Below are 43,600 nucleotides of genomic sequence, written 5' to 3'. Positions count from 1 at the left end.
GTACGACCGCCAGTGCAAGCCGAGCCAATGACTTGGCGGTAAGAGAGGCAGCTCAGCCGCCGGTGTCTCATGAGACATCGCGAAGTCTGGAGAACGACGGCCATCGGACCGTGCTGCACCGCACCGACGACACCGTGATCCTGTACGCCCGGTCCGGCAGGGTTGTCACCCAGCACTGGATGGACCTGGCCGTCGCCGGCATGGCCCTTCGACCAGGGACCGTGCTGGACGGTGAGGCGGTGATCTGGCGGGAAGGCCGGCTCGACTTCGCCGCGGCGCAGTCCCGGGCCGCGTCGTCCGTCACCCGGGCCCGCTCCCTCGCGGCCCGGCACCCCGCCTCGTATACCTGCTGGGATGTCCTGCAGCACCCCGACCCTGCGATCGGGGACCTCCGCAGCCGCCCGTACATGGAGCGGCGCGCCTATCTGGTGGAGCTCTTGGCCGAGGTCGGGCCGCCGATCCAGGCTGTGCCCGCGACCGAGGACCGGGAGGTGGCCGCGGTCTGGTACGACGGGCTGCGGGAGCAGGGGATCGAGGGGATCGTCGCAAAGCGTGCCGGGGCCAGTTATCCGGCGGGACGCCGTAGGTGGGTGAAGGTGCGCCACGCGGACACGGTCGATGCCTTGGTGGTCGGGTTCACGGGGCCGCGGCGCCGGCCGCATCATCTGGTCCTGGCGGTCGGGGACGAGGGCGGGCCGGCGCGGGTGTCGGCGAGGCTGACGCCGGTTCTCGCGGTGCGGGTCGGTGAGGCGCTGGGCGGCGCGATGGTGGTGGGGGAGCGGCAGGCCGGGGGCGAGGTGTACACGCGGGTGGAGTCGGATCTGGTGGTGGAGGTGCTGGCCGGGTCCAGGCGGCACGGGACACTGACCGTGACCCGGATGCGATGAGCTACGGCACGTCGCCTTGCCAGTCCCCCAGGCCCGGCGCACCGGGCCTGGGTTCGTACTCGGCGCGGCCCCCGGGCCGTAGGCGCCGATCTCCGCGATCAGCATGGCGCCGGCAGCACGTTCCTCGGCCGTCCAGTCGGTCATGTCCAGGAGTAGCCCGTCGAGGGGGCGCCGACCAGCTCGACGTACACGTGGCCGGGCTGCGGGCCGGGGTCGTCGTGGTCGGCGCCTTCTCTGAATTAGAACCTGCTGCGAAAGGGGCATGCCAAGCGTTGCTGACACGGGCTGGCTACACGCTGGATGGCCGAGACCCTGGCCGGATCCGGCGATTGGCCACCGGGGCCGGCCGCCCACCACCCCTACTTGGTCGTGTGCGTGGGGTAGACCTCAACGTCGGTGTAGGCGCCCTTGATGTCCCCCGCGCCCGCGGGCCACTTGAGGTTCACGGTGTGGGTCTCGTTCGGGGGCGTCACCAGGATGTTGGTCGGGGACGCGAGGCTTTTGCCGGTGTTGTCGATGTCGTAGGCGAGGTTGAAGACAGCGGCGTCGCCGGGCTTCAGGGTGGTGACACGCGGCTGGGCGTGGCCGCGCTCGATGGGGTTCGAGGTGTGGTCGGCGTCCTTGATGTCGACACCCGCGAAGCCCGTCGCCGAGCAGGTGGTCGAACCCCGGTTGATCATGGTGATGTCGATCCTGCCGGAGTCCTTGTCGGGCGCGGCGTCCCTGGCGTCGATGGCCAGGTTCTCCGTCTTGCAGAACGTGACCTTGCCGCCGGTCTTCGTCGCGCCGTTCGCGGCTGCCTCTGCCTTGGTGTTCTCACCGGAGCCCGCCTTCGCGTTGCCGGCCTCCGAGCCGCCGGAGCCCGCCTTCGCGTTGCTGGCCTCCGAGCCGCGGGAGCCCGAGCTGCCCTCCGACTTCGTGCCACTGTCCGAGGACGAAGAAGACGAGGACGAGGAGCCGTTGGAGGACGAGTCCTTCCCGGAGCTGTCGCTGCCACAGGCTGTGAGCGAGAGGGTGGCGGCGACGCCGATGGCGGCGAGAGCAGTGATGCGGGTGTACTTCACGGTGTTCCCCCGGGAGTAGCGCGGTGCATGTGGTCGGAAGTATTTGTATCTCGCACCGAGTCACAGGCGGTCCTCCGCGACGTCTTCGTTCTGTCACAGGGGTATTGACCTTGCGGTCCGCCCTGCGCGGGGATGGGCGGCCCCGCTTCCAGGGCGGGCATCAGGGCGGCCAGCGCCCGCTGCAGATCCTCGATGCACGCGCCACGCTCCGTCAGCCGCGCCTTCAGCGCCCAGGGCGAGTTGGACTGGTCGCGGTGCGCGATCGACTCCGTCAGCGTCCGGGCGGCACGGGACGCTGACCGTGACCCGGATGCGATGAGCTACGGCACGTCGCCCTGCCAGTCCCACCTGTCCAATGTGTCGGGCCTGGGCTCGTAGTCAGCACGCCCGCCCGGACTGTAGGCGCCGGTCTCCGTGATCAGCATGGCTCCGGTCGCGCGTTCCTCGTCCGTGCAGCCGGTCACGTCCAGGAGCAGCCCGTCGAGGGGGCCGCCGACCAGTTCCACGTACTCGTGGCCGGGCTGCGGTCCGGGGTCGGGGTCGTCGTGGTCGGCGCCGTAGACCCGGCGCCGCATCAGCTCTTCCATGCGGGCAGGGTCCGCACCGACCACTGTCAGAAGGTGCGCTACGGGGCGACTTCGTACTTCACGACCGTGTTCGAGCAGTCCTTGGCGAGGCCCGTCAGCGCGGTCCGCTCCTTGTCGTCCGCGGTGAGCTTCCACCTAAGCTTCGTGGCGGTCCAGTCGGCCAGGTAGGTGCACTTCGCGGATGCTGCCGGTGGCATCCATTCGCTCGGGTCCTTGTCGGCCTTGCTGCGGTTCGTTTTCGCGGTGACCGCGACGAGGCTGCGTTCGGATCCGAGGTCGTTCGCGTACCTCATGCGCCGGTCCGCGTCCCACTTGGAGGCGCCGCTGTCCCACGCCTCGGCGAGCGGGACCATGTGGTCGATGTCCAGCTTCCGGGCGTCGGTGACGGTGACTTCGTCGTAGTACGACAGCCACTCACCCCCGGTCAGGGTGCACCGAGGGCCCTGCTCAGGCTTCTTGACCGCTTCGGCAAGCAGGACCTCGTTGCGGGTTGAGCAGCCGTCGCTGTCCTCGTCGATCCAGTGCTTGAAGCTGTCGCGCTCGTACCCGGTGCGGTTCTCGTCCGCGGCCGGGATCTTCGCGATGGCCTCGGCGAGAGACAGGCCACTGGCGCCTGCAGGAGCTCCTGGGGCTGCCGAGGGGCTGCTGCCAGCCGGAGGACTGGAAGCGCCGGCTGAGGAAGCGGGGGCCGACGGCTTTGAGTCGGACTCGGTCTTCGCCGCGCTCGGATTGCAGGCGCCGAGTGAAGCTACGAGGAAGACAGCGGCAATGGGTGCGAAACGGCGCACGGGCACGGTGAGATCTCCAGCTGGTCGGGGCTGACGAGACCTCATGATCGCAGCTGTGCAGTACCTGTGACAGACGGTCATGTGTGCTGATCGTCGCCAGCGCGGGGTGCGAGAGGGCCCGGCAGGTCGGCGGTGATGCCCCGTCGGCGTGGCTGGTCCAGCGCCGCCGCGGCCGTGTCAGCGAGTTGATCGGCCAGCTCTGGGTCAGTGGCTGCGCGAAACAGTCAGGCAGCACAAGCCCGTTGCACCCCTGACCTGCCGGGCCGTCCGGCTTCCCGGGCCAGTGCGTGCTGTGGATGACGCTAGGACTTCCCGCTACACCTACAGAGCGTGTGAGATGCGTCACGCCACGTGAGTAGACGTGCAGGTCAGATGCCTTTAAGTAACTGGTTGATCACACAACATGAGCGAACATGCGTCTCGCGCCTAACTCTGAGGGGTCGTCTGATCGGTGTAGGGGTGCAACAAGCTCCCGGCGCGCAACGGCGCACGCCGGGTCTCGAACTGGAAGAAGAGGAGGAGTCCGTGAGGCTTTTCAGGGCCTGGTACACGCCGCTGGTACAACCCGGTGCCTACCAGTTGACCGCCTCGCAGGCTCGCGCGTTCTACCGCACCGCGTGCCCACGGCCGTCCCACCCGCCTGCCCACAAGGGGGCGCTGTGACCGGCCCCCATGAGAGCCACGAACTTGCCCCGGAACAGCAGCCGATGGATGCCGAGTTCCGTGACTTCCTCATCCGGCACAAGGACGAGTTCCTGCGCATCGCCATCAGCCATCTCCGCGACCTTTTCGATGCGGACGAAGCAGTCCTCGACGCGGCACTGAAGATCCACAAGAAGTGGCCCAAGATCAAGGCCTGCGACAACCCACTGGCCCTCGCCCGGAAAATCGTGCACGACACGAGCATCGACTTCTATCGCCGGCGCGCCCGCCTGGCCAGCCGCGAGATTCCGCACCCCGGGCTCCCACACACCCCAACCGCGGACGACCTGTTGGAGCTGCGCGGATACGACCGGCTCGACCGGGCCCGCGCCGTCCTCCAGGACCGGGCACCAAAACAGGCAGAGTGCGTCCGGCTCCGCTACATCGAGGAGATGGGGTTCGCCGAAATCGCCGACCACCTCGACATCACGCCCGGCGCCGCCAAGACCAACGTCCATCTCGGGCTCAAAGCCCTGCAAGCCCTCATGACTCCCCCCGAACCGAGGAACGGAGGAGATTCCTGATGCTCGAAGAGACTCTGCGCGCCGAAGCGCAGGTGTTGCACGACATGCTCAGCACCCACGACACCGACGACTTCATGAACCGGCTCTCCACGCGCATCGAAGAACACGCTGCCCGCCCACCCAGAGTCCACGACGACCCCACACGCTCCACACCGGTGGACACCTGCACGCCCCCCTCCTTCAACCCGCAGCGCCAGCGCTCCACCCGCCCCGCCATCCGGCGTGGCCTCCGGCGCCGCCCTCTCCCGGTCGTCACACGCAACCCAGCAGACCAGCCAGCAGCCACGCTCAACCACCTCCGGCACCTGTGCGAAACCATCCTCAGCGCCGAGAACGCCGCCACCCTCATGGCAGCCTTCGACCTCGACTACGACGCAGCCGGAGCCTGCGCCTTCGCCTGCCTTCTCTACATCCTCGGCCGACGTGACAGCGCCCTCTACTGGTGGCGCTTCGCCGCCGGCGCCGAAAGCGCCCTCGCCGCCCACGTCCTGGCTCTCTACCACGCCGCCAACGGAACCACCCCGGAAGCCAGAGTCTGGTGCGCACACTCCCGACTCCTCGGATTCACCGCCGACCAGCACCTGCCCCTGCACCTCGCCCGCGCCACGCCCCCGGGCCGCGACATCGCAAGCTCCGCGCCCACACCGACCAACGAGGCCATGACGTCTTTCGTCCAGAACGACCGCCTGCCCGAAGGACTGCCCGAGGCCGCACTCGTCCGCCACTGACCGGCACCGCCGACACCCCGCCCTGCGCGGCCACCGGGCGCGTTCGGCCGCAGGGCTCAACCGGCGTGCCCCGAACCGAAGATGATCCGAGATGAGCACTGCAAAGCCCTGCCCGGAAAGATCCTCGCGCGTATCCCGCCTGCGCAGGTGGGTACTCGCTCAGCGGCGCCCTGCCGCCAGCCACTTCGTACGCGGCCTGTGCTACGGCACCGGCACCCTGGCCGCCAGCCTCATCGCGATCTGGCTTCAACAGCGCTTCTGAGGCAAGAAGTCCACTGCCCTGTCGGCCCGTGGACTTCTTGTCGGGCGCGTTGACGCCCGCCGCAGCCCGAGCGCCCAGAGGTGACGGGCGCGACACGTGAACCCCGGCATCGCGGCCACGGTGGAACGCAAGGCGAAGGCAATGCGCGAGTTCAGCCGCGCCTCGCCTTCCTCGAGCAGGAGAGGGACCCGGACGGCGGGCCCGCCCAACGCCGCCCGTGCTGAGCGCCGCCGCCAGCTGACGCCGCCCGGTGCAGGCCGGCGCAATGCCACGCTCCTTGCGTTCCAGTACGCCGGATCGGGCGGCGGTCAGAACGCGGCCCGCCTCGGGCCAATGCCCGACCATCATCCAGCAGGACCGGGGTTCAGGACGGCCGACATTGTTACGGGCTTCACCCGGACGGGTCTGGTGCCCCGGCCTGGTCCGGCTAGGGAAGGGGGCAGGTGAGCGGGAGGATGCGTTCGCTCAGCTGCCCGGTGAGGTGGGTGTCGGTGGAGGCGGCTTCGGTGAGCCAGTCCGCTGCGGTCAGCTGGTCGACCAGGTGCTGCAGCTCGCCGGGATCCACCGGGACCCAGGCCGCGAGCGAGTCCAGGGCGATGCCCTGGCCGCTGGGGCCGAGCCGTCCCGAGGCGCTGGTCTGTGTGGCCAGTGTCAGGGCGAGCAGCCGGGCGGCTGCGGGGGCCTTGGCTTTGCGGAGCGTTTTGTCGGAGACGACTTTCTGGGCCCAGCCGCTGAGCTTGGGCCGCAGTTTCTTGCCGAACGTGAACGGGCCCGGCTTGTCCTCATCAGGAACCAGGGAGGGGACGGTGATGGGGGTGGGGTTCTCGGGCCGGGAAGCGAGCAGGTCACCAGGGGTACTGGGGAGGCGCAACCAGCCGCAGTCGGCCAGCTGCGCGACCAGGTCCTCCGGCTCGCTCAGGCCCAGCCCGGTGAGGTCCTGGCCGACGAGGTTCCCCGTGCCGGTGTGCGCGGTGCGCAGAGTCAGCATCAGCATCAGCAGACGCGCTTGGGGGCCAGGCAGCGGGGTGGTGACGGTGACGTGGGCCAGGACGGACCGGGCGTGGTCCCACTGCGTCGGCGCGGTCAGCAGGCGGGCCAAGGCCGGGGCGTTGCTGTCTGGTTCGTTGCTGTTCGTGCCCGGGCCGGTGCGCTGCTGGTGCTGGAGGCGGGCGGCGGTGGCGGCCTGCTCGGCGCGCCGGGCCTCAAGCCGCAGATTGATGTCTCCGGTGACATCGGCCCAGGTGGTGAAAGCGCGTGCCTTGCGCTCCTGGAGGTCGGCGAGCAGCGCCAGGTCGAGTTCGGGGCGCTGCTGGTAGGCGCGGAAGAGGTCACCGAGCTCGACGAGCTCGTCCCGCAGGACGACGGGCTGCAGGTCGTACGGGACGACCCGCTGTGCGATCTTCCCGTACGGGCGGCGCCGCGTCGGAGCGGGGCGGGGGGCCGGTACTTCCCGCGGGCCAGCCGCGGGCGAGGGACTGTCGGAGAACTGCGGCGCGCCAGCAGGAGCGGTCGACGGGCGGTCGGCAGTATCCGGGGCGTCGGTTGCCGGGTCGGAGGCGGCCTGAGCGGTGGTGACGACCTGTGCGCCGGGGGTGGCGGCCGCGCAGCGTGAACAGCACTCCAGGGCCTGCCACCAGCGCCGTTCCCGGTCGGTGACCACGGCCAGGACGACCGTCCCGCCGCACCGCCAGGGCTGGGCACGCATTTGCCGGTCGTCAGGGCGGAGGTGCATGCGGCAGCTCTCGGCCCGGCACGCGCAGTACACCTCGGCTCGGGGCCCGGCCCGCAGGTGGGCCTTGAGGTGGGCGACCGCAGCCGCACGACCGGCGGCCGCGGACGGCAGACGCTGCTCGGCGCAGGCGGGCCGGCTGCACGAGACGCGCACCACCGCACTGCCACGACCGGCAGCATCCAGACGCACCGTCCACCTGCGCCCCAGCACCCGCTCGTCCAGCTCGCTCGCAGTGGCCTCCGTCATCCCGTTCTTCCTCCCATGCCGTGTCCGTCCCCAATGCCCGCGTCCTCACCGTGACGGACAGGGCGCGGGGGCGGGCCCACCGTACGCGGGCAGGCAGCCCGATGGCCGGTGAACTCGCCCGGTTCACCAGCCCACGACGTCGGCCTGGCCCGACGTGATGGGCGTGAACCGCTGGACAGGCTTGGCACGTTGATCACCGGAAACGGCCGACGTCTGCATCAGGTTGCCGCGCCGGGATGGGTCACGGCCGGGTGCGCAGCAGTTCGGGCACGCGGCTGGTCTGCCCGAGCCAGGTGGCGACGTCCTTGTCGATGTACTCAACCAGGCGCATGACTTCGGCGTGAGCGTCGGTGAGGCTGAGTCGGCGCGCACGGCCTTGACTGTTGGACTGGCCGTGCAGCGGCACGCCGTTGATCAGGGGCTCGTGATGTGCGACGCGGTTGCGCAGGGAGCGGACGTGACTGGCGGTGGTGAACACGGTGGCCCGCTTGCCGCCGCTGTTCGGGAATGCCTTGTGCAGGGCCTTGCGCCACAAAGTGGAGTCGTAGTCGACGTTCTTCTTGAACGGGCCGTCGCCGCGGGTGCCGCCTTTGTCGAGCAGGTGAACCCAGCAGCCGAAGGTGGACTCCGCCACCATCTTCCCGGCCGGGACGGTTCGCAGTGTCTTGCTCGCCGGTCTTCTGGTGCCGGGGTCATTGGGCATGTTGATGTTGCGCCACGTGCTGCGGAACCCGTTGATCGTGCGGTCGTCGAACAGTTCTTCCTGCGCGTACCAGGTGGCCCCGTACGCGGCGGCCAGCTGCTCGGCCATCGCGTTGCGCAGGATGATCTCCGCCAGGGCTATGACCTCCGCGAAGGCGGCAGAGACGCGGACGTTCCACAGGTACAGCTCCATCGCAGCGGCCGACGACGTCGTGGGGGCGAGGTAGGGCGCCAGGCGGGGGCGGGAGATCAGCGGCTCCAGAAGCCTGAGCTGCGCTGCTGTGGGTTGTATCTGCACCCCCCTGATGTATCATGAATGACAGATTCCCCGGTTCAGCCTCTGGCTTACGCTACGCGACCGGGGTCAGACTTTTAAGGACCCCCACCAGCAGGTGGGGGCCCTTAGCCAGCAGGTGGGGGCCCTTAGCTTTTCTGGCCTGCGGCTCGCCTGAACGTCAAGTACAGCAGTGGTGTACCACTCGTTCCAGTGGGCCCGTGACGTCCGCGCGGCCGCCGAGGCGATGGCCGCCGAGTGCGGTGATCCCCGGCCCGCGCCCCGCGCGGCGTGAGACACAACGGAACCGTCCGCTGCTGGGGCCCGGTAACCGGCTCCGCCCGGATCGGGGGGAGAACCAGGAAGCCGGTACCCGGAGCGGGCCCCGTGGAGGGACCCGGATGTTCATGACTACAGGACACTGAGCCGTCGGCCTGGGGATTGGGGCCGGGGTGTCCAGGGAGCTGTCCCTGGACACCCCACCGCGGGGGCCCCAGTGCGGTTCACGCCAGAGCCCCCGGAACGGGTGGAGGACGGTTCGCCTACCTATGGGGCCGGCGGAAGGAAGGCGGCCGAACGCGTAGCTTGATCACGCGCGCGGAAGCCGAAGCTGATGAGGGCGACCCTCTCCCCGGCGCTGAGGGGCGTCCTTCCGTGCGGTGTGATCGCCCCGTCGAACACGATGCAGTCCCCTGGTGCGAGATCGCATTCACGGTAGCCGTCGGCGCTGATGAAGACGGTGGTGCTCGCGGTGGTGTCCGCGGTGGGGCGATCGTGTTTGAGGCACAGGATCAGGTTGGCCTCACCGAAGCCGAACTCATCGACGTGGAAGTCGAGGAACTGCCCCTCCTCCAGGTAGGCGATGTACACGGCGTTGTGCGGCGGCTCGACCTCCAGGCCGGTGGAGCGTGCCACGACGGCGGCGAGATCGACCTGTCCGGCGAAGCGGTTCGCGGCTTCACCGACCGGCGCGTTCCACTTGCCGTTGTGAAGGTATCCGTCAGTGGCCAGGACCCTTTCGGCCTCCCGCGTCATAGCGGCGACCAACTCGGCGGGGAACGACTGATCGGGCAGGTGGCAGGGCCGTACCCGCTCGTGTGCGGTCAGAGAACGCGCCGTGTCCCGCAAGGAGGGGAAATCTTCAGCCCACCGGGCCGGCGTCCGGGCCGTGGTGCGGGACTGGAGCCATGTGGTCCACCGCTTGCTCCACTGCGCCGCTTGCGTGTCACCGGCCGTCGCAACGGTCACGCCGGCGCCTGGCTGGCCGAGCAGCAGTGCGACACGGTCGAGTGCGTCTTGCGTGGATTCGATCAGCCCGGCGTCACCCTTGGCGATCCGAAGCTGCCACGCTTCGCGCAGATGAGCGCGCGCAAGGACAAGGTCGCCCTGCTCCATGAGGTGCTTGCCGAAGTGCTGGAGGGCGAAGTCGGTGAGTTCCGGATTTGCCCTCCGGGCGGCGTCCAGGGCGCTGAGGTAGAGAACCTCAGCGGCTTCTGCTTGCCCGGCGTAGCGGTGGGCGTCGCCGAGGTTGAGTTCGGTGGCGAAGACGGCCCGGGTGTTGCCGAGGGCGGTGGCCAGGTCGAGCGCCTGCCGCAGGAAGGCGCGTGCGTCGTCGTAGTGGCCCAGGCTCAGCAGGCCGATGCCGATCCACCGGGCCATGACCCGCTTCCGGTCGGCGTCCTTGCCGTCGGGAAGCGTCCGCAGTTCCTCACGGATCTCTTCGACGGCGGTGGTCAGCTGGTCGCGGTCGGTGGGGACCATGCGCAGGTCCGCGTCTTGTGTGATGAGGTGCTGGAGCACTCGCCCTCCGCTGTTCGGTTCCCGCTCTGGTCGGGCGGCGTCAAAGCCGGTCGGTCTGGTGGCGCAGGCCGGCCAGAAGTTCCCTGCCGTGCGCGGTGAAGTGCTCACCCATGCGGTCGAGCTGGTCCATGAGGTAGCGGACGGCCGGCATTCCCTCGTCGTAGGCGGCCTGGAAGCTCGCACGCTCATTCGCGCTCAGGTCGTCGCGGTCGAGTTCGGTCTTGCGGAACCGCAGCAGCTGGTTGTAGACGCAGGTCGCGTGGAAGGCCCGGTCCACCTCCCAGTACTGGTTACGGTCCACCCCCTGCGTCGCACGCCACGCGATCTCGATCTTCGGGGAGGTCTTGGAGGAGTATCCGTCGGCGAACACGCGGCGGGTGAGGATGTGGAAGCTCACCGACTGGTGGACGCCCTCGTGCAGGATGTTCTCCGCGAGGAAGAGCGGGGACGGCTCCTGGCTGACGGTGTTCGGCGGGATGTGGTGCCGGGCCTTCTCGGAGAACACGATGACGTAGGGCAGCGCCGGGTCGCTGGAGCTGGTCAGGGAAGAGGTACGGACCCCCGGCTTGAGCCCCACCCACAAAAGACCCCGGACGAACTCCCGCACGCGGGCGAAGCCTGCGGGGTGGACCGTGGCCAGCCGCTCCAGTGCCCGGGTCAGCGCCTGGCGGCGCTCCTCGGTGTGCGGGGCGATCTCGTAGTGGGACAGGTTGATTTCGTCGGCGATCTGCCTCGGGAGCTCGGCGTCGAACCAGTCGAAACCGGCCCCGGACGCGTGGACGATGTCGCTGCGCAGGGCGCGGGCGTGCTCGGCGTAGGGGGTGGCTGTGCCGGACTTCACGAGGTGGTCCATGAGCGCGAACGGCAGAGCCCACTGGGCGCCTTCCTCGCGCAGACGGATCAGCGCTGGGTCTGGCCTGCCGAGGTCGAAGAAGGAACCGGACTCTACTCGGGTGGCGATGGTGGTCTGCAACGCGATCTCTCCTTGGCTGCGATGCACGGGTCAGCGGATCAGGTGGTGGCGCAGGCTGATGCGGCCCGGCTCGGCTGCTGATACCGAACCGGGCCGCCACGCCGTCAACCGGACGGCGTCAGTTCAGGACCGAGATCAGAGCGCGGGTGTCTCCGGTTCGAAGACGCCGTCCGGGACCGAGTGGTCCAGACGCCGCGTCAGGGACTCCACACCCGTCTGCGGCTCGAAGACGCCGTCGGGGACCGAGTGGTCCAGACGCCGCGTCAGGTCGCCGACCTGGATGCTGCTGGTCATGGGAATTCCTTCCGATGGTGTTGCGGCGGATGGTGCACCTCCCCGGGATCCGGGGAGGAATCTGTGGGTGAGCCCGCCCGCAAGGGCGGAGGTCTGTGGGCTAGCGGCCGGGGTCTCCGGCGAGGGCCAGGGCAATGACGAGCCTGCCGGCGGCGAGGACGTAGAGGAGGACGGCGAGGCGCTGGCGCCATCCTCGTAACGGACTCACCGGGGGTCGGCCTCGCGCAGGGCCTCGGGGGCCACGATCCACTCCTTGCCCCCGCCTTCGGGCCGCAGGAACACGGCGATCGGCATGACGCGGCGGGTGGCCGGGTCCTCGTGGTCGCCGATGAACTGGACGATGGCCTCGCGGTCCTGGCCGTCCACCACGCGGGCGCCCTCGTGTATCCAGGCGGGGAGGGACCGGTGCGAGGCGGGGCGCGGTGCGGTGGCCATGAATGTCTCCTCCGTCTGGGGCGAAGGCCGGTCCCTGAAGGGGGACTGCAAGGACCGGCCGTCGCTCGCGGTGCCGCGCGTTCCTGCTAGGGAGGGCCGGAGCCCGGTCCGTGCGGCGTATGACCAGTCAACGGCTGTCGGCCGACGGCGGACAGGAAGGGTTGCCGCCGACTTGCTCCCGGCCAACCGGAAAACTTTGCGTTCGGATGACCCATCCGCTAGTGCGGACCGTAAGGGTGCGGCTACGGTCTGTCGCATGGGAGCGAACGTCATCCTCAAGGCCCAGATGGACGAAATCGGCCTGAAGCAAGAGGAATTGGCACGTCAGATGAACACCGCGCTCCAAAAGCTGACCGGCAGGCCGGGCGACGTCTCCGCACGGACGGTGAGGAACCTGCTCAACGGCACCACCCGGCGCCCCATCGCCCGTACCTGCATTGCGCTGGAAGCGGTGTTCGGGCGCCCGGTCGCCGATTTAGGGTTCAGCCCACCCCGTACTGCCGCACCAGCGGAGGACTCTTTGCACCGCCGTACCCTCCTTCTCGCAGCGACCACAACCGCCGTCGCCGTTGCCGCTCCTGCGCGCCGCTCACGGCTCGGGCAGTCCGACGCCGACCGCTTGCAGATGGAGTACGCCGAACTGCTTCGTGACGACGCGCGGCTCGGCGGAACGCGCAAGATCGAGAACAGGGCCGTTGAACTCGCCGCCCGCATTCAGTCCTCGGCGGCGACGGGCAGTGCCTCGGACCGCATCCAGCGCCAGACCTACCGGCTCGCCGCCGACGTCACGTGCCTGGCGGCCTTCGGGGCGATCGACGCGAGGGCCCCCCTGCGCGCCCGCAACCACCTCGACAAGGCCCTCACCCTCGCGGGCCTCTCGCGCGACAGCACGGCCATGTACCGGGTCTGGGACCACCTGATGCTCGCCTCCAGCCAGCGGGAAAATCACGGCGAGGCCGCGGCCGGCGCGCAGGTGATGAAGCGCTCGTCGGTGGCGCGGCGCGATCCGCTGTACGCGTCGCTGGGGCACATGCGCAACGCCAACGCCCTGGCGAGGTTGCATCAGCCGACGGAGTCCCTGCGGGCCATGCACCTCGCGGAGAACGCTTTCGCACGCGCCCAGGAAGGCCAGGCGGCGGGGTGGATCTCGTTCTACAGCCACGCCGAGTTCGATGCCCTGTCGTCGTACGTCTGGACGGCGCTCGGAGAGCACGAGCGGGCCGAGTCCTGCCTCCACCGGACCCTCGCCGCCATCCCCGAAAGCATGGTCCGCAACAAGGCCCTCTACACAGCGCACCTCTCCCTCGCCCAGGCCCGGCAGGGAGAGGTGGAGCTGGCCTGCGCCACCGGGCGGCGAGCCCACGGGATGCTGCTGCCCACGTCCGGCTCGCAGCGCACGACGAACACCCTCGCTGTCGTACGCAAGGTCGTCGAGGCTTCGGGCACGAAGACGCCCGGGGTCGTGAGCTGGATCGAGGAGTCACGCACATGGATCTGAAGTGGTACACGCACGCCGACGCGCCGGACGTCCGCTCGCTGCTGCTGGACATTCACGACGAGGTCTACGCCTGCGAGCCCACCCCGTTCAATTCCCGCGAGCGGTTCGCCGGCTTCGTCGACCGCTGGTCGGGGCGCGAGGACTGGTCATGCGTTTCGGGCTGGGAGGACGGCGGCCCGGTCGGCTACTCGTACGGCTCGCGGTTCAAGCCCGGTGGCTGGTGGGTGGGAGCGGACCGCCCCAAGGGCGTCATCGGCCGGATTCTCGCCCTGTCCGAGCTGATGGTGCTGCCGAGATGGCAGGGCACCGGCCGGGCCCAGCAGCTCCACGACGCGCTGCTCGATTCCTTCGAGGTCGACTACGTCACGCTCCTCGTCGACTCGACGCACCCGAAGGTGCAGGCACTCTACGAGAAGTGGGGCTACGAGAAGCGCAGCGAGGCCCAGCCCTCCGACGACTCCCCGCTGTACGCGGTGATGGTGAAGCCTCTGGCAGCCGGCCCCCGCCGACCGGAGCAGATCCAAGGGCAGGGGCTGAAGACGACCTCGGCGACACTCACCGAAACCGGCTGACCCGGCTCGTCGTTGAACCGCGGAGGGGGCTGGGCGGAGAAGCACCGCGTCATTGCCGCGGGCGAGAAGTCCGAGCAGAAGCTCACGCTGGTACTGCGCAGCCGACTGGCTGATGCGATCAGCGCCCGGGCCCTGCTGCCCACGTGGTTCGTGACAGTACTCGGGTCCGCGCCGCCGGCCGCCGGAACTCAGAAGTGGCTGGACACCGCCACACAGGTGCTGCTGTACCGAGTCGTCTACGGCATCACCGACACCGTGGTCGCGCTCGGCGACAAGCCTGTGGGCCGCACCGGTCACCGCGCCGAATGGTACGAACAGCTGGCCAAGGATCTGCGCCGCTGGTGACCGCCCGGATCATCCGGACGGTCTTCGCGCCGCAGCGATCGCCGAATACGAAACGGCCCGGCCTGGCGGGCTACTCCTTCTCGTCGTCAGGCCGTTCGCCGGCCTTGTACCCGTCCCGTTGCTCGTCCGAGTCGCCGTCAGGGTTCCCGACCGGATCCTCCGGGCCGGTGCCGGCCACCGTGTCGTCATCGGACGAAGCGCGGTCGTCCAGCGTGATGGTGACCGGTCGGCCTGCCGCGGTGAGCTTGGACAGGCTCTCCTGGATCCGCTCGTAGAGGGTGGTGGCCAGCTCCCGGTCACCGTCACCCTCGACAGCGGTCTGCTTGACCGAGTGCAGGGCGATCAGCAAAGCGATCAGGGAACGCCCGGACAGAGCAGCGCGGACACGCTCATCGCCCTTGTCGAGGACCTGCGCAGGCACCCGGAAGTGCGGCTGCCGCCCGGCATGCGCGGCGATGAACTTCCATACATCACGATGGCACAGCACGGTCGCGGAAGAGACCCGGGCAGCCTTCCGCAGCAGTTCGCTGTGCTCCCCGGTCACCTGCACAACAGCCGGCTCCCCGGCAGTCCGCTGCTCCAGTTCGGCCCGCAGGCCAGCGGACTCCTCGCGAAGAACGGCGAGCTCGGCACGCGACTTATCCCGGGCCGCAACCAGCTGCTCGCGCAGCACACCGACCACCCCGTCCAGCTGCGCCCGCACGTCGTCACGAACGCCGATCACTGCCGCGCGTGCCCCTTCCTCCTGGACAGACCGCAGCGGCGCGAGCTCCTCGATCAGGACCTCGCGGACGGCCTGCCGGATCTCCTCTACCAGCAGGGTCGTACGGTCCGGGCAGGGACAGGGCGGCGGCCAGCCCCGCCGCCCCGCCGCCGTCACTTGTCTGGTGTGCCTGTCTCCACGGTCGTCCCGGCCAGTTCGGGCTGCGCGACAGGTGCGCCGTCGTCGAGCGTGATGCGCACCGTGTGCTGGGTTCCTCTGTCGACGGTGTCGAGCTCGTTGGCGAACCGGTCGTACGCGGTGGCCGCCAGGGCCCAGTCGGCGGTGAGGAACTCGGCCTTGTCCCGGGTGTCCCACAGGGCGATCAGGAGCGCGATGAGCGACCGTCCGGACAAGGCGACACGTACCCGCCCGTCCTTGATGTCATCGACGTTGGGCGGGGTTCGGAAGTGCGTCTGATTGGTGCTCAGGCCGGTGAGGTACTCCCACGTGTCGCGGTGGCACACGAGCTCCGCCAGGGCGACGCCGGCCGCCTTCATCAGCCGGACACCGTGCCCTCATCACCTGGGCCGCGATCACCCTCATGACCAGGCGCCTGGCCCGACAAGGCGCCAACCCCAGCTGGCCGACGAAACCAACGCGGACCAACAGCTGACCACCCCTCACTCCTCTGGATCAGCGGCCTATAAGGTCGTCCTACGTCAGGTGGTCTTCGACATCGGCCCTCGCCGGGGCGACACGGGAGCCAGCCCTGCCGCCTCCCGCACCGCCTCATCCACTCCACAGGGCCCCGTAGTCCGCACGGCGCGCGTGCATATGGAACCGCAACTGGCACTCAGGCAGTGGGTAGGTGGTCCGGGAGGGGGAGGGCGTACTGCGGGTCGCGGTTCGCGGTGATGCGGGCGTGGCGCAGGAGCTCACGGATGATGCCCGCGTTGCCCTGGGCCCAGCCAGTGGCGGGGGCAAGGTCACTGGGCGTCTCCCTGTGCTCGAAATTGGACCAGCGGACGCCCTCTGCGTCGGTCGTCGCGCGGGCCGCGAGGTCGGCGACGAGGATGTCGGCGAAGTGACGGCCATCGCCGCGTTCGACCTGGCGGTCGCAGGCGAGGGCGAGGACGCCGGCGGTGCCGCAGCAGCGGCCGTTGTTATCCCAGAAGCCGGGGCGGATCCGTCGTGGGATGCCGGAGTTGACGACTGTGTGCCAGCAGCGGTCGGCGAGGGCGGGCCAGGCGGGATCGTCGGGCAAGACGTGGGTCAGTAAGCGGAACGCCTGGGCGTCGCCGGCTGAGCCGTGGCACCAGCCGTAGTTATGGCGTTCGATCTTCTCGTGCTGCTGTTGCGGGTCGGAGTGCGCGACGAGGAAGCCGTCCGGGCCGGCTTCGTCGCGGGAGACGACGTCGGCGGCTCCGGCCACTGCGAGGTCGACGAGGTCGGGGCGGTCGGCGGCCCGGCCGACGGCAGCGAGCGCGTAGACGATGCCGAGGGTACCGTGCGACATGTGGTGCAGGCGGGGGATCGCGCCAGCCCGGATCTCCCACTGAACGCCAGCCGTGGTCGGCTCGGCAGCGCGCGCGTAGCGGTCGACGGCCAACTGGGCGAGGTCGAGATCGCCGCACTCCAGCGCGGCGAGCGCTATGCCGGCGTTGCCGAAGATCAGTTCGTAGCAGTCGTTCCACCCTGCGCCGTCGTAGCGGGACCGCAGGACGTCCAGAGCACGGTCGGCGGACGCCCCCGCCGCGGTGTCACCGAGCACACGGTGCACGCCCCGCAGGGCGACAGCCATGCCAGCCACTCCCGTGTAGAGGCCGCTGTCCTCCCAGTCTTCGACCGCGTCAGCGACGCTGCGGACACCGCGCAAAGCCACGTCCGCGTACCGATCGTCGGCGAAATACTGCCATGCATCGAGGAGAGCTGGCAGCACCCCCGAACTTCCGCTGTACAGCTCTGGCGTGACCTGGCCGTCGAGAGTGTTTGGCCAGGCCACACCGTCATTGATGTCCCGCGCAGCCTTCATCAGCCACTCAAGGGCCCCTACGGCAAGCGACTCCGCGTCATCCGGTGCACCAGTGATCACCGGCCTAGCGTTCCACAGAGTTGGGCCGCCCCACGACTCGCATCAAGCGGTCTCCGGTTCAGAAACAGGTACTGACCGGCGTGGGCCCTCGCTGTTCGAGTGGTCAGTTCCGGGAGCGCCAGCGGGTGAACACGCACTGGTCATTGCCCGCGTTGATTCCGAAGGGCAGTCCGATGCGATCGAGAAGGAATCCCTCGCCAGGGGCGAGGACGGTGTAGCCATGCCGGGTATAGAAGGCGCCCAGGTCGCGTTCGGTCTCGTACGAGCCGTACAGCATGAAGTAGTCGAGCTGTGCGTAGACCTGCCAGGCCCGCTTGAACAGGGCGGCGGCGAGGCCCTGTCCGCGGGCCGTCTCGGCTACCGCCAGGCCGTGGACCTTGGCGACCGCCACACCGAGGGTCAGGGCCCTCATCGGCTCGTAGCCGTAGTCCATCGCCTTCTCGATGATGGTCCCGGGTGCGGTGACGCACAGAGCGCCGACCGGCTGGTCCTGCCCGTCGGCGGCGATCAGGGTCAGGCTGAGGCTGGACATGGACTGGCCCATGTTGTTGTGCCCGACGAACATATGGGCGGCGGCCGTGTAGAAGGTCTTCGTGGTGCCGCCAAGGCCGGCCAGCAGGGCGGAGCCCGCCGTCCCGGCCTCGATGGCGGAGCGCAACGTGGGGATGATCCGGACCCCAGCCGTGGCCAGCAGCTCGTCGGCCACGGCTGTGTCTTGCGCTCGGGCGAGTCCGATGCGGGTGCTGGAAGGTCCGGGCCACCCCGTGCGCAGCCGGTCGGCGGACAGTCGGGCGGGCCCTGTGCCTTTCCTCGGCGTTCGTTTGGCCATGGACAACTCCCTGGAGTCGGCAAAGGCAGCCGTGCTGCCCCGAGAGGGATCGTGTCCCGGTGCCAGGTGCCTTAGAGCCAGTTTTCGGTCGAATACTCCATGGGCGTCTGCACTCGGCGTCGACTGTGCAACAACGAGCGGGACGTGTCCCTGACGGCACGACATGAGTCGCCAGCAACTTGCGGGCCTCGCTCCGGTCCGAGATCCAGACCATGCGAGCGTTGCCCGAGTACCGCACGGCCAGTTCACGGATCTGCGACCCGGCGTAGCCAAAGGCGATCTGCTCGAAGTGGTCGGTGAGGTACCGGGTGGCCTCGTCGATCTGGGCACGCCAACGGGCGCGTTCCTCGCGCAGCGCAGTGCGGACCGTGTCGGTCGCCTCGGTCGGGATGGGCGCGGCCAGCAGTCGGGTAGCCGCGGACAGGATGGTGAGCATGTCGGCCTGGAACTTCTCGCGGGCCTGCATCTTCGTCTGGAAGCGCCGATTGCGGACTTCCAGCAGGGGCGAGATGTACCGCCCGCTGACTATCAGGGTGAGCAGAGACGTCAGGATCGCGATCAGCGCGGTCGTGCCCACGAGGGCATCCAGTCAGGCATGAGCGTGATTGTGGCGGCCAGACCGGGCCCGGTGGCCACTGGGGGCCTCGCCGGCAGTCGCGCCTCGCAGCGGTGATGGCGCGGCACACAGGAAGCGGCGGCCACCGTAACGCACTGCCCAGTGCGTTCAGCTAACCTTGTGTCTCGCGAGCAGCGTTTCTCGCGAGCAACACGAAGGCTGCCCCGGCAAGTGGCTCGAATCCTATCGGGCCGTTCTGCAGGCGGTACTGCGGAAACGACGAGGCCCCCACCGGTGCAACGGCAGGGGCCCCTCAACCGCATTCAGGCGTCGGTCTCCAGCTCAGCTTCAGGGAGCTGGAGACGGCGTCAGATCAGGTGGTGCCATTCGCGGACCATCTGACCCACCCAGAACACGGTGGCTGCCACCGAAGGTACCCACAGACGAATGCGTCGTCGCACTCCCTGCCAGTTCAACGGCCTTGGCCTTGCGTGCTTACCCATGAATCCCCCACGGGATGGAGGACCGACTGGATGTCGGGCCCGGGGCCCCAGGGCCCGTCGCGCGGTCCCCCGGAGGTTCTTCTTAGGAAGCAGGACACAATCATATGCGGCGTCAGAGGTGCTCACGGACCGCCTGTAGAAGCCGAGTTGGGGCCGGATCAGCGCAGCGTTACCCGGCCGGGCGGTCGGCCGTCTCCCGAGTCGCCAACCTGAGTACAGGCAAGGCATCTTCAGCAGCCCGTCCGAATTGCCCGAATCAACGATTGGGTGGCCCAGGTAAGCGCAAAGTTACTGAAATGGGCTGGGCCGCCTCATTGGGAGGAGGGGACGTAATCGGTCGTTTGGGCCCCCTCCCTTTCCGGCTGTGCAAGAACCGATCGGTTCCTGAACAGCACGACAGCCGGATGATGGAACGCCGTCATCCGCTGCCGGTGTGTTCAAGAAGCATGTGCATCCTGGTTTCTGATCAGGGAATACGGACCACCGCACCGGAGACGAACCACTGCACGAGGGTGGCGGCGAGGTGGGCCGCCGCGCGGGCGGCTTTCAGGGTCTCGGGTGCTGTGGGCGCCTGTCGGCCGTGGCGGGAGGTGCACGCGGCGGCCGCGAAACCGGCGGGGTGTCCAGGTGCTGGCACCCGGCACAGGCAACGTCGAGACTGCTGAGGAAGTGGTGCGGACTCCGCGACACCGAGTTGGTCAGCTTCGAGTGACCGCCACCAACAGGTCCATGACGGTGGCCATGAGCATCATTGCTGCGAGGGACCCGGCGAGGGGGGCGGACCAGGCAGGGCGGTTGAGGAGCAATACCAGGACACCAATGCCGATGAGAAGGGTGACCACGACGAGCAGCAGGATCACGAGAAGGGCGTTCAACGTCATGACTGCTGCCCTCCATTCTGCTGGGGCTGCCAGATTCCCCACGGCGGGGCACTGGGCCGCTCAGCGTCACGGCGGCGCTGTTCTGCGGCCAGGCGGCGGGCCTTACGCCGTACACGGTCGCCGAAGGCTGGCGGATCGTCGGCGCCGACGTATTCGGCAGCTTGTGACCAGGTCGCGATGCCGGGCAGGCCGAGCGCCAAGACCACCTCTCGCTCAGGGGGTTGGAGGACGGTCAGGATGCCGACGAGGCGGGGATCGCCAGGAATCGAGTCGAGTAGGGGGTCCTCCGGGCACGTCTTCTCCGTGAGTAGATCTCGTAGGGTGAGGTTCTCCCCGCAGGGGGTTTCCAGCAGGAGTACCCGCTTGCCCTCGACGCGGCGTCCGTTTCGTACGAGGCCGCCTGTCCGGCGTTCCCACAGTGGCCGCAGCTGTCGGTGCACCGTCCGGATGTCGCGCCGTAGCCGAGGCATCACCGGATCGCTGATGGACAGGGCGCCCCCGTAGTGGCTGCCCTGGTCCGGCCAGTCGCCCAGAAGCGCCGTGGACACGGCTTCGTCCCATTCCGACCACAGGCCCAGAACCGATGAGGTGTATTTCCGCAGGCACTCACGGTCGTCGATGACAGCGGCGTATCTCGCCGTGGCGGCCAGCAGCTCGTCCCCCGCCAGGTCCACGATCCTGCCGTGGCGCCGCGAGAACAGGTCGCGGACCGGCTCGGGGACCCCGTCGACCTCCCAGGCACCGGTCCGCTCCGCCTGCTGCCGGCGCACACCGAACCGGGTGTACGTCAGCGACCTGACGCGGGCCTTGAAGAAGGCGGCGGCTGCGTGCCGGTGGAGGTCTTGGCCGCTGTTGCCGATCGAGCGCCACTCGCCGTCCTCGCACAGGCCCATGTTGGCGATCGTCACGTGGAGGTGGAGGTGCGGGTCGCCGGGCATCCCGTCGCCCATCGGCCGCGCCGCCTGGTGCTCCACGGACCATGCCAGGAGCCCGTCCGTGGCGAGCCGGACCGGCTGTCCGTCCTCGGAGCCGACCGCGTACCCGATCCAGCTCTCCACCTCCCGGATCGCGTCGGCCTTGGCCTGGTGCACCAGGTCGCGGAACTCCCGCTCGTCCTGGTCGCCCATGAGCCCCGGCAGGACGCTGTCCGACTTGGGGAGGTCGAGCATCAGGTCCCAGCCGCGGACCCGGTCATCGACCCGCTGGTCCGCGTGCTCCCGCGCCTCGGCCAGCTCGGTCTCGCCGTAGACGTCGGCGAGGTCGATGCTGGCGGCGCGGGCGAGTTTGTGGAGCGTCGTCACCTGCATCCGGTGTCGGTCGCCCTGGCGGTGGACCATCCGCTGCTGCTGGGCGAGCACGGCCTGTTGCTTCGGCTTGCCGTCCAGCAGTTCCGCGGCTGCAACCCCCTTCTCCTCCGCTGAGGCCTCGATCGCCTCGATAAGCCGGGCGGTCGTGAGCTTCGCCGACGGGTGGGCGCGGGCCGACGTCTGCGTACGGATCAGCCGGGCCCCGGTCTCTGGGTGGCAGCCCGCCATCAGCCGCCGGGCCGCCTCCTTGCCCTCCTCATCGAGGACCGCGCCTTCGGCCAACCCGACCGCCACGAGGCCGCTGCCCATCCACACGAGAGCGGCGTCGCCCTCCTCCCGCAGCCGGTACTCCAGCGCCGGGTCGGCCGCCTCCTGGACCACCGAGTCAGCCGCCACGACCGAGCACCCCGCCTGCTCCCGCAGCCGGTACTCGACCTGTTCATCGTCACGGATCGCTGTCACCCAGGCCACCGGCCCACCCCCGTTCGTGCTACCCCGTCAGCGAGGCTGTGCGCTTGTGCGTTCCTGGTTGTCCGGTCTCATGGACATGGCGGACGCGGTGACTTTGAGGTCGGGCTCGACAGGTTGAGTGAGACGGGGTACGCGGCCCGTCAGTCGGATGGTGTCAGACGCGGGTGATCTTCACGGACTGGATCACCACGTTGTCCCGCGGGCGGTCTTTGCGGTCGGTCGGCACGGCGGCAATCGTATCCACCACCCACTGGCTGGCCTGGCCGACGACCTCGCCAAAGATGGTGTGCTTGCCGGTCAGCCAGAGGGCCGGCTCGACTGTGATGAAGAACTGCGAGCCGTTGGTGCGCGGACCTGCGTTGGCCATCGCCAGCAGGTAGGGCTTGGTGAAGCCGAGCTCATGGTGGAACTCGTCTGCGAACTGGTAGCCAGGGCCGCCGGTGCCGTTACCCAGCGGGTCGCCGCCCTGGATCATGAAGCCGCTGATCACGCGGTGGAAGACGGTGCCGTTGTACAGCGGGTCCTTCGAGCGCACCCCGGTACTCGGGTGGGTCCACTCCCGGCTGCCCTCGGCCAGCCCTACGAAGTTCGCCACCGTCTTCGGGGCGTGGTTCGGGAAGAGCCGGACCACGATGTCGCCATAGTTGGTCTTGAGAGTGGCGGTCAGATCCTCAGCCACTACTTCGTCGGCCGTGACTAGCTCGGCAAGTAGCGTCTTCCCCTCAGCCTCGCCCTTTTCTCCTCCCACAGGGATGGGTTCGGGGGTGCTGTCAGGGCGCAGCAGGTCCGCGGCCTGGAGAACGGTGGCCCGCTGCGCAGGGTCCTTGTTGAGCAGGGCCACCAGCGCGGATGTAAGAGGTCCGGCATTCCGTGCGGGGCGCGGGTCCTTGGTGAGGATCGCCGCAAAGAGGGAGCTGAGCGTCGGGCCGCTGAACGGGGGCTCGCCCTCGACGGCCGTGTACAGCGTCGCCCCCAGCGACCACAGGTCGGTGGCCGCGGTGACCTGCCTTCCCTCGATCTGCTCCGGCGACATGTACTGCGGGGTACCCATCACCGCCCCATAGCTGGTCAGTGCCGTGGCATCGACAATGCTCGCGATCCCGAAATCGGTGACCACTACTCGGTCCCCGGCGATCAGGATGTTGTCGGGCTTCAGGTCGCGGTGCACGATCCCGGCGTCGTGCGCCGCCGACAGTGCGCTGGCCACGGCCGTACCGATGGCGGCCACGCGGTCGCTGGGCAGGGGCCCGTCCTCGCGAATGACGGCAGCCAGGGAACGGCCGGCTATGAACTCCATCACGATCATCGGCGCGCCCTGGTGCTCGACCACGTCGTGAACGGTGACGATGCCGGGATGGCTGAGCCGAGCGGCGGCCTGGGCCTCGCGTATCACCCTCAGCAGCATCCGGTCCCGCTCCTCCGCGAGCACACCCTGCGGAACGACAACCTCCTTGATCGCGACCTCGCGCTGCAGTAGCTGATCGCTACTGCGCCAAACACACCCCATTCCCCCCTGGCCGATCAGCTCGACCAACTGATACCTGCCGCCCACTACCTCGCCACAGATCGCTGCCATGAGGAGGAGGATAGGCAGCAACGGCCGAGGACATGAGCGATGTCGGGCATTCCCGATAGACCGGGGCCGTGAACGCGCCAGCGATTGAGACCGGGGGCTGCCGAGACGGAGAGCCGGCGTGCCGGGGTTCCCCGACAGGGGAACCCCCTTCGTGCTTCCCCTGTTTTTGATCTTGACCGGAACGGTCGGCGTCGACAGGGTCGGCTTGGCCGGGGCCCATCACCGTACGGCCGGATCCGCCGCTCACCAAAAGGCTGATGTCGGACGACGTCAGAACGTCAGTGGGTGGCGACGTGAGATGTCAGTGGTCGGCGACATGAGGTGTGTCAGTAGGCGGTGACGGCTCGGAGAGCATCCGGAGGCTGTACGCGACGTGATCGGGCAGGACGTCGATGATGTCGCCGCGCGTGACCATATCCGCGGCAACGAGGTCGTCGAAGGCCTGCCGCTGGGCGGCGTCGCCGGGGTCGATGCCGCCGTCGGCCCAGACCCGCAGGAGGACCTCCGCTTCGATCGGCTGGATCGGGCCGCGGACGGAGGCGTGCGGCTTCGTCCGGCCGGTGACGGCGTCGGCCTGGTCGGGCCGGAGGATGTCGAGCCGCGGGGCGGCGGTGTACCGATCGGGCGGAACGTCGCGGAGGGTGAGCGCGCCGCCGGCGTCGGGGTGGGCGCGGGCGTAGTCGAGCGCAGCGTCGAGGCGGGGTGCAGACCACAGCAGGGCGGCCGCGATGCCGTCTGCGGTGAGGGGACCGTCGGCGTGGGCGAGCGCGGTGATCAGGGTGAGGGCGTCGCGCGCGGGGCCCTGGCGACGTCGGTCGAGGACTTCGCGTTGGCGGGGCCGCTCGAAGAGGTCGTCCGCTCCGGCCATGAGATCGGCGGGGTGCATGTCGAGGCGGCGGGCGAGTTCGAGCAGGACGCGGACGGGGAGGTCGGGGAGTTCTTCGAGGTCGATCTGGTGCTCGTGCACGCCGAGGAAGTCGGCGAGCTGCCAGGCGGTCATGCCGGCGGCGAGCAGACGCCGCTTGACGACGTGCGAGGGCTGCGCGCTGCCGTACCGGTGGCGCTGGGGGCCCTGCTGCCTGGGGGCGCGGCGGCCGAAGGCTGCGTCGTCGCTGATCACAGGCGGCTGCGCACGTCGTCGCTGAGGGGGGTGAGGTCGAGGCCGCGGTGGTGCATCCATCCGGCCTGCTGGGCGTCGCGCTGGTCCTCGTCGCCGTGGCGACAGTGGGAGCGGTGCAGCCAGGCCGGGTTGAGGTGGATGCGGTAGCAGGTGCGGATGACTGCTTCGCGCAGGCCTGGCTCGGGGCTCTTGAGGCCGGGGCTGTCGGGGTGGACGAACAGCGGGTCGGAGTCGGTGGCGCCCTGCTGGCGGCGGTAGGCGAGGTGAGCGGCGACGAGTGGGGCGGCGTGCTCGGGCAGAAGGACGGGCTCGTCGGATTCGAGGTGGAGGACGTCGAGCGCGGACAGTTCGAGGGGGCGGTGGCGGTGGCTCCTCCACTTCCACGGCACCGTGAGGAAGCGGGTCTCCTCCGTGGCGTACGGGCTGCCGGTGACCGGCAGGCGGATGGTGCTGCCGTCGGGGGCGGTGTTGCCGCAGGTGATCAGGCCGAGCCCGGTGGGTGGATGGGAGAGGTGAATGGACAGGGCGGTCGCGGCGGCGTCCTCGATAGTGGCGGCGGCGCGGAGCTTGTCGCAGACGCGGGAGGTGAGTTGGCTGAGCAGGCGGGTGGTGGGCCCGGCGCCGAGGGTCTCGTACTGCCAGCGCAGCAGGTAGCCGCGGAAGAACAGGGTGGTCTGGACGCCGCGTAGCCGGGCGAGGGCGTGGGCCTGGTCGGGAGCGGGGCCAATGCGGTGGTCGCGGAGGTAGAAGGTGAGGCGGGCGGCAAAGGCGCGGGTGTGCCGCGGGCCGCCGGGGCTGGTGTGGTCGCTGGCCAGGCCGCGGCAGGTCAGCCACTGGTCGGCGAGGTGGACCTCCCGGTCGTAGACGGCGCGTACGGCGGTGAAGGTGTTGCCGGGCAGCTTGTCGCGGCAGTGCGCGAGGAAGACGGGGAAGTCCTGCATGGGCAGGGCGGGGCCGGTGCCTTCGGCCCACGGGGTTTTCGCGTCGGCCCGCAGGCCGTTGGTCAGGACGCGCGGCGGAGGCGGCAGCTCGCGCATGAAGGCGCGGAAGTCGATCGCGTGGAAGCGGTACCCGGCGTCGCGGAAGGCCCGCAGCTGGGCGGGTACGTACTTGTCGTCCTCGGTGGTCGGCCAGATCAGCCACACGGTGGCGCAGGCGCGGCGGCCGAGCTCGGCGAAGAGTTCGAGTGCGTCGCAGGGGAGGCGGTGGGCGCGGTCGATGACGATGTGGCGGGTCTGGTCGGCGGTGAGCTGGGCGGCAGCCTGGGCCCAGGCGCCGGAAGTGGGGATGTGGTCCGCGAGCAGGGTGGAGGGGCTGCGGCCGATGGCGGTGAGAATGTCCAGGGCGAGGTCGCTGACGCGGCCGCCGGGGGTGGGGCGGACGATGAGACGGCCGGGGCCGTCGACCGCGGCCAGGCGGTGCACCATGCGGTAGTCGTCGCCGGGGTTGGCGACCATGACAATGCGGGGCCCGGCCGGCAGGTCGCGGTTGAGGACGGTGGGGGCGGCGGCGGTGTCAGGCATACACGCCGCCGCCGAGGAGGGTGAGGGCGTTGTCGATGACCTCGGTGTCGATGCGGTCCCGGCCGGCGTCCTCGCAGAGGCTGGCGGCGGTGTGGGTGAAGGCGGCCCAGTCGCGCATGGTGCCCTGTCCGTACAGCTCGTCGATCTGCCGCAGCAGGGCGTCGTCGGCGTCGGCGTAGATCGGGTGGTAGGCGCGCATCAGGTCGGGGACTTCCTCGGCGGCCAGCGGGCGGAAGGGCAGCCGGCGGAAGACGCGGGAGCGGAGCATCGGCTCGCGGGAGAGGACCTCCCAGCAGCCGTCACCGCCGACGTAGAGGAGGGCGAACTTCGTCTTCGGCTCGTCGTGCAGGTGCCGCAGGAGCTCGATGCAGTCGCTGTTGAGGCGCTGGGCCTCGTCGACGACGACCAGCCGTCGGGGGTGGGCGAGCAGGTCCAGGAGCCGGTTGGTGATGTGGAACCGGTTGCGGGACTTGGGGGCCTCGGTGCCGGTGAGTTCGGCCAGGAGGTGGTCGGCGACCAGGCGCATGGTCGGGCGGGCGGTGAAGGCGAGCGTGGTGACGGCCGGGCCGCCGCGGGCGGCCTGGTCCTCCAGGGCAGCCTCGACCGCGTAGGTCTTGCCGGTGCCGGCCGGGCCGTGGATGACGCCGGTGGCGTTGTTCTTCACGAGGTCGTCCACGATGCGGTGCGCGAGCTGGAAGGTGCCCGTCGGCAAGGTGGCGGCGCCGATCAGGTCGGCGAAGTGCCGGGGCATTCAGCTCTCCTTCTTCTTGGTGATCGGGGTGATGCCGAGCAGGGAGGTGGAGGAGCGGGCGCGCAGGGCGGCGTCGCGGGCCTGGCGGGAGGCGGTACGGCCGGTCTTCTCAGCGACGAGCCGGGACTCCTCGGCCGGGGTGCCGTCGCCGGTCATGGGCGCGAGTTCGCGGCGGGAGCGTCTGGAGGCGCGGCGTCGCTCGCGGCCGAGGCGTTCGGCCTCGGCGCGGGCGTGGGCGCGGAACGCGTCGGTCTGCTCGGCGGTGAGCTGCCCGGTCGGGTACGCAGTGCACAGGTGCTTGCCGCCCAGGAAGACCTCGATCGTCCGGTCGTCGTGCGGCATGTAGCGGATCTCGACGTTCTGGCCAGCGCGGCCGTGGAGCTCGGGGGCGACGTAGGACAGGGAGCGGAAGTTGATGCCGTCCTTCTGGACGGTGCGCTCGGTGGAGGCGAGCATCAGGTGGCGCAGTTGGTCGGTGGGGATGCGCCGTAGCGGCGCGGTGTCCTCCATCCACGCCTGGAGCGGTGTGCGCCCGCCGAGCATCCGGTGCGGGCGCTCGGTGTTGTACCAGTGGGCCCAGTCGGCGAACCGGTTCACGAACCGCTCGATGCGCAGCGGGCCGCTGGCTGCGCCTTCGGCCGCGCGCTTGGCGGCGAGGGAATCCTTCACCGGCCCGTACAGGGTGCCGCTCGCGTCGCGGGGGCCGCCGGTGAAGCCGGGGAGCTGGGAGATCAGCATCTGCTCGATCGTGAGGTTCAGCCGTTCGACCTTGCCCTTGCGGTGCGGCTGGAAGGCGGGCAGGCGGTGCATGACCACGGCCAGGGTGCCCAGGGCTGCCTCGACGGCGTCGGCGGCGAACTCCAGGCCGCGGTCGATGCGTACGCGCTCGGGCACCGCCCCGAACGGGGACAGGACCGGGTCGTGGAGCATCGCCATGCGCATCGCGGTGAACACCGTCGCGGAGGTCGGGGCGACGGCGATGGCCCAGCCGAGCAGGGCGCGGGTGCCGTCGTCCACCACGGTGGTGATCCACGGCGCGAGCGCCGCACCCTTCGGGGGCAGCACGAGCATCGGGAGCTGCTTGTGGTCCATCTCCCAGCACCGGCCGCGCGGGGCGTCCGGGCGGCGCAGGTAGACCGCGGCCGCGCGCTGGCCGGACTCGCCGGTCTTCCACGCCGCGCGTTCAGCCGGGGTGAGCTCGGCGGCGAACGCCCGCTGCAATGTCCGCAGGGTCACCGGCCGGGCCCCTGCCCACCCTTCGGCGAGGAACTGGGGCACCGGCGCCCCGGCCGTCGTGCCGTCTCCGGCGAGCACGGCCTGCCGGGCGCGGTGCAGGGCCGCGGTGTTGCCCCGGTAGAAGGCGAACGCCTCCAGGTCGGTGTCGCTCAGGAGGTAGTGCGTGCGCGATTGCCGGGCGGGCCGCGCCGCCGGTGGGGAAAGCCACCGCCACACGGTCCGCTCGCTCACCCCGGCGCTACGGGCGACGGTCCGTACGTGCGCGGCTGTCAGCACGTCGTCGGCGCGCAGCTCCTGGAGCCGGGCCACCGCCGTCCGTCGTACCTCCGCCGCGATCTTGGTCACGGACCGAAGTGTCAGTGGGATGTCGCCCCCCCCGGGGAGCCCCGCGACACCACCTCCGCTCGAACCGGTGAACCCCACCCGAACCGCTTGCGGCGAGGCTCCCGCAGCGGCTACTCCGGACCCCGGTGTCCGCCGTCCCGGAAACGACCGATTCCGGGACGGCCGCCGTTCGCGGCGCCGCGTCCCCCGAGGGCGTCCCGAAAGGCGTCCCGGAACTGCGGACGACCGGCACGAAGCGGGATGGGTATTCAGGACGGGCCGCTTCGTGCGGCCGGGCGGGAGGGGAACGAGTGAACGGTGACCACCTGGACGAGATTGCCCGCGCCGAGCTCGTCGAGCGCGAACCGTGCCCTCGGTGCGGGGCGCCGCCCGGATCGGTGTGCCGGACGAACTCCGGCGTCGTCGCCGTCGACTACCACACCGGCCGCTACGCGAAGATCCCCGCGCTCAAGTCCGGGCCCGCGATCCGCATCCCCGCCGCCCGCGGTCCCGGCCGCGCCTGGGAGCCCGGCCCCGAACCCGACCTCGCCGTCGGCGCCGCGCTCGCGCGGGCCGGCGACCGCATCGGCTACGCCCGGGTTTCCAGCAAGGGCCAGGACCTCGCCGGACAGGTCCGCCTCCTCAAGGAAGCCGGCTGCGTCCGCATCTACGTCGAGAAGGTCGGCACCCGCGAGAAGATCCGCCCCGAGTACAACGCCGCGCTCGCCGACCTGCGCCCGGCCGACACCCTCACGGTCACCATGCTCGACCGGCTCGGCCGCAACATGATCGAACTCATCACCTCCGCGCAGGACCTCGCCGAGCGCGACCACCGCCTGGAGATCCTCGGCGGGCCCCTGTCCGGCATCTACGACCCGCAGGGCGCGGGCAAGGTCCTCTTCGTGGTGTTCGCCGCGATGGCGGAGGTCGAGCGGGAGTTCATCCACGAGCGGACCCTGATCGGCCTGGACACCGCCGCGGCCAACGGCAACCACGGCGGCCGGCCCCCGGCCGTCGACGCCGACATGCTCGCCGTCGCCCTACGCCGCCGCGACGCCAAGGAGTCCATCAGCGCCATCGCCGAGCACCTCGGCGTCGGCCGCTCCACCCTCTACCGGACCCTGGCCGCGTACGACGAAGCCACCGCCACCCGGGAGATCCTGTAACTGCCTCCGACTCGTTCGAAGCGCGCTAACGCCCAGTCTCGCTGGGCGCGACAGGCTGCCAGCGCGGGGCCTCGTCGTCCGGAGTGTCCGGATTCGCGAAATGGAAGGGCACCGAAAGATGTGCGGCCAGGGCACCGCCAGCCCGTTCAGCGGCCAGCCCAACCGGGTGACGTGGCCCGCAGTCCCCGCCCTCTTCTAGAAACCGTCTGGCCGTGCGCGTGTAGACAGTAGCCAGGGCATGCTCCTCCGCAGGGTCGGCGGTGATGGCCAGCAGCCTCACGAACCAGTCGTGCACGGTGTCGCCGTCCCACAGCGCCTCGATCGCCACGATGCGGCCAGCGGCGCCGCCGGCACGGTAGGCCAACGACTCGACGTCGAGGGGACTGTCCGGGGTGCGGGCGATCCTGTCGCTGTAGTGGGCGTAACGATCGCCGACGACGAGCTGAGCAGTAGCAACCCCCACATCATCCCGGACCAGGCCGACCTCGACCACGAGCCTGACCGCCGCGAACATGGCGTCCTGAAGGACGTACCCGTCGATCTCTTCCCGGATCCCCGCTGGCAACCGCTCCCACCACTCGGTCCGGGCCTGTTTCCTCATCACGCAGACCCTGTTCCCCCCTGGCCCTCACCGCAGGGCCCTGCGCGTCACTGTACGTTCGGCACCACGTCAGCACTCAGAGCGCATACCAGGGCGCAGACTCAGACTCTGAAGGCGTCTGCTTTGATCAGCCTCATGACGGACTGGTCTCAGCTCACTCATGCCTACGGCACTGCCGAAGACGTACCTGGCCTCCTCAAAGCAGCCGGGCCCGACCCGGAGAGTCCCGCGTGGAACGAGCTCTGGTCCCGCCTGTGTCACCAAGGGACGGTCTACCCCGCGAGCTACGCTGCTCTGCCTGCGCTGGCCGAGAAGGCCCGCCGGTTGACGGCGACAGACCGAAGCATGTCCCTGCTCTTGGCCGCTTCCATCGTCGCCAGCACCGACCGGCCCTACCGGACGCTTGATCCCAAAGTTGCCTACGCTGCGGAGACCGCTGAGCTGATCGAACTGGTGGAGGAGGCACTGCGCCATCCGTCACTGGCCGACAGCCCAGATCGCTATGTGGAACTGCTGGAAGCCCTGCTCGCTTTCGAGGGAGTCGAGGTGTGGGGGGAGGAGCTGCACGGTCTCAGCGGTGAGGAGTTCGAAGTTCCCTGCCCCGTGTGTGAGGCCGAGAACTTCGTGGTGTTCGGCGAATACGGCTACTTCTCAACGACCGACGGCTTCTACATGAACGAGGCTGCCGGGCACCGCAGGGAGTTGCAGCCCGCAGCCACCTCCTCCTTGGAAGGGCTGGCCCAGCGACTCCACGCGCGTGCTCTCACCGACGGTCAGCCCAAGGTCGCAGACGCATTGACCTACCTATTCGGCAGCGCGTACTGCGCGGAGTGCGACGCGCTCTTCCGCGTCGATCACGCCATCGAGGCCCGCTGGCGCAATTAGCCTGCGCCGCGCCGCTGACGGAACCCTGCGCCTCACTGACATCTACCCTGCGCTCTACATCATCGGCGAGGGCGGCTTGGCCGTCGGCGGTGGCGGTGAGGTACCCGGCGTCGATGAGTCTGGCGACGGCATGAGCCCAAGCCGCGTCCTCTCCGAAGGTGCGGTGTCAGACCCGCCCTATACCCTCCGGCCGTGACGGACATCCAGACCTCTCAGCCGCCCGCTCCCATCATGGTCGGCAAGACATGCACGGCGTTCCCGCCAGGATCCTCCCAGTACCCACCATGTGAACGGCCGATGCGCTCCAACAAGCTCTGCGACGCTCACAATCAGCAGCGCGCGGCCGGCAAGGGCCTGCGCCCGATCCGGCAGCGGCGGCGGACCATGCCGGAGTTCTGCACCGGGCCCGGGCCGGAAGGATCCAACGCACCGTGCAGTCTGCCCACGGTCGGCAGGGGGCTATGCAACGCCCACTACCAGCAGGATGATCGAGGCCGCGAGCTGGTGCCCCTGTTCACGCTGCGGATCAGCCAGGATGAGGCGAATTCGCTGCTGGAAGACGGCCTGAAGCGGTGCCCCGCTTGCAAGGACGTCAAGCCCCTCGCTGAGTTCGGCCGCTCGTCGGCCCAACTCAGCGGACGGTCGACGTACTGCGTCACCTGTCAGCCGGACTACGTGCTCATGAAGCGGTTCAAGTTCCCGTCGATGGAGGCAGTCCGAGAGTTCCGAGAGTCCCGTGACCACCGCTGCGACATCTGTAAGCGGCAGTGGCGGGAAGGGGACAACGCCTTTCACATCGACCATGACAGCGCCTGCTGCCCATCCCGCGGCCCCTCATGCGGGAAGTGCGTCCGCGGCTACCTATGCCAGCTGTGCAACACGCAAGGGCTGTCCTGGTACGAGCTTGTCGGCCGCAGCGTCACCATCGTGCCGATGTTCGAGGACTACCTCTTGAGGTACGAGCGTCGCCGCGAGGAGTCTCTTCTGCAAGATGCCACTGACGCTCTCGATGTCGCGGACCACTGACATTCCCATGTCGCCCGACAGCTGATCGGTGTGGGCGTCACGTCCTGCGTCGTCGCCGGAAACGGATCAGCACTGCTGCGAGTTCAGGCAGAGCGCGGACGACTGCGACGACGTCGGTGCGATTGGCCCGGAGAATCGCTACGACGCAGACGACGGCCGCGCACACGATGCCGATCGCGACGATCAGCAGGGGCAGAAGCAGCGGGTCGATGGCAAACAAGAGATCCTCCGTTGGGTGGTCGTCCGGTTGTGATCGCCACGGTGGAGGGCGCGGTGGTTAGCCCCGCAAGTCGCCCCTCGTCTCCTTCCGGCGAATCCGCGGCACGTCATCTCGGAGACGTATCAGGCCGTAAGTGCTGACATACGAGACTGCGCGCGTCGGTCAGAGCTTTCAGGAGTCGCGGAAGTGCCGGCGGTCGGGGTCGCCAGTGCCGTGCACGGGCGTGACTGCCAAAGCCGCCCGCCCGCGACCCGGGGACAGCGAAATCAGTCCCTCGCCCAGTGCTGAGTCGACTTCGACGGCTCGCAGGACCCCATGACCGGCCAGCCGGACCTCTCCTCGAGACACAGGCTGCTGGACAGGTTCACGACGGTGCTGCTGGTACCCGTGCGCCAGCTCTGGCCGCCCTTGGAGCCGCAGTCGGCCATGGACAGCTGGCCGAAGCTGACACTCAGGCATTGGCCGGCGGACTCGTTGTACAGCTGGTAGGAACCGCCCGAACCGGCCTTTGCGGTCCAGTTGGTCGCCGGGCTGTCCGCGCAGGTGGCGAACGCCGCGCCGCCGAAGGCCACGGCCAGACACTCGCCGTGGCCGACGTCCCTGAGCTGGAAGTGGCCACTGGACGGAGGCGGCTTCGGCGAGGTCGCGCCGGACGCCCCACCCGAACCGCTGGAAGCGTTGCTGCCACCGGAGCCGCCCCCGTCACCCGACCCGCCGGTGGTCTTACCGCCGGTCGTCTTACCGCCGGTGGCATTGCCGCCGGACGCATCGCCGGGCGCACTCCCGGACGAGCCGCCGGTGGTGCCGTTGCCGGACGAGCCGCCGGCTCCGCCACCGCTCGATGAGCTGCCGCCATGCGCGGGGCCGCCCCCGGCCGCGGGGGGCGTTGTGGAAGTTCCAGCCGAGGTGGTGTCGCCGGAGCGCCCGGCAGAGCCGTCCGCTGAGGCTGCGGGGGGCGGGGCAGGGCTTGTGCCGACGGCGTCGTTGGGGCCGCTGTGATCGCCGGGCAGCAGCTGGATGACGGCGTAGACAGCGAGGACGGCGACCAGGACCCCGGCCGCAATCAGAGCGAGTGCGGGTCCCCAGCGCTTGGTGCCACGGTCAGAGGGCGGCGGGCCGGGCAGCACAACCACGGGCTCGTGGGGGTGGTTCTCATGCGAACCACCCTGCTCAGCGCGCGGTTGTTCCCTGCCCGGGACTGGCAGCTGGTCGTGCTCGTACGGCGCGAGGGCGGCACGCACCTGGTCCCGCTTTGCCAGGGCTGTCCTCTTCTCCGCGGCCCGGTTCTGGTTCTGGCTTCCCAGTGAGTCGATCTGCCGCTGCAGGGCGATCCGCTGCTCGCGTTCCCCGTCCCGGTCGTCGCGCAGCGTCTCCAGTTCCCCGGTGAGTGCGGCGATCTGTTCCAGGGCCGCGTTCGTCGCGTCGTTCAGCTCGCGGATCAGGAGGGTGTTCTGGAAGTCGGCGAGCATCCGGTGGTGGACGTTGTGCGGCTTCGCCCGCGAGCAGTACAGCTCCAGCAGCTCGCCGTACTGGCGCAGGAACACCGCCGCGGCCCCGTCCTGCAGATTCGCGCGTTCCTGCGCCTCCTTGATCAGCACCTCGACGAACCGCAGGGGCGGGATATTGGGCGCCTCACGCTTCGCGTTCTGCCAGGTGGCGACCTTCCCTTTCCCAAAGCCGTACGTGTCCGCCAGCACGTTCGTCGACAGGCCGGTCATCTCGACGAGGTCGTGAACCACCTTCTTGAAGCTGCTGAGCGCCTCCCACAGCCTCTCCTTCTCCGCCTCGCCGTCGAAAACGTCTAACTGCTGGTCAGCCACTGGTTCTCACATCCGAAGAAATTCCTGCGCGGAGCAGCATTCTGACGCGCGTGCGTACCAGGAGCCCGGTGGTTTCTAGTGCTTGTCGTGACCGCATTCCCGCCGGTCGCCTCCGCACCGTGTGCGGAGACAAGAGGGGGACGTCCCTCCTGGTGCTCGGCCGACTCCAGGAAGGCGGACCAGACCGCGAAAGGCCCACCCACATGTACGGCCACGACCCACTGCTCATCATCCTGCTCCTCGTCCTCGCCGGCCTCGGCATCGGCTGTATCCAGCACCGCTGGCCCGCCATCGGGGAAGCAATCGACATCGCCACCAAAGTCCTCATCACACTCATCGGCCTGCTCATCTTCGCCAACGGCGGCACAACCGAACAGAACACACCCACGAACCCCGCACCCACACCGTCCGTGTCGGCGGCCTCCTCCCCGGCCGGGCAGTGCCCCGCAAGGTCGCGCGGTGAGGAGCGAGCATCGCAGTGGGGGCCGAGCTGTCCAGCGACCCTCGCCTACGGGTCTCAGCGTGTGACTGGGCGAGCTAGGTGACACCAAGGTGGGTCGGTGAGCTGGCACCGAGCGTGGACTCGAGCGCAGTACCTGTCACCGTTTGGGCATTCCAGTTGTCACCACCTGGGGTATTTCGCTCTAGTTGTCACCAATTTCGCTGGATCGGGGCTGCGACGGTGATCTCCGTGACGCGGCTTCTGGGGGCGGGCTCCTTTTTGGGGGCGGAGGAGATACACGCGAAACGGGACACCCCGTGACGCTGCGCTAAGACCTGTTGCAGTGTGCTACGGGCAATGTGGCTGACCGTAGTTGACCTGTGAAGGGAGACACGCCGGTAACTGACTCGCCGGAAGCAACTTGCGCGCCGAAACCCACGTCTGCCAGTGGGAACGGGACCGAACCCCACCGACCCATACATGAACGGAGCTTTCGGTGCTCATAGGACTGCTCACCGCCGTGGCAGCATCGATCTGTTACGGCACGGGCTCCGTCCTTCAGGCCGTCGGATCACAGAAGTCAGCCCGCCGAGAGGCCGCTGCGGGCAGCGTGACCCAGCACGGTGGCCCGAGCCTGTCGTCCACTGCGAAGGCGGCGATGACCTGGGAGTTCATTGTCGGGACCATCCTGGACTTCGTCGGCTTCGGGCTCGGCGCACTGGCGGCGCGCCTCCTGCCGCTGTTCCTGTCGCAGACCGTGATCAGCGCCAACTTGGTGATCACGGCGGTGCTGAGCATCAAGCTCCTCGGCATCCGTCTCAACCGCGCCGAGTGGACCTCGATTGCTGTGGTCTGCTCCGCGCTGGTGCTTCTGGCGACGGCGGCGGGCCCGGAAGGCAGCGGCGACACCCCGATCTCCACGCACTGGTGGCTGCTGGGGATCTCGCTGCTCCTGATCGTGGGCGGCACCGTGGTCGTACGCCTACTGGGGGCGCGCGCCGCGATCCTGGCCGGCCTGCTGTCCGGACTGGGCTTCGGCGCCCTCGGTGTCGGGGTCCGTGTGCTGAACGGCATTGACCCTTTCGACCCGGGAGCGCTGCTCTGCGACCCGGCGCTCTACGCGATCCTGGTGGCAGGCATCGGCGGCATGTACCTGCACACGGTTGCCCTGCAGATCGGCTCGGTCAACGGTGCCACCGCCGCGCTGGTCGTCGGCGAGACCGTCCTGCCGGGCATCATCGGCGTGCTGTGGCTCGGCGATGCCTCCCGTCCCGGCTTCGCCTGGGCGGCGATCACCGGGTTCGTGCTCGCCGTATCGGGCGCGGTGGCAGTGGCCTGGTTCGGGTCCCCGAAAGGGCACGGCAGCGACCCTGCGGCGGCGCCCGTGACACCCGCCAAGGACGCCCGGACGTCCGCGGGGGTCTGACCCGGCACCAGATGCGCCGAATTTCCAACGCTGGGCTGCCGTACGAGAGCCATCGTTTGCGACACACCTCCCCCCACACACACAAGCCTGGTACCTGGATGCCTGACTCGGAACCGTGTTGTCGGTGCCACCTGTCACTCTGTTCCCAGCCCGGCGGTGACCTCACCTCGAAGCCGATGCCACCGCCGGGCAGCATCGGGCGACGACCAGCGCATATGACCGCCTGTCACACCACGTTGCACTCTGGGATCATGCGCGGCAGACGCGACACCTGCGCCTGGTGGAGGCGGTCAAGGAGGAGTTCACCAGCTCCGGCGGCACCTACGGTTCGCCGAAGATCTGGGTCGCGCTTGTCCGCAAGGGCTGGCGTATCTCGGTGAACACCATCGCGAGGATCATGGCCGAGCTCGGCCTGGCGGGCCGCAAGGTCCGAATACGGCGGGGGCTGACCCGGCCCGGCAAGCGGCCGGCGTGCCCGGACTTCGTGCGCCGGGACTTCAGGGTGCGCACGGGGAACGTGACGAAGCCCTTCCCCAGGTAAGGGAAGGGCTTCGTGATTGAGCGCCGGGCAGGCCTTGCACCTGCATTTCCCCGCGGGAAGCGGGGCGTCTTTCCTTGGACCACCAACGCAGCGCCAGTCGCCGTGAGTTGCGGCGAACTGTCAAGGTCGGCAAGGAGTGGGTGGAGCTGGACGGCAGCCTGTTGCCCAGCCCGTTCACGCCGAAGGGCGAGCGCCCGACCGGCCCGGCCTGGTACGCGACGCCCACCGTGGCGTACGCGGTGGAGCTCGGCTACCAGGTGCACCCGACCGAGGCGTGGGTGCGCCACGACAACGGCCGCTACCTGGACGGCTGGTACAACCGGCTGCGCGACGCCTACCTGGCCACGATGGCCGACCTCGGCGTCGACGCCGACCTGCCGCCGGAGGACTTCCTCGCGGCGATGGACGGCTACAAGGGCCGCGAACCGGAGCTGGCGATCGTCGTCTCGGCGGCCAAGGCGACGGTGAAGGGCGGCCTGGGCAAGCTGCGCGAGCGCCCGCGCGGGGAGGGCTGGCGGCCGGGCGAGCCGTGGCGCGCGCTGTCCCGGCCGACGTGGCGGCCGGACATCCGGGCGGCGGTCATCTCCCGCACCCGGATCAACCTGCACCGCAAGATTGTCAAGCACGCGGCGTTCACCGGGCAGTACCCGGTCGCGATCCTGTCCGACTGCGTCGTCTACGCCGCCTCCGGGCCGTCGCCGCTGGACTTCCTGCCCTACCGGGAGGGCAAGCCGCGGCCCGGCGGCTTCAAGCTCGGCATCAACCCCGGCCTGGTCAAGCACGAGGGCACCCAGAACGTCCTGTGGGGCGAAGAGGTCCGGGAGAAGTTCAACGCCCCGGAGCTCAACCTCGCCCGATACATCAAGGACGGCACCGTCACCGACGCCGACAACGGCGAGTAGGGGAGTACGCAGGCGATGAGCATGTTCGGGGACGGCCTGGACAAGGCGGTGCAGAAGGCGTTCACCGCCGGCACCCAAGTCCGCGGGCGCGCAGATGCGGTACCTGGTCAAGCAGCTCAAGACCACCAAGGCGGTCGCCCAGATGCTGCGGATCTCCCAGCGCACCGTCGAGCGGTACGTGAAGGACCAGATCAAGAAGCCCCGCCCGGCCCTCGCCGCGCGCCTGGAGCGCGAAGTGAAGAAGCGGTGGCAGCCGCAGATCCGGGCCAAAGCCCGGCAGAAGGCGGCCAGCACGGGCGGAATCGTCATCGACACCCGCGCCCGCATGGGCTACACCGCGCCGATCGGGTCCACGGACCAGGACCGCACCCGGCACCTGACCGTCGCCCTGCCGCCCGTCTACGCCGCCCGCCTCTTCGACGCCCAGGAGGCCGGCGCCACCGACGCCCGCCTCCAGGAGATCGCGGCCGAAGCGCTCAAGGAGGTGTACTTCCAGGACGGCGGCCGCCGCGCCGGGAGCCTGGAAGAGGTCAGGTTCACGGACGTCGAGCACCTGGAATTCGACCTGTAGCAGCCGTACCCCGAACAGCCCGCGGGCCCGGAACAGTTGGTCCGGGCCCGCTCGCCTATCTGTGGACCAGCGCCGGAGCGAGGGATCAGCAGCTGACCCAGGTAAGCCCCGCCACATAGATCGGGTTGCTGGCAGAAGCCCAAACCTCTCGGTACTGGGTCGAGCCCTTCGGTCCCACTCCCGCAGAGTGTATGTGTCCGCCGGAAATCAGTTGGGCCGTCAGCCTCGGACACCTGCCGTCCGCTTTGTCATCCGTCACGTCGGCCCACGCCCACGTCTTGTTGTCGCAGTACCGGATAAAACAAATGCTGGCCGCCTGATCCCCTCGCCCAGCACTCGCCGCCCATTCCCTGCCGACCACGGGCAACCGGCCACCGCGTCAGCTCTCCGCCTGCACCCCTGCACCCTGGCCGTACGCACGAGGGGCGGCATCCGGTGCCAGCGGACGCCAGCCGAGCACCCCGCGGGTACGCATGTCACTGAGCGAGTCGAGGTCGGGGCGGTACAGCGTGCCCCCGTCGAGATCCGCGTCGGTCGCATGGACTCGGGAGTGAGCGGGGCCGGACGCGGTGGTGTCCGTCGGGGCGGGGAGTCGGTGCTCGGTGGGGCCGGGCCCCAGCCGACGGCGAGTCGTCATGCCCCCGGATCCTACGGCCCAAGTCGGCCGGGTGGTCCACCGCCCTGGCTGCCGTGACAGAGGGCACTGGAGGTAAGTAGTCGGCGTTGGATGTTGCCGAAGATCCCGCCCAATATGCAGGTCACAGGGTCGCGTGGGGCTCTACGGGGAATCGCCGACGCGACCACAGGCGGGACTAGAGGTGCGACCAGGAGCACAACCAGAGGTGCGACCAGAGGTGCAACCTCGCTGCTCGCAGACGAGATCTGGTCCTGGCGGTCGAGGACGAGGGCATGCAAGATATTTATTTGCGTCAGTAATTTGCTAAATCTCGCCATTCGGCCGTTGGGGTCTCGACGCAACGTCAGTCTGGGTGCTTGTTTTGAGTCCGCTTGAGATCAGAGCGAGACTTGGGGGTATTAACTAATGAGAACTATGCTGTGGTACGGGAAGCCGGTACGGGGGCTGGCGGCTGCCCTTGCTGTCGCGTTGGTGCCGCTGTGGGCACCCAGTGCCCAGGCGCAGCCGACGGCGATGGAAGTCGTCTCATACATGCTGCCGCTCGGCGCCACTGGTCGCGATACGGACGGGTTCGCGGGTAGAGAGCCTTCGGCCCAACTGGCGTCCCTTTCACAGCAACGCCAGGCCGTGGCTTCGCGGATGGCGCTGGAGACGGTGGGGCCAGCCCGTACCTGGGCCCCGGTGTCCCAGTTGCCTTCCGGCGCTGCTCCGCTTGCCGCTTCGTCCGGGGCCGGTGCCACGAAGGTGACCTGGCCCGATCCACCCCGCACGATGACGGCCAAGGAGTGCCGCGACGGCCTCGGCACGGACAAGGCGTTCTTCGTGAAGTCGCGCTTCGCGGTCTGCTCCGGCGCGGTGTTCCTGCAGACGTGGCTGCAGAACAAACGTCCTGTGGGCCAGACGCAGTTCGTTGTTCTGTCCGTCGGGACGGTCGCTGCGAAGAGCCGTGAGATCTCCTTCCAGTATCACTTCACCGACATGGCCAAGACCGGCAACGTCAAGACGGGAAGCCTTCTCATCAAGACGTCCCCGAAGATCCCTCAGAAGTGGCCGGCCGCCGCCAAAGTCACCCAAGGCGGCAACGTGCCAGGGGTGAAGAGCTTCGACCAGCTCGCGAAAATGAAGACCTTTACGCACACCGTGAAGGTGGCGTCCAAGCAGGGCTCCAAGCCGGACGACGCCGTCTTCGCCGTGTACGAACCAGTCATCAGTATCACGCCTCCTCCCGGCTACACCCTCAACGGCGCGGGCGGAAAACTGTTCATGCTCGCACCGCGCTGGGACAAGGCCACCTACGTCAGCAGGGATGACGGCGCTGCCGCGTTCAGCTACCTCTCCACCCTGACGTACAGCAGCAAAGCAGGTGCTCCGGAGAAGGCGGTTGCCGAGCACATCAGGAAGGCCTACTCCAGCCCCGCGGCAACCAAGCCTGTAAACCCGGCCAAGAAAATTCCCGGGCAGACCGCTTCAAACCCTCTCAACCGACTCTTCCGGGACACTGACCGTCGTAAGAAGAACCGGTCCGAGGCCATCAAGGTCTGTGAGAAGCACTGGGGTAAGAAGTACTCGCAGAACAACAAGTATCAGTGCGACGAATTCCCGTTCGCCACCACCTACCAGGGCGCCGCGCAGTCCCTGTCCGAACCGACAGCGCCCAAGAACAACTTCTCCGCCATGCCACTGGTCACCGCAGAGAACCGTGACGCAGGAATCCTGCTAGGCCAGTTCATGACGAAGAACCGGATCATCGACGGCAAGGACGACGGTTTCATCGTCAAGATCAAGTGAGTCGATGGGCCGGGAGCGGGACGCTCCCGGCCCATCCCTCATTCCCGCACCAGCCAGAACTGCGCGAAGTACTGCTCGACTCCCTCCGGCACACCGTGCTGAGACTGCTCGGCCACCGCGGCCCGCCCCGTACAACGGAGCCTGACCTGCCACGTCCCCGGCCGTCCCAGGAGCACAGGCTCTCCAGCATCGCCCCCAGTGACGCCCCAGACGTCCAGCGTTCCTGACGGCGAAACGATCACCGCCTGTGCATCCGCCTCCCAGTCCCCTGCAGTCTCCGCCGGCGGCGCCTCGTCCCACACTTCCACCGTGAGATCCGCAGTGTGGGTATGACCGGCACTCTTCACATCCAGCCGGCCCTCACGGGCTGTCAGGAAATCGCCTCCGGTGTCCCAGCCCTCAGGAAACTGCACAGGAACGCCAGCCTCATCCCGTTCCTGCAGACAGAACCCGAAGAACTCCACTTCCACAGGCCCCCGCTGCCTCATCACCGGCCCGACCATATCGACTACCCCTCACTCCCGACGTCACATGTCAGAAGACCATGGACGGGCGGACGCTCACAGACGCCTCTCCAAAAGGACGCCACCGAGGTGACCACACCTTGAAGCGACACACCTGGCGGGCCCGGAGAGGGAGTCGTGCAGGGGCACAGCACGCATAACGTCCTCTGCCGTTCGGCGTCACGCGATTCTGCTCTGCTCGGGGTCTCCACGGAGCCTGGCTGTCGTTTCTGTTGAAACGGGGGGATGATACGACGATGACCGCGGCCCGGAAGAACGGCGGCGGCCAGAAGCCGAAGAAGGCACCGCGCGTCGTCCGTACGCGGGACGGGCGCGAGCGGATGGGCCTCGGAGCGGCGCTCGGTGAGCTGGTCACCGAGCGTGCCTGGGAACTCCCGGCCGCCAGCGCTTCCCTGCGCCAGCGGTGGGCGGCCCCGGTCACTCGCGCCCGCTGACAGTAGCTGCGGGGGCCTGCTGCTGCCCTGCAGTCGCGACCGGCGAGGCGAAGGGACGGTGCCCCCGCAATGTCGCGCGGTGAGGAGCGAGCATCGCAGTGGGGGCCGAGCTGTCCACCGACCCTCACCTACGGGGCCCGGGTTCACAGCTGCTCTCGGCGGTACCTGGGTGCCTGACTCGGAACCGTGTTGTCGGTGCCACCTGTCACTCTCTTCCCAGCCCGGCGGTGACCTCAGCTCGAAGCACGATGCCACCGCCGGGCAGCATCGGGCGACGACCAGCACACATGACCGCCTGTCACACCACATTGCATTCTGGGATCATGAGGCGGCATCAGCCCCTACCCCCTGGAGCACCGCTGTGGCAGCACGCCGCCTCGCCCCCATCGCCGCCGTCTTCCTCGTGGCCTCGCTCGCTGCCTGCAATCCGAGCGCGGCGAAGACCGACGACTCGAAGCCGCCGGCCGCCGCTTCGTCGGCTGGCGCTTCAGCTTCAACCGGGGCCGACCCGTCCGCAGCACCAGGCGCTCCCGCCGACGGAAGTGGCCTGTCCCTCGCCGAGGCCATCGCGAAGATCCCGGCCGCGGACGAGAACCGCACCGGGTACAAGCGCGACAGCTTCAAGCACTGGATCGACGAGGACAGCGACGGCTGCTCAACCCGCAACGAAGTCCTGCTTGCCGAGGCGACGAAGAAGCCCGAGCAGGGCCCCCGCTGCACGCTGACCGGCGGCGAGTGGCTGTCGTATTACGACGAAGTCACCGTCACCGACGCCCGGAAGCTGGACATCGACCATATGGCCCCGCTCGCCGAGGCGTGGGATTCCGGGGCTTCGACGTGGGACGCGGACCGACGCATGCGGTACGCCAACGACCTCGACGCCGAGCGCAGCCTCGTCGCCGTCACCGCGAAGACGAACCGCAGCAAGGCCGACAAGGACCCGTCGGAGTGGATGCCGCCAGCCGCCTCCGCGAAGTGCACCTACCTCGCCGACTGGACCGCCACGAAGCTCCGCTGGAAGCTCACCGCGGACGACAAGGAGCGGGCCGCACTGGAGAAGCTGTCTGAGGGCTGCTCGAACACAGTCGTAAAGTACGAGCTCGCATCCTGAAGAATATGCCAGAGGCATACGCCAAGTTGCTTCGAGCGCCGGGCTAGCCGAGGAGCCGAGTCAGATAGTCGAGTGCGACCTCGACAAGACGCAAGTAGAAGCTCCATGCGGCGTAGTCCGGCGCATCGTCCCCCCTCATGCACTGCCTCCTTTCGGTGACCGAAGGGGAGGCTTGTCCTCCCTCCGGCCAGCTGGACCGGAGGGATGCGGCGGGGTGGGACCGCGTGATCAGCACTCTATGGACGGTCCTGGAACTCCACCGCCCATGACCACTGTTGACCGCATCTGTTCGAAGTGGACAATGCGAGCAGGTGGGACAATATGTCGTAACTCATCGCATCCGGGTCACAGTGAGAGTCCCGTGCCGACCGGACCCGGCCAGCACCTCGACCATCAGATCCGTCTCCACCCGCGTGTAGATCTCGCCTCGGGCCTGCCGCTCCCCGACCACGGTCGCGCCGCCCAGCGCCTCGCCGACCTGCACAGCAAGGACCGGCTTCAGCCTCGTCGACACACGGGCCGGCCCGCCCTCGTCCCCGACGGCCAGCACCAGATGATGCGGCCTGCGCCGAGGCCCCGTGAACCCCACGACCAAGGCGTCCACAGTGTCGGCATGACGCACCTTCACCCACCCACGGCGATGCCCCGCCGGATAGCTGGCCCCGCCCCGCTTCGCGACGACTCCCTCGATCCCCTGCTCCCGCAGGCCGTCGTACCAGGCGCCAGCCACCTCCCGGTCGTCGGTCGCGGGCACGGGCTGGATCGGCGGCCCGACATCAGCCAGCAACTCCATCAGATAGGCACGGCGCTTCAAGTACGGCAGACTCCGGCAGTCCCCGATCACAGGATCCGGGTGCTGCAGGACATCCCAGCAGGCGTACGACGCGGGGTGCCGGGCCGCGAGGGCACGGGCCCGGGTGACCGATGACGCGGCCCGTGACTGCGCCGCGGCGAAGTCGAGCCGGCCGTCCCGCCAGATCACCGCCTCCCCGTCCAGGACCGTGCCCGGTCTCAGGGCCATGGCGGCGACGGCCAGGTCCATCCGGTGCTGGGTGACGACCCTGCCGGACCGGGCGTACAGGATCACGGTGTCGTCGGTGCGGTGCAGCACGGTCCGGTGACCATGGTTCTCCAGACTTCGCGATGTCTCATGAGACACCGGCGGCTGAGCTGCCTCTCTTACCGCCAAGTCATTGGCTCGGCTTGCACTGGCGGTCGTAC

43 protein-coding genes and 4 pseudogenes are annotated in these 43,600 nt (G+C 69.1%); 18 read left to right on the top strand and 29 right to left on the bottom strand.

The window, feature by feature from the left end; translation table 11 throughout:
* A partial coding sequence (locus ACZ68L_RS41495; protein WP_469588661.1) for an ATP-dependent DNA ligase occupies positions 1-887 on the top strand: 887 nt, incomplete at its 5' end.
* Between the two features lies 1 nt (position 888).
* Here the strand turns inward: ACZ68L_RS41495 and ACZ68L_RS41490 are convergent.
* The 4 genes and pseudogenes from ACZ68L_RS41490 to ACZ68L_RS41475 all read right to left on the bottom strand — a co-directional run bounded on the left by ACZ68L_RS41490 (position 889) and on the right by ACZ68L_RS41475 (position 3,332).
* A pseudogene (locus tag ACZ68L_RS41490) lies at positions 889-1,078 on the bottom strand (hypothetical protein).
* Between the two features lie 168 nt (positions 1,079-1,246).
* The gene (locus tag ACZ68L_RS41485) at positions 1,247-1,951 is read right to left on the bottom strand and encodes a DUF4232 domain-containing protein (protein ID WP_469588659.1); all 705 of its coding nucleotides are present in this window, start codon (positions 1,949-1,951) and stop codon (positions 1,247-1,249) included.
* Positions 1,952-2,271: 320 nt separating this feature from the next.
* Positions 2,272-2,538 (bottom strand): hypothetical protein, encoded by a 267-nt coding sequence (locus tag ACZ68L_RS41480; protein WP_469588657.1) that lies wholly within the window; start codon positions 2,536-2,538, stop codon positions 2,272-2,274.
* 38 nt (positions 2,539-2,576) lie between these two features.
* The gene (locus ACZ68L_RS41475; RefSeq protein ID WP_469588655.1) at positions 2,577-3,332 is read right to left on the bottom strand and encodes an HNH endonuclease family protein; all 756 of its coding nucleotides are present in this window, start codon (positions 3,330-3,332) and stop codon (positions 2,577-2,579) included.
* A 653-nt stretch (positions 3,333-3,985) separates the two neighbouring features.
* On the opposite strand from ACZ68L_RS41475, the gene ACZ68L_RS41470 reads away from it, so the two are divergent.
* A complete protein-coding gene (locus ACZ68L_RS41470; protein ID WP_469588653.1) occupies positions 3,986-4,552 on the top strand; it encodes an RNA polymerase sigma factor in 567 nt (188 codons plus the stop codon).
* Positions 4,552-5,280 (top strand): hypothetical protein, encoded by a 729-nt coding sequence (locus ACZ68L_RS41465; RefSeq protein WP_469588650.1) that lies wholly within the window; start codon positions 4,552-4,554, stop codon positions 5,278-5,280. The genes ACZ68L_RS41470 and ACZ68L_RS41465 overlap by 1 nt, the downstream gene beginning before the upstream one ends.
* 689 nt (positions 5,281-5,969) lie before the next feature.
* On the opposite strand, the gene ACZ68L_RS41460 is transcribed toward ACZ68L_RS41465, so the two are convergent.
* The 6 genes from ACZ68L_RS41460 to ACZ68L_RS41435 form a co-directional block, all read right to left on the bottom strand.
* On the bottom strand, positions 5,970-7,520 hold the full coding sequence (locus tag ACZ68L_RS41460; protein WP_469588647.1) for a hypothetical protein: 1,551 nt from the start codon (positions 7,518-7,520) through the stop codon (positions 5,970-5,972).
* A gap of 241 nt (positions 7,521-7,761) precedes the next feature.
* Entirely contained in the window at positions 7,762-8,520 is a 759-nt protein-coding gene (locus ACZ68L_RS41455; RefSeq protein ID WP_469588644.1) for an Abi family protein, read from the bottom strand.
* 522 nt (positions 8,521-9,042) lie between these two features.
* Positions 9,043-10,296 (bottom strand): tetratricopeptide repeat protein, encoded by a 1,254-nt coding sequence (locus ACZ68L_RS41450; protein ID WP_469588642.1) that lies wholly within the window; start codon positions 10,294-10,296, stop codon positions 9,043-9,045.
* Positions 10,297-10,336: 40 nt separating this feature from the next.
* Positions 10,337-11,269, bottom strand: coding sequence for a hypothetical protein (locus tag ACZ68L_RS41445; RefSeq protein ID WP_469588640.1), 933 nt, complete (start codon positions 11,267-11,269; stop codon positions 10,337-10,339).
* Positions 11,270-11,404: 135 nt separating this feature from the next.
* The gene (locus ACZ68L_RS41440; RefSeq protein WP_469588637.1) at positions 11,405-11,563 is read right to left on the bottom strand and encodes a hypothetical protein; all 159 of its coding nucleotides are present in this window, start codon (positions 11,561-11,563) and stop codon (positions 11,405-11,407) included.
* A 204-nt stretch (positions 11,564-11,767) separates the two neighbouring features.
* Positions 11,768-11,998 carry a hypothetical protein gene (locus ACZ68L_RS41435; protein WP_469588635.1) on the bottom strand — a complete coding sequence of 77 codons (231 nt, stop codon included), beginning with the start codon at positions 11,996-11,998 and terminating at the stop codon, positions 11,768-11,770.
* Positions 11,999-12,254: 256 nt separating this feature from the next.
* Between ACZ68L_RS41435 and ACZ68L_RS41430 the strand changes: the two genes are divergently transcribed.
* Genes ACZ68L_RS41430 through ACZ68L_RS41420 form a run of 3 tightly spaced genes read left to right on the top strand, consistent with a single transcriptional unit; the run spans position 12,255 to position 14,413 of the window.
* Positions 12,255-13,496, top strand: a complete 1,242-nt coding sequence (locus ACZ68L_RS41430) for a helix-turn-helix domain-containing protein (RefSeq protein ID WP_469588632.1) — start codon at positions 12,255-12,257, stop codon at positions 13,494-13,496.
* Positions 13,487-14,068 carry a GNAT family N-acetyltransferase gene (locus tag ACZ68L_RS41425; protein WP_469588629.1) on the top strand — a complete coding sequence of 194 codons (582 nt, stop codon included), beginning with the start codon at positions 13,487-13,489 and terminating at the stop codon, positions 14,066-14,068. The genes ACZ68L_RS41430 and ACZ68L_RS41425 overlap by 10 nt, the downstream gene beginning before the upstream one ends.
* Before the next feature lie 12 nt (positions 14,069-14,080).
* A complete protein-coding gene (locus ACZ68L_RS41420; RefSeq protein WP_469588626.1) occupies positions 14,081-14,413 on the top strand; it encodes a hypothetical protein in 333 nt (110 codons plus the stop codon).
* A 70-nt stretch (positions 14,414-14,483) separates the two neighbouring features.
* Here the strand turns inward: ACZ68L_RS41420 and ACZ68L_RS41415 are convergent, their stop codons facing one another.
* From ACZ68L_RS41415 to ACZ68L_RS41400, 4 genes are all read right to left on the bottom strand, one after another.
* A complete protein-coding gene (locus ACZ68L_RS41415) occupies positions 14,484-15,293 on the bottom strand; it encodes a hypothetical protein (RefSeq protein ID WP_469588624.1) in 810 nt (269 codons plus the stop codon).
* Complete coding sequence (locus ACZ68L_RS41410; RefSeq protein WP_469588623.1) at positions 15,290-15,673, bottom strand: hypothetical protein; 384 nt, start codon at positions 15,671-15,673, stop codon at positions 15,290-15,292. The genes ACZ68L_RS41415 and ACZ68L_RS41410 overlap by 4 nt, the downstream gene beginning before the upstream one ends.
* 296 nt (positions 15,674-15,969) lie before the next feature.
* A complete protein-coding gene (locus tag ACZ68L_RS41405) occupies positions 15,970-17,208 on the bottom strand; it encodes a lanthionine synthetase LanC family protein (RefSeq protein WP_469588620.1) in 1,239 nt (412 codons plus the stop codon).
* A gap of 103 nt (positions 17,209-17,311) precedes the next feature.
* The gene (locus tag ACZ68L_RS41400) at positions 17,312-18,037 is read right to left on the bottom strand and encodes a GNAT family N-acetyltransferase (protein WP_469588617.1); all 726 of its coding nucleotides are present in this window, start codon (positions 18,035-18,037) and stop codon (positions 17,312-17,314) included.
* Between the two features lie 163 nt (positions 18,038-18,200).
* Here ACZ68L_RS41400 and ACZ68L_RS41395 point away from each other — a divergent pair, with 163 nt between their 5' ends.
* Positions 18,201-18,710, top strand: coding sequence for a hypothetical protein (locus ACZ68L_RS41395; RefSeq protein ID WP_469588614.1), 510 nt, complete (start codon positions 18,201-18,203; stop codon positions 18,708-18,710).
* An 852-nt stretch (positions 18,711-19,562) separates the two neighbouring features.
* On the opposite strand, the gene ACZ68L_RS41390 is transcribed toward ACZ68L_RS41395, so the two are convergent.
* From ACZ68L_RS41390 to ACZ68L_RS41350, 9 genes and pseudogenes are all read right to left on the bottom strand, one after another.
* Entirely contained in the window at positions 19,563-19,733 is a 171-nt protein-coding gene (locus ACZ68L_RS41390; RefSeq protein WP_469588611.1) for a hypothetical protein, read from the bottom strand.
* A gap of 61 nt (positions 19,734-19,794) precedes the next feature.
* Positions 19,795-19,977: a hypothetical protein gene (locus ACZ68L_RS41385; RefSeq protein ID WP_469588608.1), complete on the bottom strand. Its 183-nt coding sequence runs from the start codon at positions 19,975-19,977 to the stop codon at positions 19,795-19,797.
* Entirely contained in the window at positions 19,974-21,755 is a 1,782-nt protein-coding gene (gene mobF, locus ACZ68L_RS41380) for a MobF family relaxase (RefSeq protein WP_469588606.1), read from the bottom strand. The genes ACZ68L_RS41385 and mobF overlap by 4 nt, the downstream gene beginning before the upstream one ends.
* 154 nt (positions 21,756-21,909) lie before the next feature.
* Entirely contained in the window at positions 21,910-22,434 is a 525-nt protein-coding gene (locus ACZ68L_RS41375) for a peptidylprolyl isomerase (protein ID WP_469588663.1), read from the bottom strand.
* Positions 22,435-22,557: 123 nt separating this feature from the next.
* Positions 22,558-23,331: pseudogene (locus tag ACZ68L_RS41370) on the bottom strand (serine/threonine-protein kinase); the annotation flags it as partial.
* Positions 23,332-23,632: 301 nt separating this feature from the next.
* On the bottom strand, positions 23,633-24,451 hold the full coding sequence (locus ACZ68L_RS41365) for a hypothetical protein (RefSeq protein WP_469588603.1): 819 nt from the start codon (positions 24,449-24,451) through the stop codon (positions 23,633-23,635).
* Entirely contained in the window at positions 24,448-25,974 is a 1,527-nt protein-coding gene (locus ACZ68L_RS41360) for a P-loop NTPase family protein (RefSeq protein ID WP_469588601.1), read from the bottom strand. The genes ACZ68L_RS41365 and ACZ68L_RS41360 overlap by 4 nt, the downstream gene beginning before the upstream one ends.
* Positions 25,967-26,725 (bottom strand): AAA family ATPase, encoded by a 759-nt coding sequence (locus ACZ68L_RS41355; RefSeq protein WP_469588598.1) that lies wholly within the window; start codon positions 26,723-26,725, stop codon positions 25,967-25,969. Before ACZ68L_RS41355 ends, ACZ68L_RS41360 begins: the two co-directional genes overlap by 8 nt.
* On the bottom strand, positions 26,726-28,306 hold the full coding sequence (locus ACZ68L_RS41350) for a transposase (protein WP_469588595.1): 1,581 nt from the start codon (positions 28,304-28,306) through the stop codon (positions 26,726-26,728).
* Between the two features lie 290 nt (positions 28,307-28,596).
* On the opposite strand from ACZ68L_RS41350, the gene ACZ68L_RS41345 reads away from it, so the two are divergent.
* Positions 28,597-29,451, top strand: coding sequence for a recombinase family protein (locus tag ACZ68L_RS41345; RefSeq protein ID WP_469588593.1), 855 nt, complete (start codon positions 28,597-28,599; stop codon positions 29,449-29,451).
* Positions 29,452-29,476: 25 nt separating this feature from the next.
* Here ACZ68L_RS41345 and ACZ68L_RS41340 read toward each other — a convergent pair whose 3' ends face one another.
* Positions 29,477-30,052, bottom strand: coding sequence for a hypothetical protein (locus ACZ68L_RS41340; RefSeq protein ID WP_469588590.1), 576 nt, complete (start codon positions 30,050-30,052; stop codon positions 29,477-29,479).
* A 345-nt stretch (positions 30,053-30,397) separates the two neighbouring features.
* Here ACZ68L_RS41340 and ACZ68L_RS41335 point away from each other — a divergent pair, with 345 nt between their 5' ends.
* Together ACZ68L_RS41335 and ACZ68L_RS41330 are read left to right on the top strand one after the other, a co-directional pair.
* The gene (locus ACZ68L_RS41335; protein WP_469588588.1) at positions 30,398-30,937 is read left to right on the top strand and encodes a hypothetical protein; all 540 of its coding nucleotides are present in this window, start codon (positions 30,398-30,400) and stop codon (positions 30,935-30,937) included.
* Between the two features lie 297 nt (positions 30,938-31,234).
* Positions 31,235-31,963, top strand: a complete 729-nt coding sequence (locus ACZ68L_RS41330) for an endonuclease domain-containing protein (RefSeq protein WP_469588586.1) — start codon at positions 31,235-31,237, stop codon at positions 31,961-31,963.
* Positions 31,964-32,000: 37 nt separating this feature from the next.
* Here the strand turns inward: ACZ68L_RS41330 and ACZ68L_RS41325 are convergent, their stop codons facing one another.
* Both ACZ68L_RS41325 and ACZ68L_RS41320 read right to left on the bottom strand, forming a co-directional pair.
* Positions 32,001-32,183: a hypothetical protein gene (locus tag ACZ68L_RS41325; RefSeq protein ID WP_469588583.1), complete on the bottom strand. Its 183-nt coding sequence runs from the start codon at positions 32,181-32,183 to the stop codon at positions 32,001-32,003.
* Positions 32,184-32,449: 266 nt separating this feature from the next.
* Positions 32,450-34,003, bottom strand: a complete 1,554-nt coding sequence (locus ACZ68L_RS41320) for a ricin-type beta-trefoil lectin domain protein (protein WP_469588580.1) — start codon at positions 34,001-34,003, stop codon at positions 32,450-32,452.
* A 203-nt stretch (positions 34,004-34,206) separates the two neighbouring features.
* Here ACZ68L_RS41320 and ACZ68L_RS41315 point away from each other — a divergent pair, with 203 nt between their 5' ends.
* The 5 genes and pseudogenes from ACZ68L_RS41315 to tpg all read left to right on the top strand — a co-directional run bounded on the left by ACZ68L_RS41315 (position 34,207) and on the right by tpg (position 37,885).
* Positions 34,207-34,548 (top strand): hypothetical protein, encoded by a 342-nt coding sequence (locus ACZ68L_RS41315; RefSeq protein ID WP_469588577.1) that lies wholly within the window; start codon positions 34,207-34,209, stop codon positions 34,546-34,548.
* Positions 34,549-34,941: 393 nt separating this feature from the next.
* Complete coding sequence (locus ACZ68L_RS41310; protein ID WP_469588574.1) at positions 34,942-35,871, top strand: DMT family protein; 930 nt, start codon at positions 34,942-34,944, stop codon at positions 35,869-35,871.
* Positions 35,872-36,151: 280 nt separating this feature from the next.
* Positions 36,152-36,412 (top strand): IS3 family transposase, encoded by a 261-nt coding sequence (locus ACZ68L_RS41305; RefSeq protein ID WP_469588571.1) that lies wholly within the window; start codon positions 36,152-36,154, stop codon positions 36,410-36,412.
* A gap of 119 nt (positions 36,413-36,531) precedes the next feature.
* Positions 36,532-37,314 (top strand): annotated as a pseudogene (locus tag ACZ68L_RS41300) (telomere-associated protein Tap); the annotation flags it as partial.
* Between the two features lie 15 nt (positions 37,315-37,329).
* Positions 37,330-37,885: pseudogene (gene tpg, locus ACZ68L_RS41295) on the top strand (telomere-protecting terminal protein Tpg).
* 379 nt (positions 37,886-38,264) lie between these two features.
* Here tpg and ACZ68L_RS41290 read toward each other — a convergent pair.
* Positions 38,265-38,522 (bottom strand): hypothetical protein, encoded by a 258-nt coding sequence (locus tag ACZ68L_RS41290; RefSeq protein ID WP_469588568.1) that lies wholly within the window; start codon positions 38,520-38,522, stop codon positions 38,265-38,267.
* 531 nt (positions 38,523-39,053) lie between these two features.
* Here ACZ68L_RS41290 and ACZ68L_RS41285 point away from each other — a divergent pair.
* Positions 39,054-40,310, top strand: coding sequence for a NucA/NucB deoxyribonuclease domain-containing protein (locus tag ACZ68L_RS41285; RefSeq protein ID WP_469588565.1), 1,257 nt, complete (start codon positions 39,054-39,056; stop codon positions 40,308-40,310).
* A gap of 38 nt (positions 40,311-40,348) precedes the next feature.
* Here ACZ68L_RS41285 and ACZ68L_RS41280 read toward each other — a convergent pair whose 3' ends face one another.
* Positions 40,349-40,801, bottom strand: a complete 453-nt coding sequence (locus ACZ68L_RS41280) for a hypothetical protein (protein WP_469588563.1) — start codon at positions 40,799-40,801, stop codon at positions 40,349-40,351.
* A 269-nt stretch (positions 40,802-41,070) separates the two neighbouring features.
* Here ACZ68L_RS41280 and ACZ68L_RS41275 point away from each other — a divergent pair, with 269 nt between their 5' ends.
* A complete protein-coding gene (locus ACZ68L_RS41275; RefSeq protein ID WP_469588560.1) occupies positions 41,071-41,268 on the top strand; it encodes a hypothetical protein in 198 nt (65 codons plus the stop codon).
* 361 nt (positions 41,269-41,629) lie between these two features.
* Positions 41,630-42,379, top strand: coding sequence for an HNH endonuclease family protein (locus tag ACZ68L_RS41270; protein ID WP_469588557.1), 750 nt, complete (start codon positions 41,630-41,632; stop codon positions 42,377-42,379).
* A gap of 331 nt (positions 42,380-42,710) precedes the next feature.
* Here ACZ68L_RS41270 and ACZ68L_RS41265 read toward each other — a convergent pair whose 3' ends face one another.
* Complete coding sequence (locus ACZ68L_RS41265) at positions 42,711-43,490, bottom strand: ATP-dependent DNA ligase (RefSeq protein ID WP_469588554.1); 780 nt, start codon at positions 43,488-43,490, stop codon at positions 42,711-42,713.
* Positions 43,491-43,600: the final 110 nt, after the last annotated feature.

This window comes from Streptomyces sp. NPDC104309 (assembly GCF_055584025.1).
The sequence above is the reverse complement of the archived record's forward strand: the minus strand, read 5'-3'. Positions and strand labels throughout refer to the sequence as shown.

What these genes read in the sequence shown, in the direction of transcription:
- ACZ68L_RS41465 (WP_469588650.1), top strand. Translation starts at nt 4,552, where the DNA reads ATGCTCGAAGAGACTCTGCGCGCCGAAGCGCAGGTGTTGCACGACATG.
- ACZ68L_RS41335 (WP_469588588.1), top strand. Translation starts at nt 30,398, where the DNA reads ATGTCCCTGCTCTTGGCCGCTTCCATCGTCGCCAGCACCGACCGGCCC.
- ACZ68L_RS41425 (WP_469588629.1), top strand. Translation starts at nt 13,487, where the DNA reads ATGGATCTGAAGTGGTACACGCACGCCGACGCGCCGGACGTCCGCTCG.
- ACZ68L_RS41460 (WP_469588647.1), bottom strand. Translation starts at nt 7,520, where the DNA reads ATGACGGAGGCCACTGCGAGCGAGCTGGACGAGCGGGTGCTGGGGCGC.
- ACZ68L_RS41355 (WP_469588598.1), bottom strand. Translation starts at nt 26,725, where the DNA reads ATGCCCCGGCACTTCGCCGACCTGATCGGCGCCGCCACCTTGCCGACG.
- ACZ68L_RS41410 (WP_469588623.1), bottom strand. Translation starts at nt 15,673, where the DNA reads ATGAAGGCGGCCGGCGTCGCCCTGGCGGAGCTCGTGTGCCACCGCGAC.
- ACZ68L_RS41360 (WP_469588601.1), bottom strand. Translation starts at nt 25,974, where the DNA reads ATGCCTGACACCGCCGCCGCCCCCACCGTCCTCAACCGCGACCTGCCG.
- ACZ68L_RS41315 (WP_469588577.1), top strand. Translation starts at nt 34,207, where the DNA reads ATGTACGGCCACGACCCACTGCTCATCATCCTGCTCCTCGTCCTCGCC.
- ACZ68L_RS41435 (WP_469588635.1), bottom strand. Translation starts at nt 11,998, where the DNA reads ATGGCCACCGCACCGCGCCCCGCCTCGCACCGGTCCCTCCCCGCCTGG.
- ACZ68L_RS41480 (WP_469588657.1), bottom strand. Translation starts at nt 2,538, where the DNA reads ATGGAAGAGCTGATGCGGCGCCGGGTCTACGGCGCCGACCACGACGAC.
- ACZ68L_RS41290 (WP_469588568.1), bottom strand. Translation starts at nt 38,522, where the DNA reads ATGACGACTCGCCGTCGGCTGGGGCCCGGCCCCACCGAGCACCGACTC.
- ACZ68L_RS41275 (WP_469588560.1), top strand. Translation starts at nt 41,071, where the DNA reads ATGACCGCGGCCCGGAAGAACGGCGGCGGCCAGAAGCCGAAGAAGGCA.
- ACZ68L_RS41330 (WP_469588586.1), top strand. Translation starts at nt 31,235, where the DNA reads ATGCGCTCCAACAAGCTCTGCGACGCTCACAATCAGCAGCGCGCGGCC.
- ACZ68L_RS41430 (WP_469588632.1), top strand. Translation starts at nt 12,255, where the DNA reads ATGGGAGCGAACGTCATCCTCAAGGCCCAGATGGACGAAATCGGCCTG.
- ACZ68L_RS41395 (WP_469588614.1), top strand. Translation starts at nt 18,201, where the DNA reads ATGAGTCGCCAGCAACTTGCGGGCCTCGCTCCGGTCCGAGATCCAGAC.
- ACZ68L_RS41440 (WP_469588637.1), bottom strand. Translation starts at nt 11,563, where the DNA reads ATGACCAGCAGCATCCAGGTCGGCGACCTGACGCGGCGTCTGGACCAC.
- ACZ68L_RS41340 (WP_469588590.1), bottom strand. Translation starts at nt 30,052, where the DNA reads ATGAGGAAACAGGCCCGGACCGAGTGGTGGGAGCGGTTGCCAGCGGGG.
- ACZ68L_RS41400 (WP_469588617.1), bottom strand. Translation starts at nt 18,037, where the DNA reads ATGGCCAAACGAACGCCGAGGAAAGGCACAGGGCCCGCCCGACTGTCC.
- ACZ68L_RS41285 (WP_469588565.1), top strand. Translation starts at nt 39,054, where the DNA reads ATGCTGCCGCTCGGCGCCACTGGTCGCGATACGGACGGGTTCGCGGGT.
- ACZ68L_RS41385 (WP_469588608.1), bottom strand. Translation starts at nt 19,977, where the DNA reads ATGACGTTGAACGCCCTTCTCGTGATCCTGCTGCTCGTCGTGGTCACC.